Source organism: Pseudomonas sp. R28(2017), from assembly GCF_002112505.1.
GTDB lineage: Bacteria > Pseudomonadota > Gammaproteobacteria > Pseudomonadales > Pseudomonadaceae > Aquipseudomonas.
In genome coordinates this window covers 453114-509120 of sequence record NZ_NEHW01000003.1, presented here as the reverse complement: position 1 = coordinate 509120, position 56007 = coordinate 453114, and the positions used below count along the sequence as shown (strand labels likewise).

Genomic DNA, 56007 nt, shown 5'->3' with positions numbered 1-56007 from the left:
AGCTGCTTGATGAGGTTAGCCTGCTCGGCGATGGTTTCCTTGACCAGGTCGCCGATCGACAACAGGCCGAGCAGCTTGCCGTCCTCGACCACAGGAAGGTGGCGCAGATGACGGTCGGTCATCTGCTGCATGCAGTAGTCCAGGTTTTTCTTGGGCCCCACCGTGATCACCGGCGCGCTCATGATCTCGCGCACTGGCGTGGCGGCCGAGGAGCGGCCCTTGAGCACCAGCTTGCGTGCATAGTCCCGTTCACTGACGATGCCTACCACCTGGTCGTTTTCGACCACCGGCAAGGCACCGACGTTTTTCTCCGCCAGCAGTTTCAGGGCGTCGAGCACCGAGTCATCCGGGCCGATGGTGTACACGGTCTGGTGCTGGGACTTGGTCTTGAGGATTTGTTCGACGGTCTTCATACGGGCCTCTGCGGGTGAAAAAGACGAGCTCTCGGAGTAAATAAAGCATCCGGCACGCCGGCCTGCACGGCAATGCAGGAAACGGCATCGAGTCGATTGAAAAACGTCATGGGCCTTCAGCGCCTGCAACAAAAAAGGCAGCCCGCAGGCCGCCTTTGATGTTGCGTTCTCGAACCGCTTACATGCCGGCTTTCGGGTCTGGACCGAAGCGGTTATCACCTTTGGTACCTTCCTGGATCATGAAGATCAGGTTGACGATCGGTACCAATAACCACCAGCCGCTGTGGTCGCTGTCATGCAAGCGGCGCACGCCGACGGCTATGGCAGGCAGCAGCAGCACCAGGCTGTACAAGCCGCTGATGATCTGCGGCGCACCGATCAAGCCTTCGACAAAGCCGATGCAGAACGAGATCAGCGTGCTGACCAGGCAGAACAGCCAGTATTCCTTGCGGCGGGCGCGGCCATTGAACGTCGCATATTTCTTCATCACTTCGAAGAAGACGTTGCCGAAGGTGATCGGTGTGTTGTTGGCAACAGCAGTCGATGCCATGCCGGCACCGCTGGCAACCTGGGTTGCACCGCAGCCCGGACAGCTCAATGCCGACTCATGGATCTGTTTGGCGCAGCCACGGCAGAACACCATGCTCATATGTTTTCCCTCACAGTTTGATTAACTTGCAAATAGTCCGACTAAACAGATCAGCGAGACGCCAGACATGACCACGCCGGCAATGGCCAAGCCATTGCCGGGTTTCTTCTGGCTGATGCTGATGATGCCCATGACCAGGCTGATACTGGCGAATGTGCCTAGGCCGAGCACGGTATCGCGGTCCCATTCGCTGTCATCGAACAGCGAAAGGAGGCAAATGATGCCCAGTATCAGGGACGTGATCCCCAGCCATGGCGATTGGCCGCCACTGGCCTGGGTGTCGGCGGACTTTGCAAATTGCGGGGCGCCACATTGTGGACAGGTGTGTGCCGAATCGTGCAGCTGACGAGCGCAGCCGCGGCAGAAAACCATTGCCATTGCGAGTCCTTCGAGCGTTCCACGAACGCGTCCCTGATAGATGTTCGTTGCCGCTATCGAGAGCGGACGGAGCGGAGGTTAGCAAATATTTCCTTAATGGCAAAATCATGGCGCCAAGAAGTTGCAGATTAAAATCTGCCGACGCAAAAAAGGCGCCCGCAGGCGCCTTGTTTGATCGCAATAGCATCAGAGCTTGGGCATTTGCCCGATCCGCGCCACCATCTCGCTCACGATCTGCAGGTCGAGCATGAACTGTTCCACGGTCTTGAACTCGTTGTCGTTGTGCCCGGTGTACTTCACATCCGGCATGGCCAGGCCGAACTGCACGCCGTTGGGCAGGTCATGCACCGAGGTGGCGCCGGCCGAGGTGCCGAATTCGTGTTTCATGCCCAGGTTCTCGCTGGCCACATCGAGCAGGGCTTTGACCCATTCACCTTCTGGGTTGCGGAACATCGGCTCGTCGAGGCTGTAGTCGAAGGCCACCGAGGTGTGGCTCTGGCGGGTCCATTTGCCGAGCTTGTCGGCCAGCTGGTCCTTGAGCGTGGCCAGCGGCTTGCCTTTGGGGATGCGCAGGTTCACGGCCAGCTTCAGGCCCTTGTCATCCACGCCCACGAACGTCAGCGAGGTCGTCAGTGGGCCCATGAAGGTGTCTTTGAAGCCGATGCCGAGCTTGTTGCCCAGGTAGTCCAGGCCCCAGTTGTCGGCGGCGTAGCGGGCGGCATCGGTGAAGTGGTTGTGCTTGAGCGGCACCTGCTGGCCCAGGCCATTGAGGAAATCGAGCATGCGTGCCACCGGGTTGACGCCCGACTCTGGCTCTGAAGAGTGGGCAGAAACGCCAGTCACGGTGAGCAGCACGTTCTTGCCATCGGCCTTGGCATCGATGCTGAAGTCGCCGCCATTGCGCTTCACATAGTCGGCGCCGGCGTTCTTCAGGCGCTCGGCCAAGGCTTGCGGGTTTTCGCCAACCAAGGTCGCCACCGACGTGGTCGGAATCTGGTTGGTCGCCAGGCCACCGGTCAGGTTGATGATTTCCGCACCCTGGCCCGTGGCCGGGCGTTTGCTGAAACTGGCCATGACGGTGCCGTAGCCTTTTTCGGCGATCACCACCGGGTAGCCGCCATCGAGTGCCAGGTTGTAGTCGGGCGTAGGGTTGCGCTCGAAGTAGTAGGGGATGGCGTCGCCGCTGGTTTCTTCGGTGGTGTCGATCAGCAGCTTGAATTGCCGGGCCAGCGGCAGCTTCTCATCCTTGGCCACTTTCAATGCATACATCGCCACGATGATGCCGTTCTTGTCATCCTCGGTGCCGCGGCCGTACATGCGGTCGCCGACCAGGGTGACCTTGAACGGGTCGAGGCGGGTGCCGTCGGCCAGTTTCCAGTTGTCCGGGTTGACCGGCACCACGTCGGCGTGGGCGTGAATGCCGACCACTTCCTTGCCTTCGCCCAGCGAGATCTCGTAGACGCGGTTGTCGACGTTGCGGAAGGCCAGGCCAAAGCTTTCGGCCAGGGCTTTGATCTTGTCGGCGATCTTCAGGAACTCGGGGTTCTCGTGCTGGGGTACGCCATCGACGCTGAAGGTGGGGATAGCGACCAGCTCGCGCAGGTTTTCCGTGGCGGCCTTGGCGTACTTGATGCGGGTGTACAGGCCGAGCAGGCGGTTGATCTCGTTCTGCTGCTCGGCGGTGAGCGAGTTGCCGGCCAGGTAGGCATCGAGGGTAGCCGCGAGGTTGTCGGCCTTGGCCAGGTCGCTGCCTTTGAGTTTACCGAGGAATTGCTTGAAGTCGGCCGGGTTGCTGCCGTCGAAGGCTTTGACGATGGCGGCGGACTGTTGCTGGGTCAGGTTGGCCTGGGCCGGTTGGGTGAACAGGCCGATGCTGGCCAGCAGCAGGGCGGTGGAGGTGAGCTTTTTCAGGTGCATGAGCACGCATTCCTTCGCGAATCATTGTTGTGGGATACCCGTCGGGAACGGGAAGGGACCCACGCTAACACCAATGACCCATGGCACGGGAGTGCCAGAAGCGCGACATGTCGCACAAATGAAAAAGCCCCGGGAGTGATCCCAGGGCTTTCTGATATGGCGCACTCGGCGGGATTCGAACCCACGACCCCTGCCTTCGGAGGGCAGTACTCTATCCAGCTGAGCTACGAGTGCAACGCGCACGCATGATACCCATCTGATTCGGCGGCGTCCATCGCCTTGATCTATGGCTGTTTTTCCCCTGTGGTCGGTTATGGGCAAGAAAAATCCATCTATCCATATGCGATATCAGTATTTCCTTATCCGTTCTTATGCCCTCTATGATCTGGTCACAACTTGTTATAACAAGTCATCGATCAGCGAAGAGACCCATGGCCGAACTGCTCCCCCTGTCCCCGGTACCGCTCTACACCCAGCTCAAGGAATTGCTGCGCGAGCGCATCCTCGACGGTACGTACCCACCGCATAGCCGCATGCCCTCGGAAAGCGAGCTGGGCAAGGCGTTTGATGTCAGCCGTATCACCGTGCGCCAGGCGCTGGGCGATCTGCAGAAAGAAGGGCTGATTTTCAAGATCCACGGCAAAGGCACCTTCGTCGCCAAGCCCAAGGCGTTCCAGAACGTCAGCACCCTGCAGGGGCTTGGCGAGTCGATGACGCAGATGGGCTACGAGGTGATCAACCGCCTGCGCAGCTTCCGCCATGTGCCGGCCAGTGCCCTGGTGGCCGCGCGCCTGCAGGTCGAGGAGGGCAGCCTGGTCACCGAGATCCGCCGGGTGCGGCTGATCAACCGCGAGCCGGTGTCGCTGGAGCTGACCTGGCTGCCCAAGGCCGTCGGTGAAAAGCTGGAAAAGGCCGACCTGGTCACCCGCGACATCTTCCTGCTGCTGGAGAACGACTGCGGCATCGCCCTCGGGCACGCCGACCTGGCCATCGATGCGGTGCTGGCCGACAGCGACCTGACCCAGGCGCTGGAGGTGGAGGAGGGCGCGCCGATCATGCGCATCGAGCGCCTGACCCACACCGCCGACGGCACACCGCTGGACTTCGAACACCTGTATTACCGCGGCGATGCCTTCCAGTACCGCCTGCGCATCGACCGCCAGAAGGGGAGCAAGGCATGAGCATCGAGACCCAGGACTACGACATCATCGTCATCGGCGGCGGCACCGCCGGGCCGATGGCGGCGATCAAGGCCAAGGAGCACGACAAGTACCTGCGCGTGCTGCTGCTGGACAAGGCCAACGTCAAGCGCAGCGGCGCCATCAGCATGGGCATGGACGGCCTGAACAACGCCATCATCCCCGGCCATGCCACGCCCGAGCAGTACACCAAGGAAATCACCGTGGCCAACGACGGCATCGTCAACCAGGCCGCCGTGCATGCCTACGCCACCCACAGTTTCGAAACCATCGAGCAGCTCGACCGCTGGGGGGTGAAGTTCGAGAAGGACGAGACCGGCGACTACGCGGTGAAGAAGGTCCATCACATGGGCGCCTACGTGCTGCCCATGCCCGAAGGCCACGACATCAAGAAGGTGCTGTACCGCCAGCTCAAGCGCGCCCGGGTCGAGATCAGCAACCGCATGGTCTGCACCCGTGTGCTGCTCGATGCCGAGGGCGCCGCTGCCGGTGTGCTGGGCTTCGATTGCCGCACCGGCGAGTTCCGCGTGGTCCGGGCCAAGGCGGTGATCCTCGCCTGCGGCGCCGCCGGGCGCCTGGGCCTGCCGTCGTCGGGTTACCTGATGGGCACCTACGAGAACCCGACCAATGCCGGTGACGGCTATGCCATGGCCTACCATGCCGGTGCCGAGCTGGCCAACCTCGAGTGCTTCCAGATCAACCCGCTGATCAAGGACTACAACGGCCCGGCTTGTGCCTATGTCACTGGCCCGCTGGGCGGCTACACCGCCAACAGCAAGGGCGAGCGCTTCATCGAATGCGACTACTGGAGCGGGCAGATGATGTGGGAGTTCCACCAGGAGCTCGAAGGCGGCAACGGCCCGGTGTTCCTCAAACTCGACCACCTGGCCGAGGAAACCATCCAGAACATCGAAGAGATCCTGCACAGCAACGAGCGCCCCAGCCGTGGCCAGTTCCATGCCGGGCGTGGCACCGACTACCGCCAGCACATGGTCGAGATGCATATCTCCGAGATCGGCTTCTGCTCGGGGCATTCGGCCTCGGGGGTGTGGGTCAACGAGAAGGCCGAGACCAGCGTCAAAGGCCTGTATGCCGCCGGTGACATGGCGGCGGTGCCGCACAACTACATGCTCGGCGCCTTCACATACGGCTGGTTTGCCGGTGTGAACGCCGCTCAATACGTGGCCGGGCGGGAACTGGCCGAGGTCGACCACGCGCAAGTCGAGCGCGAACGCGCACGGGTATTTGCCCCACTGCACCGTGAGCATGGCCTGCCGCCGGCGCAGGTGGAATACAAGCTGCGACGCATGGTGAACGACTACCTGCAGCCGCCGAAGGTGACCAGGAAAATGGAAATCGGCCTGGCGCGCTTTGCCGAGATCGAGCGTGATCTCGAGCAGATGAAAGCCAGCAACCCGCATGAGCTGATGCGGGCCATGGAAGTCTCGGTGATCCGCGATTGTGCGGAGATGGCGGCGCGCGCCTCGTTGTTCCGCGAGGAGAGCCGCTGGGGCCTGTACCACCACCGGGTGGACTTTCCCGAACGCAACGATGCCGAGTGGTTCTGCCATTGCCACCTGAAAAAAGGTGAGAACGGTGAAATGACCAGTTTCAAGAAAGCAGTCGAGCCGTACCTGATCGCGCTGGATGCCCAGGAACAGACTGCCTATGACCGGTTGAGAGTCAAAGCCAATGCCGCCTGAGCGACACCTCCCACAGGGAAATGTGCAAGCCTCTAGATGAAAGGGTGCCCATGAAGGCCCCAAGGACCCCGTGAAATGGCCTACCAGCCCCAGGAAATCTTCTTTCGCAGCAGCGCCCCGGTGACCATCGACGAAGACAAGTGCATCGCCGAAAAAGGCTGCACCGTCTGTGTCGAGGTCTGTCCCATGGACCTGCTGGCGATCAACCCGGCCACGCAAAAGGCCTACATGGCCTTCGACGAGTGCTGGTACTGCATGCCCTGCGAGAAAGACTGCCCCACCGGCGCGGTCAAGGTCGATATCCCGTACCTGCTGCGCTGATGCAACCCCGCCATCCGGCGAACCACCGGACGCGCCTCCTGCAATGCCCCCCTCGTTTCCCACCACCCAAGCCCGGTGGCGGAGACGATTACACAACTCAAAACGATTCGAGGGGAAACACCCATGCGCCTTGTAGCAACCGTGGCCGGCCTCGCGCTGGCGCTCACCGGCCTGAACGCCAGCGCCGAAACCATCCGCATCGCCATCGGCACCCAGGACACCACCATCAACTGCGCCACTGGCGGCCTGCTGATCCGCGAGCTGGGCCTGCTCGACAAGTACCTGCCGCACGATGGCAAGTACAAGGATGCCCAGTACCAGATCGAGTGGAAGAACTTCACCAGTGGCGCGCCGCTCACCAACGAGATGGTCGCCGGCAAGCTCGACTTCGGCGCCATGGCCGATTTCCCCGGCTCGCTCAACGGCGTCGCGCACCTGGATGCCGGCAAGCGCAGCCTGTTCATCAGCGTGCTGTCGGGCAGTGTGCATGGCAGCGGCAACGGTATTGTCGTGCCGGCAGCGTCGAAGGTGCAGTCGCTGGCTGAACTGAAGGGCAAGACCATTTCCGTGCCGTTCGCCTCCACCGCCCACGGTATGCTGCTGCGCGCCGTCGCGGCCCAGGGCTGGGACCCGCAGAAGGACGTGCGAATCATCGCCCAGGCGCCGGAGATCGCCGGTTCCGCCCTGCGCAGCAACCGCATCGACGCCCACGCCGATTTCGTGCCGTTCGCCGAGCTGTTCCCCAACCGCGGTTTTGCCCGCAAGGTCTACGACGGTGCCCAGGCCAACGCGCCGACCTTCCACGGCGCGCTGGTGGACGCCGACTATGCGAAGAAATACCCGGAGGTGGTCACCGCCTACCTGCGCGCCAGCCTGGAAGCCGACCGCCTGATCGCTGCAGAACCGGAAAAATACAGCGAACTGATCGAGAAGGTCACCGGCATCGAGGCCGAGGTCAATTACCTGTTCCACGGCCCGCTCGGCCTGCAGACCCGCGACCTGACCTGGAAGCCTGAATACCGCCAGGCGGTAACCACCTCCATCGACACGCTCAAGCTGCTGAAGAAGACCGACCGCGGCCTCGACACCGACCAGTTCATCGACGACCAGTACATCCGCGCGGCCTTCAAGCAGGCCGGCCTGGATTACGACAAGGCGCTGAAGCACTACGACCCACTGCCGCTCAAGGCCAACGATGCGCTCACCGGCAAGCCGATCACCGACTTCAGCCGCCTGGCGCAGATCTGGGTACGCGGTGAAGACAAGGTACGCCACTACGCCTCGCCGGAAGCGGCCCTCGGCGCGCTGGCCCAGCTGGAACAGGAAGGCAAGGACATCCGCGCGATCTACGCCCAGGCTGCCGACAGCGGCATCAAGCTGCTCGCCAACCAGGCCTGGTTCGTGCGCAATGCCCACGGCGAGCTGGCCGCCTTCCTGCTCAAGGACCAGGCCGAACAGTACGCCAAGGCCCATGGTGGTGAAGCGCTGGACTTCGTCAGTGCCAACCAGAAGCTGGTCGCCCAGCGCTGACCGGGAGGCACCGAGATGACCCGCGACCTCAAGCGCTGGCCCGTGCGCCTGGCTTCGCTGCTGGCCTGCCTGCTGTTCTGGCAGGTGGCGGCCAGCGTCAAGCTGGACCTTGGCCTGCTGACCTTCACCTACGTCCCCACGCCGCAGGCGGTGCTGGCGGCGGCCTGGCAGTTGCTGACCTCCAGCGCGCTGCTGGCGCACCTGGGCAGCAGCCTGTCGCGGGTGTTTACCGGATATGCCGCTGCGGCGCTGCTGGGGGTGGCCCTGGGCCTGCTGATCGGCCGCTCGAAATGGGCCGAGGACACCTTGCTGCCGCCACTCGAAGTGCTGCGGCCAATACCGGCGGTGGCGTGGATCCCGCTGGCGATCCTGATGTTCCCCTCGTCGGAGCTGTCGATGGTGTTCATCACCTTCACCGGTGCGCTGTTCCCGATCCTGCTCAACACCGTGCATGGCGCGGATGCCGTCGACCCGCGCCTGGTGGCGTCGGCGCGCAGCCTCGGTGCCGGGCGTTGGGCGATCCTGCGCGAAGTGGTACTGCCCGGCGCGTTGCCGAGCATCGTCACCGGCCTTGCCATCGGCATGGGCACCTCGTGGTTCTGCCTGGTCACTGCCGAGATGATCGCCGGGCAGTTCGGCATCGGCTACTACACCTGGGAGTCCTACACCTTGCAGAACTACCCCGACATCATCGTCGGCATGCTGCTGATCGGCGTGCTGGGCATGGGCAGCAGCGCCTTGGTCAAGCGCCTCGGCGCATTCGCCACGCCTTGGTACCGCACGCGGAGGGCCAGCTGATGAACAGTTATCAACAGGTGCCCGGGCGCATCGATGGGCATGGCCTGTCGATTCGACTGGGGCAGGGCCGTGAAGCCTTCGAGGCGGTGCAGCGCCTGGACTTTGCCGTGGCGCCAGGGGAGTTCGTCTGTATCCTCGGGCCGTCCGGCTGTGGCAAGTCGACCTTGCTCGGCGCCCTGGCCGGGCACCTGGTGCCAAGCAGCGGCCAACTGAACGTGGATGGCCAGGCCATCGCCGAGCCGTCGCCGCAGCGCGGCATGGTGTTCCAGCACCACACCTTGCTGCCGTGGCGCAGCGTGCTCGACAACGTCGCCTTCGGCCTGAAGATGCAAGGCCTGGGCAAGGCCGAGCGCCGCCAGCAGGCACGCGAGATGCTGCAGCTGGTGGGGCTGGCCGACTTCGCCGAGCGCTGGCCCAGCCAGTTGTCCGGCGGTATGCAGCAGCGTGCCGAGATCGCCCGGGTGCTGATCAACCGCCCGCGCCTGCTGCTGATGGACGAGCCTTTCGGCGCCCTGGATGCGCAAACCCGCTCGCGCATGCAGGAGCTGCTGCTGGATATCTGGGCGCGCATCCGCACCACCGTGGTGTTCGTCACCCACGATATCGACGAAGCCCTGTTCCTGGCCGACCGCATTCTGGTGATGAGCCCGCGCCCCGGTCGCTTCATCGAAGACCTGCGCCTGGACTTTGCCCGCCCGCGCCGCGCCAGCCTGCTGACCAGCCCTGAATTCACCCACCTCAAACGCCATTGCCTGGCCTTGCTGCGCCATGAAGAGGGCCGCGAACTGCCGCGCCTGACGCCACTTGGCCTGCCAGCCACCGACCATCCGCCGCTCAGGATCGCGCTATGACTGTACGAAGCACCGACAACTCCGAAATTCTCGCACTGCTGCCACGCCTCGAAGCCGACGACGCCGGCGTGCGGCGCATTGCCTTGATCGAACTGGCCGACCTGGAAGACCCCGATGCCTTGCCGTGGCTGACCGATGCCCTGTTGGTCGATGGCGCTGACGACGTGCGCGCCGAGGCCGCGCGCCTGCTGGAAGCCTGGGAGGAGCCGGAAGTGGTTCAGGCTTTGTGCGCTGCGCTGGCGGATGCTGCCGAAGCCGTACGCCTGGCTGCCGCGCAGAGCCTCAGCGAGCTGAAGAGCCCGGAAGCCGGGCAGTTGATTCTGCCGTGGACGACCCACGCCGATGGCTTCGTCCGCGCCAGTGCCTTGCGCGCCCTGCGTGAGTTGCGCCTGGACGACGCTGCCGGGCCTGCGCTGCGGGCGCTGGAGGACCACGACGCGGCAGTGCGGCGAGAAGCCGTGGGTATTCTGGGGTGGCTCAAGCACGCGCCGGCGCTGCCTGCCTTGGCGAAGCTGGCCGAGCACGAGCCCGACACCGAGGTACGCCGTGCCGCGATTGGCGCCTTGGGGCTTGCGCGTGATCTTACTGTGTTGCCGGCGCTGGTTGGCGCCCTGCGCGATGCCGCCTGGCAAGTGCGCGAAGAAGCCGCGACGACGCTGGGCAAGGTGGGCCATGCTCAGGCGGGGCCGGCACTGGTGGCGGCGCTGGGCGATGGCTTCTGGCAAGTACGCCTGCGCGCTGCCCGCTCATTGGGCCGCTTGCGTCATGGCGAGGCGCTTGATGCCCTGGCCGACTTGCTCGGCCATGGCATTGCCAACCTGCGCAAGGAAGCCGCGCTGGCGCTCGGCGAACTGGGGCAAGCCCGTGCCTTGCCGGTGTTGCAGGCGGCTGAGGCGGACAGCGATCCAGAAGTGCGCAAGGCCGTGCGCATCGCCTTGGCGCAGCTGCGCGGGGCTGCGTGATGAACAGCCCGAGCGCAATACGCAACCAACGCGAGGCAGGCCAGCTGACCGTGCGCTGGCAGGATGCCGAGCAGGTCATCAGCCACGCCCGCTTGCGCGGCGCCTGCCCGTGCTCGCAATGCCGCGCCGCCCGCTTGCGAGGGGCAATCGGCGTGGTGCAGGACGGTGTACGGGTAGAGCGCATCGAGCCGCAGGGTTACGGCGTGCAACTGTTGTTCAGCGATGGGCACCAACGGGGTATCTACCCCTGGGACTACTTGCGCGGGCTAGGGGTGGCATAGCTGTACCCCATTCATTGCCTCGGGTCGGAGCAGTTTCAAGGCTTTCGAACCGAGGAACATAAGCATGAGCGACCCCTACGAGCAGAGCCTGGCGTGGCTCAAGGACGCCAAGGTGATTGTGGAAAAGGCCCGGCGATACCGCGAGGCATTTCCTGATTTGCATTCGCTGGCGCATGAGCAGGCAAGCGCGTACCTGTCGATGCAGACCGGCCTGGCACTGGACCCCGACCAGGTGTGGTGGCACCACTTCCGTACGGGGGACAACCGGCGAGCCCGCTGCTTTACCGGCTGGACCCACCACCATGCACCGGTCAGCTCGCTGACCTTTACCGAGTTGTGGATCAGGCGGCTTGATGTCGAGGTGCAGGATGAAGATGCCGATGCGATCTTCCGCTTGAATGGGTTTTACCATGCAGGCCCGGACGCGAAGGCATACGGTGCGGACAATGAAGTTAAGCTCGACCCGGTGCAGGTCAGGGGGCATTTCTGGGATCTCGACTTTGCCAGCGTGGTGCGTGAGCGCACGGATCGGTTCTGGCGCAGTGAAGGCAGGGACTTGCCGTTGCTGCTCAAGGTTCGTTTCATCGCCGCCATCGAAAGCAGCCTCGCCGATGGCCATATCACCACCGAGGATCGCCAGCGGCTATGGGTCTGGTTGGGGCTGGAGGCCGGGAAGCGTCTGAGCCTGGCCAGCTTGCAAGGCCCGGGCGGCGGCGGAACCTATTCCGTTCGGTACTACCCGATGCACGGTGGGGGGCACCTGCTGACCTTCGCTGTCCCCAATGGCCGTTTTCTTCTCTATACCCCGACGGCGGACGTGGTACTGCGGGCATTCGATGACGTAGCCGCTTTGCGCAGCTGGGTGTCCGGGCGTTTGCACGCGGAAGATGGGCAGCGCTGGTACGACGCCCTGCACCAGCCGTACGCCCAGGTTGACGAAGCCACGCGCAAGGCAGGGCTGCAGAAACTGCGTGAGCGCAGCGGCACGGGCCCGGTGCCACACTGGCCGTTTGGCTTGGGCGCCGAAGTCTCTCGGCCGCTGTTCGAGCAGATGGCTGACTGGGTCAAGGAGGACATTGAAGCCAGCCACCGTGTTCTGGTCTCCAACAGCGACCTGCGCAAGCAGCTCTGGCGCCATGAGCTGGGCATGGTGATCGCTCTACTGAGTGTGTTCACCCTGGCGTGGCAGCCCTACGGCATGGTGCTGCTCGTGCTCGGCAGCATTCGCCTGGCGCTGGATATCGATGCGTTGGTGCATGCTCCAACCAAGGCTCAACGCATCGAAGTCTTCACTTCAGCGCTGTGCGATGTGCTGGTGATAGCGTTTTCGGCGTTCTCGGTGCTGCCGAAGGGCGCTCCAGAACAGTGGGATGCTTACATGGAGGTGGATGACACCGCCAGCGACCTGGTTTCGCGTGCTGTGCGCCAGCGCCACAGGGGCTTGCTGAACCGGGCCGACCTGCCCGAGTTCGAAGGGCACATGGCGCCGATGGACGAATTCGGCACGCCGCATGTGGAGCGCCAAGGCGAGCGCTTCTACAGCTTCAGGCACGAAGGTGAAGTGCACAACAACCTGATCGAGCAATACAGTGGGCACATGGCCAAGGTCAACGATGTATTCAGCATCGGTAGGCAGCGCCTGGCTGCGATACCTGAAGACGAGCTGCGGGCCTACCTCGACAACCTGTTCGACTCGATGGAGCAACTCCCTGGCAGCGGCGCCAAGGTGCTGTGGCGCGGAGGCCGTGGCCCGCGTGTGACCATCGGGGAGCGCTGGCGGGCCGGGGCAATTCGCCAAGGCGACGTGCTGGTCAGCACCGACATCACGTCCTTTACCGAGAGCCCGTTCATCCCGCGCCGGTTCATGCTGCCCAAGGAGGCGGTCGACCTGCCGCTGGAACAGGTGGCGGGGCATTTCGACGACAACACGGTGTTGTACGAACTGCTCGCCGATGGCCAGGCCAGTGGCGTGCCGGTGGCCTCTTTGTCGTTGAACTGGCAGGAGGCGGAAGTACTGTTCACACCCGGGCGTTACTTCCAGATCGAGTCTGCTGGCGAGGTCGGCGGTGCGCATTACCGTTTCCTGCGCATCCGCTTGCGGGAAGTCGCCAAGCCTGCAGGCAAACCGGTCTACGCCATGCGCACCGGCTTGCCCTTCGACCGCCAGGCTTACCAGCAGCTGGTGCAGCATGACGCTGTGGTCGAGCGATTCTTCCCGGCTGCGCAGTGGCCCTAGAGGGCGATCAGCTCTGGCCGCAACCCTTCTACCCGGCGTGCCGGCGGCGGCAGGTAGCCGCCGTCTCCGGTAATCTGGTGCAGGACCTTTTCGCGCAGCCCATGCAACGCCACACCGGTGCGCAGGCGCGGGTGCGGCAGGTCGACGTCCACCACCGACTTGATGCGACCGGGGCGCGGCTCCAGCACCACGACCCGGTCGGCCAGGTAGGTAGCTTCTTCGGCATCGTGGGTCACCAGCAAGGTGGTGATGCCGGCGCGTTCGCGGATAGCCAGCAGTTCGTCCTGCAATTGCTGGCGGGTCAGTGCATCGAGCGCGCCGAACGGCTCGTCGAGCAGCAGGATGCGCGGGCTGGCCACCAGGCCACGGGCAATCGCCACGCGCTGGGCCATGCCGCCGGACAGCTGGTGCGGGTAGGCCGATTCGAAACCGACCAGGCCCACCAGTTGCACGAACTCGTGCACACGCCGGGCGCGCTCGCCCTGGCTGAGGTGTTCGTTGACCAGGCCCAGGCCGATGTTCTGCTCCACCGTCAGCCAGGGGAACAGGCGATGTTCCTGAAACACGATGCCACGCTCGCCGCCGATGCCGCTGACCGCCTGGCCATCGACGCGGATGCTGCCGCTGTATTCGGTGTCCAGACCGACCAGCAGGCGCAGCAAGGTCGACTTGCCGCAGCCCGAGGCGCCAACGATGGCGATGAACTCGCCTTCGTTGATGGCCAGGTTGAAGTTGCGGATGGCCTCGAAGGGCTGGCCATCGACGCTGAAGGTTTTGCCGACGCCTTCGAAGCTGACCAGCGGTGGCGTGGTGTCGGCCTGGTTGGCCGCGAGCAGGTGTGAGGCATTGAAGGCATTCATGCGGTTCTCCAGCGCGTGGCGCGCGATTCGAGGCGTTGACCGAGGGCGCCGAGCAGGGCGCCGACCAGGCCGATCAGGACCATCGCGGCCATGACCTGGTCCATGCGGAACAGTTGCTGGGCGCCGATCATCAGGCTGGCGATGCCGCCGTCCGAGGGCATGAAGTACTCGGCGCCGATGGTGCCGAGCCAGGCATAGATCAGCGACAGGCGCAGGCCGGCAAAAATGGCCGGGGCAGCACCCGGCAACACCAGCAGGCGCAGGCGTTGCCACAGGTTCAGGCGTAGCGTGCGGGCCGCCTCGCCCAGTTGTGGCGACAGGCTGGCGATACCACGTTGGGTGGCGATCAGCAGTGGAAAGAATGCAGCCAGGCCGACGAACACGTTCTTGGCCCCTTCGCCCAGGCCGAACCAGGCGGTGAGCAAGGGTACCCAGGCGAACAGTGCCACCTGGCGCAGGGCCGAAAAGCTTGGCCCGAAAAGGCGTTCTGCGTGGTGGGACAGCCCCAGCAACAGCCCGCTGAGCAAGCCGGCGCCGCCGCCCAGGAGCAGGCCGGTCAGGGTGCGCTGCAGGCTCAGCAGCATGGCCTCTGGCAGCGAACCATCGGCCAGGCCGCTGAACAGTGTGTGCAATACGTTCAGCGGGGAAGTGAGGATGTTCGGGTCGACCCAGCCGAAGCTGTTGCTGGCCTGCCACAGCGCCAGCAGTGCCGCCGGGAGCAGCAGGCTTTGCCAGCCCCGAGGAATGGGCCCGCGCTGTTGTTCGCCGGTGGCCGGTTGCGGCCAGTACAGCAGGCGCTTTTCCAGGGTCGAGAAGCCACGTTCCAGCAGCGCGCCGACCAGGCCGATCACCAGGATGCACAACAGCACCAGGTCGAGCATGAACAGCTGCCGGCCCCAGACCATCAGGTAACCGATGCCTTCGCTGGAGGCCAGCAATTCAACGGCCAGCAACGAGGTCCAGCCAGTCGCCAGGGCCAGGCGCACGCCGGTGAGGAAGGCGGGCAGGGCGGCCGGCAGCAGCAGGCGCAGGAACAACAGATGGCGTGGCAGGCGCAGGGCGGCGGCGGCTTCGCGCAGCTTGGGCTGGGCATCGCGCACGCCAACCAGGGTGTGCAAGGTGACCGGCACCACCACCGCCTTCACCAGCACCACCAGCTTGAGCAGTTCGCCGATACCGAAGAACAGCATGAACAGCGGGATCCAGGCCAGGGTGGGGATCTGCGCCAAGGCCACGAAGGTCGGCAGCACCAAGGTCTGCGCATGGCGTGAGGTGCCCAGCCAGGTGCCGAGCAGCAAGCCGCTGCTGATGCCCGCCAACAGCCCCCAGAGCAGCCGCTGCAGACTTATCCACAAGTGCCCCCAGAGCTCACCGGAGCCAAACTCCAGCGCGCTCTGCCACACCAGCGACGGTGCCGGCAGGATCTGCTCGCTCATCCAGTGCTGCCGGCTCGCCACCACCCACAGCAGCGCAATCAACGCTGGCAGCAACCAAGGTAGAGCCCGCTTCCCGGAGAGGATGCGGGCCCTGTGGGAGCGGCCTTGCGCCGCGAATGGGCCGTGCAGCGGCCCCCCCCGATTCCTGCTCAGAACTCCATTCATCGGCCATCTCTCGAAGCGTTCCAATGTTATTCACTTATGGAATTAAAAATTCACACAAGTGACTTTCAAGAGATAAGAGCATGCAAGCCATGCATGCGGAACCCCCTTGTCATTGCGTTTTGCTCATATTTTCCATGCGTTTCCCGCAAGCCCCCCCGCGCCCCGCATGGTTCCTCATTTATGTCTTTCAGTTACTAAAAAATGAAATTTTGATCTTTGTAGGTTCTAACCAGACCTGCCTAGCTTCTGGCCAAAGCGCCGGCCATCGCCGGTGGCAGCCTGCCAAGGAGCCTTGCCATGAAAACCCCACTGCGCCACCTGATCACCGCCCTCGGTCTGGCCTTCAGCCTGGGCGCCCACGCTGCCGAGCCGGCCAAGCCAGAGAGCATCCGCATCGCCGTGCCTGACCTGAGCGCTGGCAGCAAGCACAGTGCTGGCGGCGTGGTCGATGTGCTGCGTGACCAGCAACTGCTGGAAAAGGAATTCGCCAAAGACGGCATCCGTATCGACTGGCACTTCTTCAAGGGCGCAGGCCCTGTGGTCAACGAAGCCCTGGCCAACGGCCAGGCCGACTTCGCCTACCTGGGCGACCTGGCGGCGATCGTCGGCAAGGCCAATGGCCTCGATACCCGCGTGCTGTCAGCCGGCGTGCGTGGGGTGAAGAGCTACCTGGGCGTGGTACCGGGCTCCGGCATCAAGACCCTGCACGACCTCAAGGGCAAGCGTGTGGCGGTGTTCCGCGGCACCGCCAACCAGCTGTCGTTCGCCAGCGCGTTGGCCAGCCAAGGGCTGTCCGAGCGTGACCTGAAAGTGATCAACCTGGATTTCAACGCCGCCAACGCGGCGCTGGCCGCCAAACAGATCGACGCCACCTGGGGCCTGTCCAGCCTGCTGTCGCTGCGTGAGCGCGGGCTGGTCGAGTTGCCGGTCAATTCCCGCGATCTGGCAGGTGCCGGCAGCACCCAGGCGGTATTGCTCGGCACGGGCGATTTCATCCGCAAGTACCCCGATCTGGTACAGCGCCTGGTCAATGCCCAGGAGCAGGCCACCAGCTGGCTGCGCGACGAGCACAACCGCGACGCCTACGTCGACCTGGTGGCCAGCAACGCCAATTGGCCACGCAGCATCCTCAGTGATGACCTGGCCCAGGAAGACCTCGCCCATTACTTCGATCCACGGCTGGACGCCGACTTTGTCGCCCAGTTGCAGCAGGGCGTCGACCTGGCTGCCCGCGAGCGCCTGATCCGCCGCGGCTTCCAGGTTTCCGAGTGGATCGAGCCGCGCTTCCTCGATAGCGCACTGCAACACCAACAGGCCGTGCAGGCCGCCCGCTGAACCCACAACCCGACCATGACCGCAAGGACCACGACCATGAGCAATGCCGCACAGGCCTTAGCGCCACACGCCCTCGAACTCGACATCCACCCGGTTGCCGGCCGCATCGGCGCCGAAATCCGTGGGCTGAAGCTGTCCGCCGACCTGGATGCCGCCATCGTTGACGCCATCCAGGCCGCCCTGGTGAAACACAAGGTGATCTTCTTCCGTGGCCAGACCCACCTGGACGACCTGAACCAGGAAGGCTTTGCCAAGCTGCTCGGCGAACCGGTCGCCCACCCCACCGTACCGGTGGTGGATGGCACCAGCTACCTGCTGCAGCTGGACGGCGCCGAAGGCCAGCGGGCCAACTCCTGGCACACCGACGTGACCTTCGTCGATGCCTACCCCAAAGCCTCGATCCTGCGCAGCGTGGTGGCGCCGGCTTCCGGTGGCGATACCGTGTGGGCCAACACGGCGGCGGCCTACCAGGAGCTGCCCGAGCCGCTGCGCGAGCTGGCCGACAAACTGTGGGCGGTGCACAGCAATGAATACGATTATGCGAGCATCAAGCCCGATGTCGACCCGGCGAAGCTTGAGCGTTATCGCAAGGTGTTCACCTCGACCGTGTACGAAACCGAGCACCCGGTGGTGCGGGTGCACCCGATCAGTGGGGAACGGGCGTTGCAGCTGGGGCACTTCGTGAAGCGCATCAAGGGCTATTCATTGGCCGACTCGCAGCACCTGTTCGCGGTACTGCAGGGGCATGTGACGCGGCTGGAGAACACCGTGCGCTGGCGCTGGCAGGCGGGGGATGTGGCGATCTGGGATAACCGCGCCACGCAGCATTATGCGGTGGATGACTACGGTACCCAGCCGCGGGTGGTGCGCCGTGTGACCCTGGCCGGCGAGGTGCCGGTTGGTGTTGATGGGCAGTTGAGCCGGACTATCCACAAGGCATGAGCTCTGTAGGGTACTTCTGTGGGAGCGGGCTTGCCCGCGAAGCCGGCACCGCGATGGATGGCACCGGCTCTGCCGGTGTTCGCGGGCAAGCCCGCTCCCACAGGGGCCTTTTGGCCCCTCAGATCTCGGTGTCACAGGCAATCAGCTGCCTGACCAACCCCTGCGCCAGTGGCGACAAGCCATATCCCACCCGGCTCACCACCCCATAGCGGGTGTAGAACGCCTCTTCCTGCTCCGGTGCCAGGTCCACCAGTTGCAACGCCACCAGTCCCCGCTCCATCTGGTAAGGCCGCAAGTTGGCATTGCAGGCGATGCCAATGGTGTCCGAATGCATCACCACGTTCAGCAGCGCATAGCCATGCTCGCACTCCACCGTCGGCAGAAAATCCTGGCGCCCGCTGAGGTCGCTGAGGATCTTGCGGATGTTCGGCGGGCGGAAAGTGGTCGCCAGGGGGTAGTCGAACACATCCCGTGCACGTACCTCGGCCTGCTCGGTCAGCGGGTGCCCGGCCCGGCAGCAGAAGTGCCAGCGCTGCGGTGCCAGCTTGTGCACGCGGTAATCCGGGTCGGACTCGAACTGGCGGGTGTCGGCAACGAAGAACTCGATTTCCTCGGCGATCAGCTTGCGGTTCAGCGCCTGCCAGTTATCCACCTGGAAACAGGTGCGCGCCGCCGGGTACTCGGCGACGAAGCGTGCCACCGCCCGTGGCACCAGGCCGCCGGCGGGTGCCGGGCCGGAGCCGAAGCGCACCACACCTGTGGTGGCGCCGTTGAACTGATGGATCTCGTTGACCAGGTTGTGCGCGCCATGCACCAGGCGCCGCGAGTGCTCCAGCACCAGCAACCCTTGGCGGGTAGGGGAGAGTTCCTTGCTGGCGCGGTCGACCAGGCGGCAGCCGATGTTGTGCTCCAGGGTCTGGATGCTGCGGCTGAAGGCCGATTGCGACAGGTTCACCGCAGCCGCTGCGGCGACGAAGCTGCGGTGCTCGACAAGGGCGATGAAGTGGCGGAGCTGGCGGAGGTCGATATGCATTTTCTACATGAAAACTTTCGGTCGAATGCAATTGATGAAGTGGGTTACCCACCTTATAAAGGGAGTCACTTATTCCACAAAATATGAATTACAAATATTTATATCTCTTAAAAGAATATAAGCCCATCTGACCGCGATTCGGTTCCGCCAACGGAAATGCTCGCCCAGGGCCCATGCCTCAAGGAGCATCTGCATGTCCGGACTTTCCCGTTGGCCTGCGCGCGCGTCGCGTTTCACCTTGCAACCCTTGGCCGCCGGCGTGTTGCTGGCAGCATCCAACGGCAGCTTCGCCGAAGAGCCCGTCAGCGTTACCCCGGCTGTAGAGCAGGAGGCCAAGCTCGGCACGGTCACGGTCAATGCCCGCCGCCGTGAAGAAACCGCCCAGAGCGTGCCCACGCCGATCAGCGTGCTCAGCAGCGAAACCCTGGAAACCCAGCGCATCTACCGTGTGCAGGATTTGCAACAGCTGGTGCCCAGCACCAACGTCGCCTATGTGCATGCACGCCAGTCGAGCATCTCGATTCGTGGCCTGGGCAACAACCCGGCCAGCGATGGCCTGGAAGGCAGCGTCGGCATCTACCTGGACAACGTCTACCTGGGCCGCCCGGGCATGGCCGTGTTCGACCTGCTCGACGTCGAGCAGCTGGAAGTGCTGCGCGGCCCGCAGGGCACGCTGTTCGGCAAGAACACCACGGCAGGCGTGCTGAACATCACCACGCGCAAACCGACCTTCCACCCGGAGGGGAGCATCCAGCAATCGATTGGCGAGGATGGCTACCTGCAGACCCAGGGCAGCTACTCCGGGCCGATCACCGAGACGCTGGCCGGGCGCATCAGTGCCTATCACACCGAGGACGATGGCTATGTGAAGAACATCCACAACGGTGATGATCTCAACGGCGGCAAGCGCCAGGGCTTTCGTACCCAGTTGCTGTTCGAGCCGAGCGAAACCTTCAACCTGCGCTGGATCGGCGAATACAACGAGGAAGACTCCAACAACGGCATCCTCAGCCTGTACAGCACCGGGCCGACCATCAACGGCGTCAACCGCTACGAGAGCCTGGCCGCCCAGGCGGGCGCCACGCTGGTGTCGGGCAAGGACCGCAAGGTCAACTTCGATGCCGATCAACAGGTGACGGTGTTCCAGGGTGGGACCTCGGTGGAGGCCAACTGGACCCTGCCCAACGACTTCACCCTGACCTCGATCAGCGCCTATCGCTGGTGGGATTTCACCCCGCGCAACGACGACGGCCTCGATGTGCCGGTGTTCTACAGCGCGGGGGTGTCGGTACGCGACAAGCAATACTCCCAGGAAATCCGCCTGGCTTCGCCTACCGGTGGCTTGTTCGACTATGTGCTCGGCGCGTACTACTTCAAGCAGGACCTAGACAACAAGTCCTTCACGTATTACGGCCCCCAGGCCGACATCTGGAACATCACCCCGGCGGGCGCCCTGGCCAACGTCAATACCATCGGCAACGGCCATATCGATACCGACAGCTACGCGCTGTTCGCCCAAGGTACCTGGCACCTTACCGACCGCCTGGACTTCACCGCCGGTATCCGCGGCACCTACGAGGAAAAGAGCGCCTGGGTGACCCGCGATGCGCCAACCGGCGGAGCCGCCGTGACCGGGGCCGCCGCCGCTGCGCGCCAGGGCAGGGTAGGGGCGTACGACTCGGGTGACCTCAACCAGTACAGCTTCAGCCCCTCCGGCCTGCTGGGCCTGAGCTACCGCTTCAACGAGCAACTGCTCGGTTATGCCACCCTCACCCACGGTGAGAAGTCCGGCGGTATCAACCTCACGGTCGGTGCCGCGCCACGCTTGGGTACCGACTCGCTGCTGGTCGGTACCGAGCGGGTCAACAACGCCGAACTGGGCCTGAAAAGCTCGCTGTTCGACGACCGCCTGCAGCTCAATACCAACCTGTTCTGGGCCGAGGTGCACGGTTATCAGGCCAACGTCTACGACCAGATCAACCGCGTGCAGTACCTGGCCAACGCCGGCAGCGTGCGCTCGCGCGGGCTGGAATTCGAAGCCACGGCGCTGCCGATCCGCGGCCTGACGGTCAACTTCAATGGTTCGTGGAATGACGTGCGCTACACCGACTACAAGGATGCTCCATGCCCGCCTGAGGTGAGCCTGGCCAATGCCACCGCCACCTGCGACCTGTCCGGCCACCAGGTGGTCGGCGCCTCCAAGTACATCGCCAACCTCAACGGCGAATACAAGTGGCAGGCCAGCCAGCACGTCGAGCCCTATGTCACGGCCAGCTACGCGTTCCGTTCAAAAGCCGTGGGCACCATCGACGATTCCGACTTCGGCCAGATCCCCAGCTACGCGCTGGTCAACCTCTCAGCCGGTGTGCGCCTGGACCAGGGCGACGGCGTGGTCGACCTGTCGCTGTGGGTGAAGAACGCCGGCGACAAGACCTATTTCACCAGCCTGTGGAACTCCGCCAACGGTGGTTATGCCGGCGTGCTCGGTACCCCGCGCACCTTCGGCGCCACCGCCCGTTACGACTTCTGAGCACAAGGAGCTTTGCCATGAATGCCAAGACCGAAACCCCCGCGCTGCCTGAAGGCGCCTGCCTCACTGCCAAAGTCCCCGAGCGCGGCGAGGCGCTGCTCGGCGATGTGGTGGTCAACCCCTACCGCCTGGCACCGCTGACCGCGATCATCCGCGACGGTGGTCGCAGCCTGAGCGCCGCCCATGTGCGGGTGCGCGGCAAGGGCGAGCGCGGTGTGGACATCACCTACGAGGTGTCCGAACGCTCGCTGTGGACCTATGGCGGCATCCCGGTATTCGGCCTGTACCCGGATCACGTCAACCAGGTGGAAGTGACCTACAAGCTCGACGGCGAGCGCATCCGCGAGCAGTACCAGATCTACGCCCCGGCCGTGCGCCTGCCGGTGGTGGCGAAACAGACGGCCGCACTGCCGCAGGTGGAACCGGTCAAGGTGGCGCCAGGCTTCGAGCAGCGCCTGTACCTGTTCAACCACCTGCAAGGTGACATCCCCGGCGGCCGCGCCTTCAAGTGGAACGGCCTGGGCGGCGCTGCCGAGTGGGACCAGGTCGGCAACAACTGGATCGCCGACAGCAACGGTGATGTGCGCTGGTACCTGGATATCGAGCAGATCCACGATTCCAACCGTCGCGACGGCCTGGGCGGGACCATGGGCTTCCAGCAGACCCGCGACGGCAAGCTGATCTGGGGCCAGGGCCAGACCTACTCCAAGTACGACCTGCTCGGCCGGCGCATCTGGCAGCGCACCCTGCCGGACAAGTTTGCCGACTTCTCCCACGAGATCCGCGAAACCAGCAACGGCACCTACCTGCTGCGAGTCGGCACCAGCGACTACCGTCGCCCGGATGGCAAGCGGGTACGCTCGATCCGCGACCACATCATCGAGGTCAGCGAAGCAGGCGACGTACTGGACTTCTGGGACCTGAACCAGATCCTCGATCCCTATCGCGGCGACCTGCTGGAAACCCTGGGCAAGGCGGCCATCCAGCTGCCCGAAGGCGTGCAGAAACAGGATGACCGGCTGGCCAACGAACTGGCCGAAGGCAACTTGCCGTTCGGCGATACCCCGGGGGTAGGCACCGGGCGTAACTGGGCACACGTCAATGCCATTGACTACGACGCCGATGACGACAGCATTATCGTTTCAGCGCGGCATCAGGGCGTGGTGAAGATCGGGCGAGACAAGCAGGTGAAGTGGATTCTCGCTTCGCCACAAGGCTGGCCGCAGCATCTGCGCGAGAAGGTGCTGACCCCGGTCGAGAGCGAAGGCTTCGACTGGTCCTGGACCCAGCACACCGCCTGGCTTACCGGCAAAGGTACACTGACCGTGTTCGACAACGGCTGGGGGCGCGACTTTGCGCCGACCAAGCTGAGCGGAAACTACAGCCGGGCGGTCGAGTACAAGATCGATGAAGCCAAGGGCAGGGTGGAGCAGGTGTGGGAGTACGGCAAGGAACGCGGCGACGAGTGGTACAGCCCGGTGACCTCGGTGGTGGCCTACCGGCCGGAGACCGACACACAGTTCATCTATTCGGCATCGGTGAATTTCCTCACGCCCGAGAAACTGACCACCACGGTGCTCAATGAAGTGCGTCGTGGCACCCAGGAGGTATTGGTGGAACTCAAGGTCCACAGCCGCCAGCCTGGCTCGGTTGGCTACCGGGCGCTGGTGATCGACCTGGCCAAGGCATTCTGATCGATTCCTGCCGGGAGGGCCGTCGGTCCTCCCATCACATTTCCTTCAGCTGCATCGTCTAACCTGTACCGACCTCTTCTCGGGCAAGTCGGGGCGCCGAACCGCCGCTCCCACAGGATCTCCACAGTTTTCAGTGCCTGTGCAGTACCTGTGGGAGCGGCGGTTCGGCGCCCCGACTTGCCCGCGAAGCGGCCGGTTGCCACTGTGCAGAATCATGAATTTTTACCCAGTCTGTTCGACCATTCGTTCTTTTTTTCGAACAGCCTATTGTCCAACACCCCAGCAGCCGCTTAGCATTCGTTTGAGATTTCAAACGCTCGATGCCCTGCCTTGGGCGCTTTTCAAACAATCAACAATTCGGGAAGCCGACATGCAGCTCAAAGACGCTCAGTTGTTCCGCCAGCAAGCCTTCATCAACGGTGAGTGGCTGGATGCGGACAGCGGCCAGACCATCAATGTGACCAACCCGGCCACTGGTGAAGTCATCGGTACCGTGCCGAAGATGGGCACCGCGGAAACCCGCCGCGCCATCGAAGCTGCCGACAAGGCCCTGCCGGCCTGGCGCGCACTGACCGCCAAGGAGCGTTCGAACAAGCTGCGTCGCTGGTTCGAACTGATGATCGAGAACCAGGACGACCTGGCTCGCCTGATGACCACCGAACAAGGCAAGCCGCTGGCCGAAGCCAAGGGCGAAATCGCCTACGCCGCCTCGTTCATCGAGTGGTTCGCCGAAGAAGCCAAGCGCGTCTACGGTGACACCATCCCAGGCCACCAGCCAGACAAGCGCCTGATCGTCATCAAGCAGCCGATCGGCGTTACCGCGGCCATCACCCCGTGGAACTTCCCGGCCGCGATGATCACCCGTAAAGCCGGCCCGGCCCTGGCCGCTGGCTGCACCATGGTGCTCAAGCCTGCTTCGCAGACCCCGTACTCCGCCCTGGCCCTGGTCGAGCTGGCCACCCGCGCCGGCATCCCGGCGGGTGTGCTGAGCGTGGTTACCGGCAGCGCTGGCGAAGTCGGCGGCGAGCTGACCGGCAACTCCCTGGTACGCAAGCTGTCCTTCACCGGCTCGACCGAAATCGGCCGCCAGCTGATGGAAGAATGCGCCAAGGACATCAAGAAGGTTTCCCTGGAGCTGGGTGGCAACGCCCCGTTCATCGTGTTCGACGACGCCGACCTGGACAAGGCGGTCGAGGGCGCGATCATCTCCAAGTACCGCAACAACGGCCAGACCTGCGTCTGCGCCAACCGTATCTACGTGCAGGACGGCGTCTACGACGCGTTCGCCCAGAAGCTGGCCGCTGCAGTCGCCAAGCTGAAGATCGGTAACGGCCTGGAAGAAGGCACCACCACTGGCCCGCTGATCGACGGCAAGGCTGTCGCCAAGGTCCAGGAACACATCGAAGACGCCGTTGGCAAAGGCGCCAAGGTGCTGTCCGGTGGCAAGCTGATCGAAGGCAACTTCTTCGAACCGACCATTCTGGTCGACGTGCCGAAAACCGCTGCAGTCGCCAAGGAAGAGACCTTCGGCCCACTGGCGCCGCTGTTCCGCTTCAAAGACGAAGCCGAAGTCATCGCCATGTCCAACGACACCGAATTCGGCCTGGCCTCGTACTTCTACGCCCGTGACATGAGCCGTGTGTTCCGTGTTGCCGAGGCCCTGGAATACGGCATGGTGGGTATCAACACCGGCCTGATCTCCAACGAAGTCGCGCCATTCGGCGGCATCAAGGCTTCGGGCCTGGGCCGCGAAGGCTCCAAGTACGGTATCGAGGACTACCTCGAAATCAAATACCTGTGCATCAGCGTCTGATCGCCGGGTAAACGGTTTTACCTCTGCCAGCGGGGCGCGAGAGCGACGTCTCGCTGGCCTTTTTGACATCGCAGTACCTGGTGGCCAGGGCGTTCACGGCAGTCGATCAACGAATACTGTTCGCGAGCACACCCAGCCACCCCCGAATAAAAGCGCCGCTGATCGGCGCAAATGAGGGCACCATGAGCAAGACCAACGAATCCTTGATGCAACGTCGTGTAGCCGCCGTCCCACGTGGCGTTGGCCAAATTCACCCGATCTTCGTCGAATCGGCGAAGAACTCGACAGTGATCGACGTTGAAGGCCGCGAACTGATCGACTTCGCCGGCGGCATCGCAGTACTGAACACCGGCCACCTGCACCCGAAAGTGGTTGCAGCTGTGCAAGAGCAGCTGACCAAGGTCAGCCACACCTGCTTCCAGGTGCTGGCCTACGAGCCTTACGTCGAGCTGTGCGAGAAGATCAACAAGCTGGTCCCAGGTGACTTCGACAAGAAGACCCTGCTGGTTTCCACCGGCTCCGAAGCCGTCGAGAACGCCGTCAAGATCGCCCGTGCCGCCACTGGCCGCGCTGGCGTGATCGCCTTCACCGGCGGTTACCACGGCCGTACCATGATGACCCTGGGCCTGACCGGCAAGGTCGTGCCGTACTCCGCTGGCATGGGCCTGATGCCAGGCGGCATCTTCCGCGCCCTGTTCCCGAGCGAACTGCACGGTGTGAGCGTTGACGACGCCATCGCTTCGGTCGAGCGCATCTTCAAGAACGACGCCGAGCCGCGCGACATCGCCGCGATCATCCTCGAGCCCGTACAAGGCGAAGGCGGCTTCCTGCCAGCGCCGAAAGAGCTGATGAAGCGCCTGCGCGAGCTGTGCGACAAGCACGGCATCCTGCTGATCGCCGACGAAGTGCAGACCGGCGCTGGCCGTACCGGCACCTTCTTCGCCATGGAACAGATGGGCGTCGCGCCTGACCTGACCACCTTCGCCAAATCCATCGCTGGCGGCTTCCCGCTGGCCGGTGTGTGCGGCAAGGCCGAGATCATGGACGCCATCGCTCCGGGCGGCCTGGGCGGCACCTACGCCGGCTCGCCGATCGCCTGCGCCGCGGCCCTGGCCGTTATCCAGGTGTTCGAGGAAGAAAAACTGCTGGACCGCAGCAAGGCTGTCGGTGAGCGCCTGACCACTGGCCTGCGCGAAATCCAGAAGAAGCACCCGATCATCGGCGACGTCCGCGGTCTGGGCTCGATGATCGCTGTGGAAGTCTTCGAAAAAGGCACCCACACCCCGAACGCTGCTGCCGTTGCCCAGGTTGTGGCCAAGGCACGCGACAAGGGTCTGATCCTGCTGTCCTGCGGTACTTACGGCAACGTCCTGCGTATCCTGGTTCCGCTGACCGCCGAAGACGCGCTGCTGGACAAAGGCCTGGCCATCATCGAAGAGTGCTTCGCTGAACTCGCCTGATGTGATGCGCTTCTAAAAAAAACCCGCTTCGGCGGGTTTTTTTTGTGCCCAGAAAAGCCGTGTGACGCTATGGTTGTGGGAGGATTTGCCTTGGAAGCTGCGAAGGACTGTGTGTCAGGGATATTCAGGAGTTGGCCATGAGTGCTGCAGACCCCACGCCGCCGTGCGTATTGATTGCCGAAGGCGACCCTTGGGTACGCGAAATGCTGAGCGAAATGTTGCTCAGTGTGCGTTGTGATGCGCGCTTGCAGGTCTGCGCCGACGGCTCTGAAGCGCTTACGGCGCTGGCCAGCAAACCCGACCTGATCATCGCTGCGCGCGAACTGTCGGGCTTCGATGGCCTTGACCTGCTGCGCAAGGTGCGCGCCAAGGGCCCGGGGCTGCCGTTCATTCTCATGAGCAACCGCAGCGACAGCGCCAGCGTGCGCGAAGCGTTGCCGCTGCACCCCACGGCCTACCTGAGCAAGCCGCTGAACCTGGACAAGCTGCGCAAGAGCCTGGAAGAGCTGCTGCTGGCCGTGGGCGAGCAGATCGCCTGCCCGGTGCCGCCGTTGCAGCCTGGCGCCAACCTGCCGGCCTACCTCGAACAGCGCCGCGCCACCGCCGATGGCGGGCCGCTGTTCGCTGACGTGCAGGTGGCGATCAAGCGCGCACTCAACCCGCAGGGCCTGAACCTCAAGGTGCTCGAAGAGGAAGTGCGCGACGACCCGCAGATCACGGCGGTGCTCATCGCCGCTGCCAACAGTGCCAGCCTGCACCGTGACGCACCGGTGCAGACGCTGATGCAGGCGCTGAACAAGCTCGGCAGCACCCAGAGCATGAACCTGATTCTCGGGCTCACCCTCAAGCGCAGCGCACGCCTGAGTGACCCGCTGCTGACGCAACATGCCACGCATTACTGGAACCTGTCGCTGCACACGGCCGAATACGCCCGTACGCTGGCGCGCATGCTCGAGCTGGATCAGGAGCGCTGCTATTGTGCCGGCCTGCTGCATTGCCTGGGCGACCTGGCGGTGTTGCGCTGCCTGCAGGAGTGGCGCCTGGCCGGTGGTGAGCTGGACGAGGACCGGGTGCAGCAGTCGCTCAACGAGTTTGGCGCAGCATTCGGCTCGGCGTTGCGTACCCGCTGGCGCCTGCCGCTGAGCCTGCGCGAGCTGATCGCGGCGATCTACCAGCTGGGTGGCGGGGTGTATTCGCGGGAGATCCTGGCCTTGAACCTGGCCGGGCAACTGGCGCGGCTGCCGGCGGATCAGGGGCTGGAGAAGATCGCCAGCAACAAGACGGCACGCTTGCTGAAGGTTGGGCTGCCTGAGCTCAACCGGTTGCGCAAGGTGGAGAATCCTGAGGTGAAACCGCAGGGTGAGGAACCGCCTGCTCCTGAAGCGCCAGCTTCGACTTGAGATATTGGGGCCGCTTCGCAGCCCTTCGCGGGCGAGCCCGCTCCCACAGGAATGGTAGAGCTCTAGAGGGCGGCGCCGTACTTTGTGGGAGCGGGCTTGCCCGCGAAGGGCTGCGCAGCAGCCCCAGTCAGCCTCGGACTATCTGGTTCTTGCCTTGCCGCTTGGCCCGGTACATCGCCGCATCGGCACGGGCGAACAAGCTGTCCAGCGACTCGTCTTCGTCCGTCAGCCCGGTCAGCCCCTGGCTCACCGTGACGCAGTACGTTTCATCACCATGGCTGAAGCCCTGCCGCTGAATCTCCCGTTGCAGGCGCTCGGCAATCTGCTCGGCCACCTGTGCATTGCAGCCCGGGAACACCGCCGCGAACTCCTCGCCACCGATACGCCCGAACAGGTCGCCACGGCGTAGCACGGCCTTGCCGCTGTCGGCGATACGCTGCAATACCTGGTCGCCTTCCTGGTGCCCGTAGCTGTCGTTGATGCGCTTGAAGTCGTCGATGTCCAGCAGCAGGAAGGCCAGTGGCGTGCCGTCTTCACGGGCACTGTCGAAGGCTTGCTGGGCGCATTCGAAGAAGTGCCGGCGGTTGCTGCTCTGGGTCAGCACGTCGGTGGTGGCCAGGCGCTGCAGTTCGCCTTCGAGCTGCTTCTTTTCGGTGATGTCTTCGGCGATGCCGACGATGATCACCCGCTCGCCGTCGCTCTGCTGGTTGATGTAGCACTTGTCGCTGAGCCAGCGCACCTGGCCGCTGGCGTTGAGGATGCGGTATTCGCGGTCTTCCACTGCGCCCTTGAGCAGCACCTGCGCCAAGCTGCGTTCGGCGAATTCCAGGTCGTCGGGGTAGATGCTGTCGCGCCATTCGTTGTAGTCGGCCAGCACCAGGCTGGCCGGGCGACCGAAGATGCGTTCGTAGGCGGGGCTGACGTAGAGCACCTGGCGGGTCTCCCAGTCGAAGGCCCAGAGCACGGCGTTGACGCTGTCGAGCAGCGAGCTGTAGAGCTGTTCGCGTTCACTCAGGCGGGCGACCTCGCCCTGGGCGTGGAGCAGGGCCAGCAAGGTTTGTGCGGCTTCGGGAGGCGGGGTACCTGACAACGACGGAGGAAGGTTCTTGGCCATGAGCACGGAGCAGTTCTCATTGATAAGGCGCGCGGCCACGGACCGGCCCGCCACGCGGGCGATATGCCGGGTTTGAGTGGATTTTCAGGGGGGAAGTTCCAGCAGGCACGCCCCGTTGCAGGGCGTGCCGATCAGCGGCTATCAGGCGCCAGTGGGGCGCAGGGAATAGGTTTTCAGCTGTGCTGCGAAGTCGCGCAGGGCATGGATGCCACTGGCCTCGGCCTCGTGCACCCAGTCCTTCATGGCCGCCAGCATGTCGTGGCCGTTGGCGCTGGTACGGGCCCAGATCTGTTGCAGGGCCAGGCGCTTCTCGTAGATGGTCTTCAGTGCCTGGCTGTGGGCAAGCATACGCTCGATGCGCACGTGGTGGCGGTCTTCCAACAGGCTGGTTTCCCGCGACAGCAGGCGTTTGGCACGGCGGAAACGGTGGCGTACCGAAGCATCGACCTTGGCCAGTTCCTGCTTGACCAGCGGGCCGATCACCAGCTTGCGGTACTGGGCCATGATCTGGAAGCGGTTGTTGAGGATGGCCATGGCTGTGTCCATGTCCAGGCTGGCTTTGCCTTCGACGCGGTGGGCGATGGGCGCCACACGCTGCACCTTGGCCAGGCGCAGCAGGCAGAACAGGCGGATCCACGCCCAGCCCATGTCGAACTCCCAACGCTTGACCGAGAGCTTGGCCGAGTTGGGGTAGGTGTGGTGGTTGTTGTGCAGTTCTTCGCCACCGATGACGATACCCCACGGCACCAGGTTGGTGGCGGCGTCGCGGCATTCGAAATTGCGGTAGCCGACCGCGTGGCCCAGGCCATTCACCACCCCGGCGGCCCAGAACGGAATCCACATCATCTGCACCGCCCAGATGGTGATGCCGATGGTGCCGAACAGCAGCAGGTCGATGACCGCCATCAGCACGATGCCGCCGAGCTTGTAGCGTGAGTAGAGGTTGCGCTCGATCCAGTCTTCCGGGCAGTTCTTGCCGTAGATGCGCAGGGTCTCGGGGTTGCGCGCCTCTTCGCGGTAGAGTTCGGCGCCTTTGCGCAACACCGTGCCAAGGCCCTTGTACACCGGGCTGTGTGGGTCGTCCGGGGTTTCGCACTTGGCGTGGTGCTTGCGGTGCACGGCCGTCCATTCGCGGGTGTTCTGCGCCGTGGTCAGCCACAGCCAGAAACGGAAGAAGTGCTTGAGCGCGCCATTGAGTTCCAGGGCGCGGTGGGCGGAGTAGCGATGCAGGTAGATCGTGACGCTGACGATGGTCACGTGGGTCATCAGCAGGGTGACGCCCACCAGTTGCCAGGCCGACAAGTCGAGCAGACCGTTGTACCACATAGGTGTAGAAGCCCTCGGGAATGCAGGGAGAAGGGTGTGATTATCCCTTGGCGGGGAAATAAAACCAGTCACCCTTTCAGATAGGAAGTCACGGCATGTTTCAGCCTTTATAATGCCCCATCCTTTTTCATGGGCTTTCCCCCCCGACATGTCTGTTTCCGTTCGCGACGCCTTGCGCATGGCCGCGCTGTATGTGGTGCTCTCGTTCCTCTGGCTGGTGCTGGCCGAGGTGGTCCTGCACAGTATGTCTGACGACCCCCTGGCGTTGACCGTGGGCCGGCAGATCAACGTGGTGGTGTGGGTGCTGGTCAGTGCCTTGCTGATCTTCGTATCACGAGCGCGCCTGCTCAACTTCATCGGTATCGGCGCGCGCCTGCGCAGCGAGGACCGCGAGCGCCTGCGCATGGCCGCGGCGGTGTTCGACAGCACCCTGGAAGGCGTGTTGGTGACTGACCGCCAAGGCCTGATCGTGCACGTCAACCGTGCCTTCATGCGCATCACCGGCTACCAGCAGGAAGAAGTGCTGGGCCATCGCCCCAGCAAGTTCAAGTCGGGCCGCCACGGCGTGCCGTTCTACCAGCAGATCTACGCTGCCCTGGCCGAGAAGGGTGAATGGAGCGGCGAGATCTGGAACCGCCGCAAAAGCGGTGAAATCTACCCACAGTGGCAGACGATCTGCGCCATCCGCGATGACAGCGGCGAATTGACCCATTACGTGGCGGTGTTCAGCGATATCAGTGCGATCAGGCACACCGAGCAGGAACTGGCGTACCTGGCCCACCATGACCCGCTCACTGGCCTGCCCAACCGCCTGCTGTTCAACGACCGCGCCGCACAGGCGCTGGCCGCAGCGCAGGCCAACAAGCGCGGCTGCGCCTTGCTGTTGCTCGACCTCGACCACTTTCAGAGCATCAACGACGGCCTGGGCCATACCATCGGCGACCAGTTGCTCAAGCTGGTCGGCGAACGCCTGCGCGACACCGTGGGCAACAACGTGACCCTGGCACGCCTGGGCGGTGACGAGTTCGGCGTGCTGGCCGAGAACTGCCAGCAGGTGGGCCAGGCCGGCAAGCTGGCGCAGGGCATCATCGAGCGCATGCGTGAGCCCTTCGAGTTCGATGGTCACCGGCTGTTCATCAGTGCCAGCGTGGGTATCAGCCTGTTCCCCAATGACGCGCTGAGCGCCGAGCAGCTGTTGCGCAATGCCGACTCGGCGCTGTTCAAGGCCAAGGGCAATGGCCGTGCCTGCTATGCGCTGTACACCGAGGAACTGACTGCCCACGCCCAGCACCGGGTGGAGACCGCCAGCGAGCTGCGCCGGGCACTGGCCAAGGATGAACTGCGGGTGTTCTACCAGCCCGTGCATGACCTGTTCACGGCGCAGATGGTCGGCGTCGAGGCGCTGGTCCGTTGGCAACACCCGGAGCGCGGGCTGGTGCCACCGGGCGAGTTCATCCCGATCGCCGAGCGCACCGGGCTGATCGCCGAGATCGATGCCTGGGTGTTGCGAGAGGCCTGCCGGCAGATGGTTCAGTGGCAGGAACAAGGACGTACGCTGGCGTTCGTTGCCGTCAATATCTCCAGCCGCTTGTTCGGCCAGCGCGAGCTGTACCGACAGGTGGCGGATGTGTTGCACGAGACGGGCCTGGACCCTGCACTGCTGGAGCTGGAAGTGACCGAGAGTGCGGTCATGGAAGACCCGGAGGTGGCGCTGGAGCAACTGCATCGCTTGCGTGAGCTGGGCCTGAACCTGGCCATCGATGATTTCGGCACGGGGTACTCGTCGCTGCTGCGGCTCAAGCGCTTGCCGGTGCAGAAGCTGAAGATCGACCAGGGCTTCGTGGCCGGCTTGCCGCTGGACGATGATGACATCGCCATTGTGCGGGTGATCATTGCCCTGGCCCGGAGCATGGGCATGCAGGTGCATGCCGAGGGCATCGAACAGGCGGAGCAGGCGCGGTTCCTGCTGGAGCAACAGTGCCAGATGGGGCAGGGGTACTGGTTCGGGCGGCCGGTGCCGGCTGCGGATCTGCACTGGGGCTGAGACAGCCGGGGCCGCTTTGCGGCCCCAGGGCTAACGCTTGTTCAAGCCTTTCGCCAACCGGTCCCCACCCAGCTGGATCAGTGCCACCAAGGCCACCAGCATGGCAATCACGGTTAACATGATCTGGCTGTCGAAGCGCTGGTACCCATACCGATAGGCAATATCCCCCAGCCCTCCCGCGCCAATCGCCCCGGCCATGGCTGACGAGTTGATCAGTGTCACCAAGGTAATGGTGAACCCACCGACGATCCCCGGCAGCGCCTCGGGCAGCAGGACATGCCAGACGATGTGCCAACGCCGGCAGCCCATGGCTTGCGCCGCCTCGACCAGGCCGTGGTCGACCTCGCGCAGGCTGACTTCGGCAATCCGCGCGAAGAACGGCGTGGCCGCGATGGTCAGCGGCACCACGGCGGCCCACACGCCGTAGGTGGTACCCACCACCAGCCGGGTGAAGGGGATCAGCGCGACCATCAGGATCAGGAACGGGATCGAGCGGAACAGGTTGACGAAGGCGCCCAGCACCCGGTTCAGCAACGGGGCCTCGAAGATGCCGCCTTTGTCACTGGTGACCAGCAGCACCGCCATCGGCACACCCACCAGCAACGCGATCAAAGAAGACACGCCCACCATCAGCAGGGTGTCGAGCAGGCCTTCGAGCAAGCGATCAAACCACATGGCCCAGTACCTCCACGTCTTCGGCCCAGCGGCGGGCGCGTTCGAGCAATTGATGCGTGTCGTGCGGCGAACCCTGGATCGACAGGATCAGCTGCCCCAGGGCCTGCTCGCCGATGGTTTCCACGCCACCCTGGAGCAGGCGCACGCGCCCGCCCAACTCAGTGAACAGGTCGGACAGCGCGGGCTCGCCGAGCAGGGTCAATTTGAGCACCACTGCGCTGTCACGGCCTGCCGGGCTGGCCCGCAGGCTTGCCTGCAAAGCCGCGGGCAGCTTGGTCTGCAACGGCGCGAGCAGGGTGCGGGTGACCTCATGGCGTGGGCTGCCGAACACGCGCCAGACCTCGCCCTGTTCGACCACCGCGCCACGCTCCAGCACCACCACGCGCTGGCAGATGTCGCGGATCACGGCCATTTCGTGGGTGATCAGCACCACGGTCAGGCCCAGGCGCTGGTTGATGTCGCGCAGCAGTTCGAGGATCGACGCCGTGGTCTCGGGGTCCAGGGCCGAGGTGGCTTCGTCGCACAGCAGAATTTCCGGGTCATGCACCAGCGCCCGGGCGATGCCGACCCGCTGCTTCTGGCCGCCGGACAGCTGCGCCGGGTAGAGCTGATGCTTTTCCTGCAGGCCGACCAGCTCCAGCAGCTCGCGCACCTTGCGCTGGCGCTCGGCCTTGGCCACGCCCGCCACCTTCAGCGGCAGCTCGACGTTCTGCCACACGGTCTTGGCCGACATCAGGTTGAAGTGCTGGAAGATCATGCCGATGCGCCGGCGCAGCGCCACCAGGCGGTCCTCGTCGAACGGTGCGATGTCCACCTGGTCGATCAGCACGCGGCCCTGGCTCGGCTGCTCGAGGCGGTTGATGGTGCGCAGCAGCGACGACTTGCCCGCGCCGCTGCGGCCGATGATGCCGAAGATTTCGCCACGGCGGATGTTCAGGTCGATGCCGTGCAGCGCCGGTTGCTGCTGGCCTGGGTAGGTCTTGCCCAGCCCGATGAAACGGACATGGGCTTGGTTGACCTCCGGGCGCAGGGCCTGCTCCCTGGCCGTTGGCGGCGATGGTTGTGCGGTGGGCGCCCTGAGCGCGTTGGCCTGGCTCATGTCAGCCCTCCCAACCGGCCTGGTACAGGTTGCCATGGGCCTTGTTCAGCGCCGCGCGCACGGCCGGCGAGTGTTGGTAGATATCGACGAACTTGGCCAGGCGCGGGTCGTCCTTGCTTTGCGGGCGGATGACGAACTGGATCACGTATTCCTTGTTTTCCAGGCCATCGAACAGCAGCGCCGACGTGGCATCGAAGCTGTTGGCCAGGCGGATATAGGCCGGGTAGCCCTGGACCAGGTCGGCGTCGTCATAGGCGCGCACCAGTTGTACCGCTTCGACCTGCAGGATCTTCAGCTTTTTCGGGTTGGCGACGATGTCGTCCTCGGTGGCCTTGTAGCCGACACCCGGCTTGAGCGTGATCAAGCCGGCCTTGGCCAGCAGCTGCAGGCCCCGGCCGCTGTTGATCGGGTCGTTGGCGATGGCCACGCTGGCGCCCTCGGGCAGCTCGGCGAAGCTTTTGTACTTTTTCGAGTACAGGCCGACGTTGTTGATGATGCCCGGGGCATAGGGCACCAGGTTGAAACCGGCCGCAGCTTTGGCGTTCTCCAGGAAGGGGATGTGCTGGAAGTAGTTAACGTCGATGTCGCCGCTGTTGAGGCTGACATTCGGCGCGATCCAGTCGCTGAACTCGATCAGCTTCACCTCCAGGCCTTGCTTGTGGGCTTCTTCCACTGCCGCCTCCAAGGGGATGGCGAAGGCGGCCGTGGTACCGATCTTCAGTGGTTCGGCAGCGAATGCACTGGTGGACAGGCCGAGGGTGATGGCGATGGCCGCGACGGGCCGGAACAGTTTCTCAAGCATGGTGCAGGGCTCCAGTCGGGGCAGGGGTAGAGGTGTTGCGGTAGGTGGAACCTGGGTGGTCGGCGGGCAGGTGCGGGTGATCGCTGGCGAACAGCTTCTGGCGCAGGGTGCCGTCGGCGTAGGCGGTCTTGTAGCGGCCACGCTGCTGCAGTTGCGGGACCACCAGTTCGATGAAGTCTTCGTAGCTTTCCGGGGTGACGGTGCGGGTCAGGTTGAAACCGTCCAGGCCGGTTTCGTCGACCCAGGCGATCAGCTGCTCGGCAACCTGATCCGGCGCGCCGACCAAGGTCACATAGCGCCCGCCCAGGGCGTGCTGCTCCAGCAGGCGGCGGCGGGTCCAGGCGTTATCCTGCAATTGGCGAGTGGCCGACTGGATGGCGTTGCCCTTGCTGGCGCCGATCGGGTCGTCCAGCCCGTAGGCGGCGAAATCGATGCCGGTAGAGGCGGCGAAGTGCGCCACGCCGGCCTCCGCACTGGCATGCTGCAGGTACTCGGCGTACTTGGCCTGGGCCTGCTGCTCGGTGGGCGCGACGATCACCGTGATGCCCATGAACACCTTCACCGCCTGCGGATCGCGGCCGGCGGCCTGGGCGGCGGCGCGGACCTTGTCGACCTGGGCGCGGGTGGCGGCCTTGTCCTGGCCGCTGATGAACACGCATTCGGCATGGTTGCCGGCGAACGCCAGGCCGCGCGGCGAGCTGCCCGCCTGGAACAGCACGGGTGTGCGTTGTGGCGAGGGTTCGCAGAGGTGGTAGCCCTCGACCTTGTAGAACTCGCCCTGGTGGCGGACCTTGCGCACCTTGCCTGGCTCGGCGTACACCCGGCGTGTGCGGTCGTTGACCACGGCATCATCGGCCCAGCTGCCCTCCAGCAGCTTGTACAGCACCTGCAGGTATTCGTCGGCCTGGTCGTAGCGGCGGTCGTGCTCGGGCTGCTGTTCCAGGCCCATGGCGCGGGCGGCACTGTCGAGGTAACCGGTGACGATGTTCCAGCCGACCCGGCCGTTGCTCAGGTGGTCGAGGGTGGAAAGGCGCCGGGCGAACAGGTATGGCGCCTCGTAGGTGAGGTTGGCGGTGAGGCCGAAGCCCAGGTTGCGGGTCACGGCGGCCATCGCCGAGACCAGCAGCAGCGGGTCGTTGACCGGCAGCTGGATCGACTCCTTGAGGGTCACGTCGACGGAATTGCCGTAGATGTCATAGGTGCCGACGATGTCGGCGATGAACAGGCCGTCGAACAGCCCGCGCTCCAGCAGGCGCGCCAGGTCGGTCCAGTATTCCAGGGTCTTGTACTGGGTCGAGGTGTCCCGTGGGTGGGTCCACAGGCCATGGTTGATGTGCCCGATGCAGTTCATGTTGAAGGCATTGAGCAGGATCTGCTTGGCCATCAGATGGTCCCCCGGCGTGGTGGGTTTTCGTTGTTCAGGTAGTAGTTGCCGATGGCGTGGTACTTCCAGCGCACCGGGTCGTGCAGGGTGTGCACGCGGGCGTTGCGCCAGTGGCGGTCGAGGTTGTGCTCGGCCAGGGTGGCCTGGCTGCCGGCCAGCTCGAACAGGGTGGTGCCGGCGGCGAGCGATACCTCCGTGCTGATCGCCCGTGCTTCGGCAACGGCGATGGAGGCGGCCGCCACGCTGTCGGCCTGGCTGTCGGCCTGGGCTCGGTCAAGGAACTCGCCGGCGCGTTCGAGCAACGCTTCGGCGGCATGCAGGCGGATCACCAGCTGGCCGAAGCTCTTCAGGGTCAGCGGGTCGTCGCTGGCTTTGTCCAGGCCGGAGTCGACCCATGGCCGGCTGCGTGTGCGCACGAAGTGCAGGGCATCCTCCAGGGCGGCGCGGGCGATGCCGGTGTCGATGGCCGCATGAAGAATCTGCGCCAGCGGGCCGACCGGGGTCGGGCGCTCGAAGGCGCTCTGGAACGGCACCACGTCGTCTGCATCGACCCAGACGTTGTCGAACGTCACCGATCCGCTGCCGGTGGTGCGCTGGCCGAAGCCGCTCCAGTCGTCGATCACCTGCAGGCCCTGGCTGTCGGCGGGGACGAAGGCCAGTTGCTGGCGGCCTTGGTCGTCGATCACCGAGGTCGGGATACGCTGCGCATAGAGCGCGCCGGTGGCGTAGAACTTGCGGCCGTTGATGCGGTAACCGGTGCCGTCGCGGGTCAGGCGGGTGGTGCGGTCGTGGGCGGTTTTCGTGCCCAGTTCGGCCAAGGCGTTACCGAAGCGGCGGCCTGCCAGCACTTCGGCATACAGGCGCCGCTGCTGCTCGGGGCTGCCGTTTATCCGTAGCACTTCCAGGGCGTAGAAGTGGTTCTGCGGGATCTGCCCGAGCGAAGCATCGGCCTGGGCGATACGGGCGATGACCTGGGCCAGGGTGACGTTGGACACGCCAGCGCCACCGAAGGCCTTCGGTACGCTGATGGCCCACAGCCCGGAGCGGGTAAACAGCTCCAGTTCGGCGTGGGGCAGGCGGCGTTCGCGGTCGCGCAGGGCGCTGTCGCGTTTGAGTTGCTGGGCGACGTGTTCCGCGACAGCCAGGGCTTGACTGTCGCTGGTGATAACGGATGTTGTCATGGTGGCCTCGAATCAGATCCATGAATGCCGGGCGGGCAGGGTGCCGTTGAGGTGGTAGGCGCCAACCGCGTGGTACTTCCAGCGCACCGGGTCGTGCAGGGTGTGCACCCGGGCATTGCGCCAGTGGCGGTCGAGGTTGAACTCGGCCAGGCTCGCGCGGCTGCCCGCCAGCTCGAACAGCTTCTCGCTGGCCTGCAGCGAGATCTCGGTGGTCAGCACCTTGGCCTCGGCCACGGCAATCGACGCCCGCGCGGCGCCAGCAGCATCGACCGGCCCGGCGTTGACCTCGTCGAGCACGCGCGCGGCCTTGCGCAGCAGCGCCTCGGCGGCATGCAGCTCAAGCTTCAGGCGGCCGATGTCGGCAATCACGTAAGGGTCATCGCTGGCGCGCTCGACCTTGGCTTCGATCCAGGGCCGGGACTTATCGCGGACGAATGCGATGGCGTCGTCGATGGCGGCCTCGGCGATGCCGGCATCGATGGCCGCCTGGATCAGCTGCGAGGCCGCACCCTGGATATTGGGGATGTCGCGCTGGCGCCAGTTGTCGATGACCAGTTCGGCGTCCACCGGTACCTGGTCGAGCAGCACGGTACCGCTGGCGGTGGTGCGCTGGCCGAAGCCGGACCAGTCGTCGACGATGCGCAGCCCCGGGCTGCCACGGCGGACAAAGGCCAGGCGCTGGCGGCCTTCGTCGTCCAGTGCCTTGACCGCCACCCAGTGGGCGAACAGTGCGCCGGTGGAGTAGAACTTCTCACCGCTGATGCGATAGCCGTCACCCCTGCGGGTGATCCTGGCCTTGAGCGTCAGGGTGTCCTTGGTGCCGCGCTCGGGGCCGGCGTTGCCGATGCGCCAGCCGTCCAGCACGCTGCGGAAGATCAGCGCCTGTTGGGCCTCGGTGGCGGTCAGGCGCAGCAGTTGCAGCATGCCGAACTGGTTCTGCGGGATCTGCCCCAGGGCCGGGTCGGCGGCGCTGATCAGGCGGAATACCTCGGCGACAGTGGCGAACGAGACGTCCGGGCCGCCGTAGGCCTTGGGCACGCTGATGCTGCCCAGGCCGCTGCGGGTGAACTGTTCGATTTCTGCCCAGGGCAGTTTGCGCTGCTGGTCGCGGCGGGCGGCCTGCTCGCGGGCGCTGGCGGCCAGTTCACGGGCGGCTTGCAGGGCTTCGGCGTCGTTGCGCAGTACCTTGGCCGGCAGTAGCAGGGGCGAGCTGTCGAGGTCGCTGTGGTATGGGGTATTTGGCTGGGTGGTCATCAGAACCGAACCTCACAAAGTGGATGCGTCGCTTCAGCTGATGGCGACAAACGTTTGCTGGTCCGGTGGTCCGGTTCATATACCCTAATGGCTTATCAAAACTTTATGAACTAACTCTTTGGAATATGTTTAGAAGAGGGATTTCTTCGCGGGCACGCCCGCTCCCACAGCGTGCTGCGTACACCGATCAATGTGGGAGCGGGCGTGCCCGCGAAGAATCCAGCCGAGACTTTCAGTCTTGCGCAGCAGTGGTTCCGAGGAACTTGCGCAGGAACTGCCGGGTACGTTCTTCCTTCGGGTTGGCAAACAGCGCCTTGGCCTCGCCCTGTTCCACGATCACGCCCTTGTCGAAGAAGATCACCCGGTTCGCCACATCCCGGGCAAAGCTCATCTCGTGGGTGACGATGATCATGGTGCGCTTCTCCTCTGCCAGGCCGCGGATGGTCGCCAGCACCTCGCCGACCAGCTCCGGGTCGAGGGCCGAGGTGGGTTCGTCGAACAGGATCACTTCAGGTTCCATGGCCAGCGCGCGGGCGATGGCCACGCGCTGCTGCTGGCCGCCGGACAGGCGCCGTGGATAGGCGTCTTCCTTGCCCGCCAGGCCGACCTTGGCCAGCAGCCGCCGGCCGAGGTCGATGGCTTGTTCGCGGGGTGTCTTCTTGACGATCACCGGCCCTTCGATGACGTTTTCCAGAGCCGTGCGGTGCGGGAACAGGTTGAAGTTCTGGAACACGAAGCCCGCCTGCTGGCGCAGGCGGCGAATCGCACTTTGCTGACTGCCGAGGGGGCGGTTGGCATCGATGCTGATGTCGCCGATCTGGATCTGCCCGGCATCCGGGGTTTCCAGCAGGTTGAGGCAACGCAGGAAGGTGGTCTTGCCCGAGCCACTGGGGCCGATGATGGCCACCACTTCGCCGGGTTGCACGGTCAGGTCGATACCGTTGAGCACGGTCTGGCCCTTGAACTGCTTGGTCAGGCCTTTGGCGACGATCATCTCATTGCTCCTGGTCGTGCTGGTTGACCCGCGCTTCCATGCGGTTCTGGAAGTGCGCGAGGATGCTGCAGAGGACCCAGTAGATCACTGCAACGGCCAGGTACATGGTGAATACTTCAAAGGTGCGCGCGGTGATCAGCTGCGCCTGGCGGAACAGCTCTGGCACCTGGATGGTCGCGGCCAGCGCGGTGTCCTTGACCAGCGAGATGAAGCTGTTGCCCAGGGGCGGCAGTGCGGTGCGCAGCGCCTGGGGCAGGATCGCCCGGCGCATGGCCTGGGTGCGGGTCATGCCGATGCTGGCGGCGGCTTCCCACTGGCCACGGTCGATCGAGGAGATCGCCGCCCGCAGGATCTCGCAGATGTAGGCCGCCATGTTCAGTGACAGGCCGATCAGCGAGGCCGGGATCGGGTCGAGCTCGATGCCGATCTGCGGCATGCCGAAGTAGATCACGAACAGCTGCACCAGCAGCGGCGTGCCACGGAAGAACGACACATAGACCCGGGCCAGCCAGTTCAGCGGCAGGATCTTCGACAACCGCATCAGCGCCAGGGCAAAGCCCAGCACCAGGCCGAAGAACATGCCGCCAACGCTGAGCAGCACCGTATAACCCGCGCCCTTCAGCAGGAAGGGCGTGGAGTCGGCAACGAGTTGCAGGCTTTCAGCGATCATTGGGTGACATCGGCACCGAAGTATTTCTCGGACAGCTTGGCCAGCGTGCCGTCGGCCTTGAGCTTGTCGATGGCCTTGTTGATCGCTGCCAGCAGTTCAGGCTCGCCCTTGCGCAGGGCCACGCCGCTTTCCAGGCGCGAGAACGCATCGCCGGCCAGTTCGGTGTCCTTGGCCTTCTGGGCGTATTCCAGTGCGGCCAGGCGGTCGATCAGGATGGCGTCGATGCGGCCGTTGCGCAGGTCGGCGAACTTGCTCGGGTCGTCTTCATAGGTGCGCACATCCGCCTTCGGCACGTCCTGCTTCACCCATTGCTCGTAGTTGGTGCCCAGGCCCACGCCGACCTTCTTGCCGGCCAGGTCCTGCGCGCCCTTGATATTCAGCTGCTCGGCCTTCTTCTTCAGGATCAGCGCCTGGATGCCGGAGATGGTGTAAGGCTCGGAGAAGTCGTACTTCTTCTTGCGCTCCTCGGAGATGGTCACCTGGTTGACCACCACGTCCAGGCGCTTGGACTCCAGCGCGGCGAGGATGCCGTCCCATTTGGTCGGCTGGATCTTGGCCTTGACCCCCAGCTCCTTGGCCAGCAACTCGGACAGCTCGACCTCGAAGCCGGTCAGCTTGCCGTTTTCATCCTGGAAGCTGAACGGCGGGTAGGTGCCCTCCAGGCCGACGTTGATCACGCCTTTTTCCTGGATGGTCTTCAGTTGCTCGCCGGCGAAGGCCTGGCCGAACAGGCCGGCACCTAGCAGGATGGCCAGGCTGGCGTTGAGAAGCGGTTTGGCAAATTTCGACATGTCAGGCCCCGCGCTTGTTGTGGAAGTAGTGGGTGGCGACTATAGAGTTGGCTGCATAGGCCAGGAAATAATAAAAACTTATTTTCTTATTTCCGTTTTGATCTGTGCTAGGTTTTGGCTGCTTTGAGGGTAGGCCAGGATACTGCCGCCGTCATCGCGGCTTATGCCCGACTTAGCGCAGGATGGAATAAAGCGTTGTTTTTTCCAAGGGGCGGATTTGCCGTAGAGTGGATCGCATAACGACAGATTGGCCACCTTCGGCAGGAGAACACCGTGAGCGAACAACCTTCATCTGGGCACTGGCAACTGCATAACATCGTCAGTGGCCTGCGCGGAGCCCGCGAGCAATGGCGCAGCCGCAATGGCCGCAGCAGCGGCGAGCAGGGCGGGCGCGAGCTGCCTTCGCGCGAGGCCATGCGGCAGATTCTCGAGCAGCTGTGCGGTGCGTTGTTCCCGATGCGCCTGGGCCCGGTCGACCTGCGTGAAGAGAGCGAGGACTTCTACGTCGGCCATACCCTCGATGCGGCGCTGACCGCATTGCTGGCACAGGCGCGGCTGGAACTGCGTTATGCCGCGCGCCAGAGCAAGGCGGAACTGGAGGGCATCGACGCCCAGGCTCTGCGTTTGATCCAGGGCTTTGCGGCGGCCCTGCCGGGCCTGCGTGTGCTGCTCGATACCGACGTGCTGGCGGCCTATCACGGCGACCCGGCGGCGCGCAGCGTAGACGAGGTGTTGCTGTGCTATCCGGGCATCCTGGCGATCATCCACCACCGCCTGGCTCACCATCTTTACCAGGCGGGGTTGCCGCTGCTGGCGCGGATCAGCTCGGAACTGGCGCATTCGGCCACCGGTATCGACATTCACCCCGGTGCGCAGATCGGCCAGAGCTTCTTCATCGACCACGGTACCGGTGTGGTGATTGGCGAGACCGCGATCATCGGTGAGCGGGTGCGCATCTACCAGGCGGTTACCTTGGGCGCCAAGCGCTTCCCCAGCGACGAGTCGGGCACGCTGCACAAGGGGCTGGCGCGCCACCCGATCGTCGAGGACGACGTGGTGATCTATGCCGGGGCGACGATCCTGGGGCGGATTACCATTGGCAAAGGCTCGACCATTGGCGGCAATGTCTGGCTGACCCGCAGCGTGCCGGCAGAAAGCAACATCACCCAGGCCAACCTGCAGCTGGACTGCCAGGACAAGAACTGACCTTTACCTGTTCCGGCTCTTTCGCGGGCACGCCCGCTCCCACAGGGGCGTCACAAATCCTGAAATCTGTGAATCACCTGTGGGAGCAGGCTTGCCCGCGAAAGGGCCGGAACAGGAGGGCGCCAATCGGCGCCCCGGTTCGCTTTGAAAGCCGATCCATGTTTAACTTGAACGCTTGTTCAATGAAAAACGCTGGTCCGCTGCCGGTGTTCAACAGGAGGATTCCTTTGCTGAACCCGTTCATTCCGAACCTCACGTCGATCGACGAGGTGCCTGTTTCATGAGTGCACCGTCCCCATCCCTTGCCAATGGCAAGATCCGCATGAACCCGCCGGTGTTCTACTTCGCGGCAAGTTTCATTCTTCTTTTCGGCCTGGTGGTCATCCTCTTCCCGCAGGCATCCGGCGAGTGGCTGCTGGCTGCGCAGAACTGGGCGGCCAACACGGTCGGCTGGTACTACATGCTGGCCATGAGCTTGTACCTGGTGTTCGTCGTGGTCACGGCATTGTCTGGCTACGGCAAGATCAAGCTGGGTGCCGACCACGACGAGCCCGAGTTCAGTTACCTGTCATGGGCCGGCATGCTGTTCGCCGCCGGCATCAGCATCACGCTGTTCTTCTTCTGCGTGTCCGAACCGCTGACCCACATGCTCACCCCGCCTCAGGGCGAAGGGGGCACGGCCGAGGCCGGGCGCCAGGCGATGCAGATCCTGTTTCTGCACTGGGGCCTGCATGGCTGGGGCGTGTTCGCCTTCGTCGGCATGGCGCTGGCCTACTTCGCCTACCGGCATAACCTGCCGCTGGCCTTGCGTTCGGCGCTGTATCCGCTGATCGGCAAACGCATCAACGGCCCGATCGGCTATGCCGTGGACGGTTTCGGCATCATCGCCACGGTGTTCGGCCTGGGCGCCGACATGGGCTTTGGCGTACTGCACCTGAACGCCGGCCTCGACTACCTGTTCGGCATCAGCCACAGCCAGTGGGTGCAGGTGGTCCTCATCGCGCTGATGATGGGCGCCGCGGTGGCGGTTGCCGTGGCGGGGGTGGAAAAGGGCGTGCGGGTGATGAGCGACATCAACCTGTTCCTGGCCTGCGCGCTGCTGCTGTTCGTGCTGTTCGCCGGGCCCACCCAGCACCTGTTCAATACCCTGATCCAGAACCTCGGCGATTACCTCGGCGCCTTGCCGCGCAAGAGCTTCGACGTTTACGCCTACGGCGAGCAACGTGACTGGCTGGGTGGCTGGACGGTGTTCTACTGGGCCTGGTGGATTGCCTGGGCACCGTTCGTGGGCCTGTTCATTGCGCGTATCTCGCGGGGCCGCACCATCCGTGAGTTCGTTTTCGGCGTGCTGCTGATCCCGCTGGGCTTCACCTTGGCGTGGATGTCGATTTTCGGCAACAGCGCGCTGGACCAGGTCATCAACCACGGCATGACCGCGCTCGGCCAGTCGGCGTTGGACAACCCGTCGATGAGCCTGTACCTGCTGCTGGAAACCTACCCGTGGAGCAAGACGGTGATCGCCGTGACGGTGTTCATCAGTTTCGTGTTCTTCGTCACCTCGGCCGACTCCGGCACGGTGGTGCTCTCGACCCTGTCTGCCAAGGGCGGCGGTGCCGACGAGGACGGGCCGAACTGGTTGCGCATCTTCTGGGGCGCGATGACCGCGCTGATCACCAGCGGCCTGCTGTTCGCCGGCAGCATCGACTCGCTGAAGTCGGCGGTGGTGCTGACCTCGCTGCCGTTCTCGCTGATTCTGCTGTGCATGATGTGGGGGCTGCACAAGGCCTTCTACCTGGAGAGCCAGCGGCAGATTGCGCAGATGCACTCGCTGGCGCCGTTCGCCCAGTCACGCCGCGGCCGTGGCGGCTGGCGTCAACGCTTGAGCCAGGCCGTGCACTTCCCGTCGCGCGATGAGGTGTACCGCTTCATGGATGACGTGGTGCGCCCGGCGATTGCCGAAGTGCGCGAGGTGTTCGAGCAGAAGGGGCTGGTGCTGGTGACCCAGGACGACCCGAGCCATGACAACGTCAGCCTGAAGGTGGGCCATGGCGAGGAGCAGCCGTTCATCTACCAGGTGCAGATGCGCGGCTACTTCACGCCGTCGTTCGCGCTGGGTGGTTTGGGTACGCAGGAGTTGAAGAACCGCCGTTACTACCGGGCCGAGGTGCACCTGAGCGAAGGCAGCCAGAACTATGACCTGGTGGGCTACAGCAAGGAGCAGATCATCAACGACATCCTCGACCAGTACGAACGGCACATGCAGTTCCTGCATCTGGTCCGCTAATACCTGTACCGGCCTCTTCGCGGGCTTGCCCGCTCCCACAGGTCCTGCACAGCTTTCAGAAACTGTGATGAGCCTGTGGGAGCGGGCAAGCCCGCGAAGAGGCCGGAGCAGGAAATCTCAGAAAGGTGCATCCCCAAGGATGGTCGCCCGGTGCATCACCCGCCGGTTCGGCCGGTAGTCATCCACTGCAAAGTGCTGGGTCACGCGGTTGTCCCAGAACGCCACGTCATTCTCCTGCCAACGCCAGCGAATGCTGAACTCCGGCCGCGTCGCATGGGCGAACAGCAGCTTCAGCAGCGCCTCGCTTTCCAGCTCGCTCAATTCGTTGATGCGCGTGGTGAACCCTTCATTGACGAACAACGCCTTGCGCCCGCTTACCGGATGGGTGCGCACCACCGGGTGCGACAATGGCGGGTTGTTGCGTCGGGTCGCTTCCCAGCGGGCCAGGTCTTCGGCCGTGGTGCCAAAGCGCTCCAGCGGGAACGACTTGGTGAAGTCATGGGTGGCGGTCAGGCCATCGAGCATCTCGCGCAGCGGCGCCGACAGGGCCTCGAACGCTGCGATACCACTGGCCCACAGGGTGTCGCCGCCATAGGCGGGCAACTGCTTGGCGCTGAGCACCGCACCCAGCGCCGGGGTCGGCAGGAAGGTCACGTCGGTGTGCCACACGGCGTTGTCGCGCACGTCGGTCACCGCTGTGTCGAGGATCAGCACTTGCGGCGTTTCTGGCACGTTGGGGTAGATCGGGTGGATGTGCAGGTCGCCGAAACGGGCGGCGAAACGTGCCTGTTGCTGCGGGTTGATCGGCTGGTCGCGGAAGAACAGCACCTGGTGCTGCAGCAGCGCCTGTTCGATGGCATCGCGCTGTTCGGCGGTGATGTCGCGGCTGATGTCCACGCCGCTGATCTGCGCGCCGAGCGCCGGGCTGAGGGGAGTGATGGTCAGGCTCATGTCGGTCTCTTCAATCAGGCGCCAGGCTGCTGGCGTGGTCAACAGGGGTTCAGTGGCTCTGCCCGTGCCAGGGCACCAGCTTGCGTTGCAGGGCGCGCAGGCCCATCTCCAGGGCGAAGGCGATCAGGGCGATCAGCAGGATGCCCAGCACCACCACGTCGGTGACCAGGAACTGCGCCGCCGACTGCACCATGAAGCCCAGGCCGCTGGTGGCAGCGATCAGTTCGGCGGCGACCAGGGTCGACCAGCCAACCCCGAGGCCGATGCGCACGCCCGTCAGGATGTCGGGCAGGGCACTGGGCAGGATCACATGGCGGATCAGCTGTGCCCGGGTCGCGCCCAGCGATTGCGCCGCACGCAGCTTGGCCGGGTCGACGGTGCGTACCCCGGTGGCCGTGGCGATGGCGATCGGGGCGAAGATCGCCAGGTAGATCAGCAGCACCTTGGACAGCTCGCCGATGCCGCACCAGATGACGATCAGTGGCAGGTAGGCCAGCGGCGGGATCGGCCGGTAGAACTCGATCAGCGGGTCGAGGATGCCGCGGGCCACGCGGTTGTAGCCGATGGCGATGCCGACCGGGATGGCGGTCAGGGTCGCGGCGGCCAGGGCCAGGCCGATGCGCCCCAGGCTGGCGCCCAGGTGCTGCCACAGGCTGGCGTCCATGTAGCCCTGGGTGAGCAGGGCCCAGCCTTTGGCCAGGATGTCGCCGGGCGAGGGCAGGAACAGCGGCTCGATCCAGCCGGCGGCCGTCACCAACCACCAGGCGAGCAGCAGGCTGGCCAGGGTGAGGGTGCTGATCCAGCGGGTAGGCAATGGGCGGCGCGCCTGAGGGGCGGGCTGCGTGTGGTTGTCGCGTTTGCCGGCGACCGGCAGATCCAGGCTGCTCATGCGCGCTCCTGCAGGTTTTGGCGTTGGGAGAACACGCGGGCCAGGACATGCTCGCGGGTTTCGATGAAGCGTGGGTCGGACTTGATCGCCCGGGCCGACTCGCCAGCGGCGTAGCGCTGGCCGAAGTCCAGCTGCAGGCGCTCGACCACGCGGCCGGGGTTGGGCGCCAGCAGCACCAGCTCGCTGGCGAGGAACACGGCTTCTTCGATGTCGTGGGTAATCAGGAACACCGGTTTGCTGGTGCGCTGCCAGACCTGCAGCAGCAGCTCCTGCATCTGTTCACGGGTGAAGGCGTCGAGGGCGCCGAACGGTTCGTCCATCAACAGCACCCGCGGGTCGGCAGCCAGTGCCCGGGCCAGGCCCACGCGCTGCTTCTGGCCGCCGGACAGTTGCCAGATGCGCCGCTCGCCGAAACCATCGAGGTCGACCAGGGCCAGCATCTCGCGGGCTTTGGCCTCACGCTGGGCGCGGGGCACGCCGGCCAGTTCCAGGCCGAAGGCCACGTTGCCCAGCACGTTCTGCCACGGCAGCAGGGCGTCATCCTGGAACACCACGCCACGCTCGGCACCCGGGCCCTGCACCGGCACACCGTCGAGGGTGATGCGCCCGGCACTGGGGGCGACGAAGCCGGCGATCAGGTTCAGCAGCGAGGTCTTGCCACTGCCCGATGGCCCCAGGGCCACCAGCAACTGGCTTGGCCCCAGGCTCAGGTTGATGTCGGCCAGCACCGGGGCGGTGGCGCCGGGGTACTGTGCGCTGATGCGCTCCAGTTCGAGCAAGGCCATGGCAGGCTCCGTGCGATTGCAGTCTTAGTTGGGGATGTATTGGGCGCTGACGTACGGCGAGTAGTCCGGCAGCACCGCGTCGACCTTGCCCTGCTGCTTGAGGAAGGTGGCCGTGTCGGTCAGCGCCTGGGTGGTTGGCGCGCCCAGCTCCTTGGCCTGGTCGGCGGCCAGCGGGTACACGTTGCCCTGCAGCAGCACCGGGATATCAGCTGGTTTGGCGCCGGACAGCTTGGCCAGCTTGGCCACGTTGTCCTGATTGGCCAGCCAGGCTTTCGGGTCCTTGCGGTAGTCGGCGTAGGCGTCGAGGGTGACCTTGGCGAAGGCCTTGACCACATCCGGGTGCTTGGCGGCGAAGTCCTTGCGCACAATCCAGGCATCGAAGGTCGGTGCGCCTTTTTCGGCCAGCTCACCCGAGGTGATCAGCACCTTGCCGTTTTCCTTGGCCACGCCCAGGGCCGGGTCCCAGACGTAGGTGGCATCGATGTCGCCGCGCTTCCAGGCTGCGATGATGGCCGGTGGCGCGAGGTTGAGGATCTGCACCTTGGACGGGTCGATGTTCCAGCTCTTCAGTGCGGCCAGCAGGCTGTAGTGGCCGGTGGAAACGAACGGTACGGCGACTTTCTTGCCGACCAGGTCTTGCGGGGTCTTGATGCTGTCACGGGCGACCAGGGCTTCGCCGGCACCGATCTGGGTGGCGATGAGGAAGGTTTCGACCGGGAGTTTGCGGGTGGCGGCGGCAGCCAGCGGGCTGGAACCGAGGTAGCCGATCTGCACGTCGCCGCTGGCCACCGCGGTGATCACGTCGGCGCCGTTATCGAATTTGCGCCAGTCGATGCTGGCCTTGCTGGCCTTTTCGTAGTTGCCATCGACCTGGGCCACCTTGGCCGGGTCGACGGTGGTCTGGTAGGCAACGGTCAGGTCTGCAGCCTGGGCCAACCAGCTGGCGCTGGCGAGGGTCAGGGCGGCGAACAGGCGCAGCGGAGCATGCGGGATCATGGTGAACCTCTCGTCAGGCAACGGATGTGTTGGATGGCGAGAAGACTAGATGATCTAAGAAATCGAAAATAAATAACTTTTTAGAATTAGCTTAGGAGCCAAACGCTTTAACGCTGGCCATCGCCGTCAAGGCGGCTGGCGTAACAGCGATCCGCTGCTAGTCTTTCTTCCCTTCGCATGGGGGACTGAGCGGTTGCTGGTCGGCAAACGTTTGCAAATAACCTAAAGGTATGATTGACGGCGCCGATACAACTTTTGGCAGTAAAGGTTCCTACGATATTCCTTAAAAATCTTACGAATTCATAAAACGGTCATTTTGGATTTATAGGATTGTCATTATCCTGTAGCGCAGGGGGCGTCTTAGACCAAAGTCGAGAAACGTTTAGAAACGATTGACTAAATGGTCACGCTTTGGGGCTAATCGCCCATCCACGGTTGAGCGGGGCAACAGACCTTGCCGCCAGAGATACACAAGAATTAGAACGTAGAGGAGCAAAACATGTACAAGTCCAGCCTGGCTCTGGCCGTGGCAGTGGGGGTTTTCGCCCAAGCAGCAGGTGCCGCAGGTTTCGTTGAAGACAGCAAGCTCGCGCTGAGCTCGCGCACCATGTATTTCAACAACGATACCCGTGAGGGTGGCGTGAACGACAACCGTGAGTCGGGTCAGGGCTTCAAGCTCGACTACATCTCTGGTTTCACTCAGGGTACTGTTGGCTTTGGTGTTGACGCCCAGGCGCTGTGGGGTATCCACCTCGATGGTGGTAAAGGCAAGCACCCTGATAACAGCAGCTTCTTCCCTAGCGCTCATGATAAGTCGGCAGAGAGCCAATGGGCTCGCCTCGGTGCTAACGCGAAAGCGCGCTTCTCGAAGACTGAAGTTCATTACGGTAGCGCCCTGGCGCCAAACCTGCCGATTCTGGTCTCCAACGATGGCCGTCTGCTGCCGCAGACCTTCGAAGGTGGCACCATCCAGTCGAAGGAAATCGACAACCTGACCGTCAACGCCGGTCAATTGACCCACGCCATGGGTCGTGCTTCGAGCAACCGCACCGGTCTGTCGGTTGCTGGCGCTACTGCAGAAAGCAACAAGTTCCGCTACGGTGGCCTTGACTACAAGCTGACTCCAGACCTCACCCTGCAGTACTACTACTCGAATCTGGAAGACTTCTACAAGCAGCACTTCCTGGGTGCTACTCACGTCTTCAAAATCTCGGACAACCAGTCGTTCAAGACTGACCTGCGCTATTTTGACAGCAGCAGTGACGGCAAGAATGGCAACGACAGCACCTACAACTTCAACAACAACGGCGGCTACGCTAAGAACACTGGCGAAATCGACAACAAAACCTGGTCGGCAATGTTCACCTACACCTTGGGTGGCCACTCCTTCCTGGTTGGTCGCCAGCAGGTAGGTGATGACGGCGGCTTCGTATGGCTGAACCAAGGTAGCTTGGTTAATGACAACGGCAGCTCCGAAGGTGCTGGTGGTTCGAGCTTCTACCTCTTCACTGATAGCATGATCAATCAGTTCGCTCGTGCTGGTGAGAACACCAACTTCGGCCAGTACTCCTATGACTTCGCCGGTCTGGGTGTTCCGGGTTTGAAGGCCTCTGTTTCCTACCTGCGCGGTGACGACATTCGCTACCGTTCTGGCCACGGCACCTACAATGAGTGGGAGCGTGACGCCCGTATCGATTACACCATCCAGGAAGGCACGCTCAAAGGCCTAGGCTTCAGCCTGCGTCAAGGTGTCTACCGTGGTAGCGGTGGCTCGACCAGCGAGTTCACCAAAGACCAGGATCAGGCTCGCTTCATCGTGAACTACACTTACAGCTTCCTGTAAGCCGTAGCCACACAGAAAGCCTCGCCTAGTGCGAGGCTTTTTTGTGGTCGCGATTTCGTATGCGTAAAAGTTATAAATAAATCGTTATTTATTCTTTTTGTTTCTCATCGAATGCAGGCACATTGAACCCATCAGCCAGAACACAGCACAGGAGCCGCACCCCATGAGCCTCAAACTCGGCGACATCGCCCCGGACTTCGAGCAGGAATCCAGTGAAGGCAAGATCCGCTTCCACGAATGGCTGGGCAGCAGCTGGGGTGTGCTGTTCTCCCACCCGGCGGACTTCACCCCGGTGTGCACCACCGAACTGGGCCTGACCGCCAAGCTCAAGGAAGACTTCGCCAAGCGCGGCGTGAAGGCCATCGCCCTGTCGGTCGACCCGGTCGACTCGCACCATAAGTGGATCGAGGATATCAACGAGACCCAGAACACCGTGGTCAACTTCCCGATCATCGCCGACGCCGACCGCAAGGTGTCCGACCTGTACGACCTGATTCACCCCAATGCCAGCGACACCCTCACCGTGCGCTCGCTGTTCGTCATCGACCCGAACAAGAAGGTGCGCCTGACCATCACCTATCCGGCCAGTACCGGGCGCAACTTCAACGAGATCCTGCGGGTGATCGACTCGCTGCAGCTCACCGACAACCACAAGGTCGCCACGCCAGGTAACTGGCAGGACGGCGACGAGGTGGTGATCGTGCCTTCGCTGAAGGACGAAGACGAGATCAAGCAGCGCTTCCCGAAAGGGTACCGGGCAGTGAAACCCTATCTGCGGCTGACCCCGCAACCTAACCGTTGATGAATTCCTCGTTGCATTGCTCTTAGCCATAGCAGGGATTTTCGGGCCGTTTCGACGGCCCTTTTTTATGCCTGCGGGAACAGTGGTGGCTTCTTCGCGGGCAAGCCCGCTCCCACAGGTGCTGTGGCAGGTGCCCTCAGGTCTGACTAATAAAATGGAATAAACAAATGAAAAAATATGATTTCTAGATATATGTACAGCCTGTTAATGTCACTCCAACAGAACACAAGGCAACGCCGAAACCACTGACCGGCCGAGTCATCGCTCCACCACCTTACTCGCCCGCCAACGAGGCAAGCAGGTGCAACCCGAACCCCAATCGCACAGGAGAGCGCCATGCGCACAGTCTTCTTGCGTCGTGGTCTGGTCGCCCTGTTTGCGGCGGCTTTGTCCTTCGGCGCCATCACCCAAGCCCAGGCCGAGAGCCTGCGTATCGGCTACCAGAAATACGGCACCCTGGTGCTGCTCAAGGCCAAGGGCACGCTGGAGAAGCGCCTGGCCGAGCAGGGCGTGCAAGTGCAATGGACCGAGTTTCCCGGCGGCCCGCAACTGCTCGAAGGGCTGAACGTCGGCTCGATTGACTTCGGCGTCACCGGCGAAACGCCGCCTGTGTTCGCCCAGGCTGCGGGTGCCGACCTGCTCTACGTGGCCTACGAGCCACCGGCGCCGCACAGCGAAGCGATCCTGGTGCCGAAAGGCTCGCCGATCCAGTCGGTGAAAGAACTCAAAGGCAAGAAAGTCGCCCTCAACAAAGGCTCCAACGTTCACTACCTGCTGGTCCGCGCCCTGCAAGATGCCGGCCTCAAATACAGCGACATCCAGCCCGTCTACCTGCCACCTGCCGATGCCCGCGCCGCCTTCGAGCGTGGCAGCGTCGATGCCTGGGTGATCTGGGACCCGTACCAGGCCGCCGCCGAGCAACAGCTGCAGGCCCGTACCCTGCGTGATGGCAAGGATCTGGTCGACAACCACCAGTTCTACCTGGCGACCCGCAACTATGCCACCCAGCACCCGGCGGTGATCAGCACCCTGATCGACGAAGTGCGTGCCGTGGGCCAGTGGTCCCAGGCCAACCCGCAGGAAGTCACCAACCAGGTCGCGCCACTGCTCGGCCTGCCGGCCGACATCACCCTGACCTCGGTCAAACGCCAAGGCTACGGTGCCCAGCCGCTCACCCCGCAAGTGGTGGCCGCTCAACAGAAGATTGCCGACACCTTCCAGGCGCTCAAGCTGATTCCCAAGCCGCTGAGCATCAAGGACGTGATCTGGACACCCCCGGCCAAGGTCGCCACTGCGCCTTGATTGATTCGCCTGCGCCGGGGCGCCGCCCCGGCATGAGCCACCCTTGAGGAGACAACTCCAATGAGCCTTAACATTTTCTGGTTCCTCCCTACCCACGGTGACGGCAAGTACCTGGGCACATCCGACGGCGCCCGTGCGGTCGATCACGGTTACCTGCAGCAGATCGCCCAGGCCGCCGACCGCCTTGGTTTCGGCGGCGTGCTGATCCCCACCGGGCGTTCCTGCGAGGATTCCTGGCTGGTGGCCGCGTCGCTGATCCCGGTGACCCAGCGCCTGAAGTTCCTGGTGGCCCTGCGCCCAGGCATCATTTCGCCGACCGTGGCCGCACGCCAGGCCGCTACCCTCGACCGGCTGTCCAACGGCCGTGCGCTGTTCAACCTGGTGACCGGGGGCGACCCGGATGAACTGGCCGGCGACGGCCTGCACCTGAACCACCAGGAGCGCTACGAAGCCTCGGTCGAGTTCACCCGCATCTGGCGCAAGGTGCTGGAAGGCGAAACTGTCGACTACGACGGCAAGCACATCCAGGTGAAGGGCGCCAAGCTGCTCTACCCACCGATCCAGCAACCGCGCCCGCCGCTGTACTTCGGTGGCTCGTCGGACGCGGCCCAGGACCTCGCCGCCGAGCAGGTCGAGCTGTACCTGACCTGGGGCGAGCCACCAAGTGCCGTTGCCGAGAAAATCGCCCAGGTGCGTGAGAAAGCCGCCGCCCAGGGGCGCGAAGTGCGCTTCGGCATCCGCCTGCACGTGATCGTGCGGGAAACCAACGAAGAAGCCTGGGTTGCCGCCGACAAGCTGATCTCGCACCTGGACGACGACACCATCGCCCGCGCCCAGGCTTCCCTGGCGCGTTTCGACTCGGTCGGCCAGCAGCGCATGGCCGCCCTGCACAAGGGCAACCGCGACAACCTGGAAGTCAGCCCCAACCTCTGGGCCGGTGTCGGCCTGGTGCGCGGCGGTGCCGGCACTGCGCTGGTCGGCGATGGCCCGACCGTGGCGGCGCGGGTCAAGGAATACGCCGCGCTGGGTATCGATACCTTCATCTTCTCTGGTTATCCACACCTGGAAGAGTCGTATCGGGTTGCCGAGCTGCTGTTCCCGCACCTCGATGTGCAGCGGCCGGAGCAAGCCAAGGCGGGCGGCTACGTGAGCCCGTTCGGCGAGATGGTCGCCAACGACATCCTGCCCAAGTCCGTCGCGCAGAGCTGAGGGCCGGGTCATGAGTCGTGCAACCTCCACCACACTGAGCCAGCGCCTGGCGCCCTGGGCATTGCCAGTGCTGCTGCTGGCGGCCTGGCAGTTGGCGGTCAGCGCCGGCTGGCTGTCGACCCGCATCCTGCCTGCGCCGAGCGCGGTGGTCAGCGCTGGCGTCGAGCTGGTGCGCAGCGGTGAAATCTGGAGCCACCTGGCCATCAGTGGCTGGCGGGCCGGGCTGGGCTTCGTGATCGGCGGCAGTATCGGCCTGGTGCTGGGCTTCATCACCGGCCTGTCGAACTGGGGCGAACGCCTGCTCGACAGCTCGGTGCAGATGATCCGCAACGTGCCGCACCTGGCGCTGATCCCGCTGGTGATCCTGTGGTTCGGTATCGACGAGTCGGCGAAGATCTTCCTGGTCGCGCTGGGCACGCTGTTCCCGATCTACCTGAACACCTACCACGGCATCCGCAATGTCGACCCGGCACTGGTGGAGATGGCCCGCAGCTATGGCCTGTCCGGTTTCGGCCTGTTCCGCCAGGTGATCCTGCCCGGTGCGCTGCCATCGATCCTGGTCGGCGTGCGCTTTGCCCTGGGCTTCATGTGGCTGACCCTGATCGTCGCCGAGACCATTTCGGCCAACGCCGGCATCGGCTACCTGGCCATGAACGCCCGCGAGTTCCTGCAGACCGACGTGGTGGTACTGGCCATCGTCCTGTACGCCGTGCTTGGCAAGCTTGCCGACCTCGCCGCCCGCGGCCTGGAACGAGTGTGGCTGCGCTGGCACCCGGCCTATCAAGTGGCCAAGAAGGAGGGCGCATGACTGTGCTCAAGGAACAGCCGCCACGCCTGCTGCGTGGCATCCCGCTGGCCGCCAACGGCCTGCGCAAGGCCTTTGGTCAGCGGGAAGTATTGAAAGGTATCGACCTGCATATCCCGGCCGGCCAGTTCGTTGCCATCGTCGGTCGCAGTGGGTGCGGCAAGAGCACCTTGCTGCGCCTGCTGGCCGGTCTCGACCAGCCGACCGCCGGCCAGTTGCTGGCCGGTGCCGCGCCGCTGAGCGAGGCCCGCGAGGAAACGCGGCTGATGTTCCAGGAGGCGCGCCTGCTGCCCTGGAAGAAGGTGATCGACAACGTTGGCCTGGGGCTCAGTGGTGACTGGCGCCAGCGGGCACTGGATGCGCTGGAGGCGGTCGGCCTGGCTGACCGTGCCAATGAATGGCCAGCAGCGTTGTCCGGTGGCCAGAAGCAGCGCGTGGCCTTGGCCCGCGCCCTGATCCATCAACCGCGCCTGCTGCTGCTGGACGAGCCGTTGGGTGCGCTGGATGCGCTGACCCGCATCGAGATGCAGCAACTGATCGAACGCCTGTGGCGCCAGCACGGCTTTACCGTGCTGCTGGTGACCCACGACGTCAACGAGGCGGTGGCCGTCGCTGATCGGGTGATCCTGATCGAAGACGGCGAAGTCGGCCTGGACCTCACCGTAGACCTGGCAAGGCCAAGGGCGCGTGGTTCGCACCGCCTGGCCGCGCTGGAAAGCGAAGTGCTCAACCGTGTTCTGTCGGCCCCGGGCACTGCGCCCGAGCCGGACCCTGTAGCCCCTTTGCCCACGCAGCTGCGTTGGGCGCACTGAACCCTAGTAGCCAAAGAGAAGGAATCAAGCCATGACCATCAAAGCCATCAACGTCCGCAACCAGTTCAAAGGCACCGTGAAAGAAATCCTCGAAGGGCCGGTACTGTCGGAAATCGACGTGCAGACTGCTTCGGGCATCGTCACTTCGGTGATCACCACCCGCTCCGTGAAAGAGCTGGAACTGCAGGTGGGCAGCGAAGTGATTGCCTTCGTGAAGTCGACTGAAGTGTCCATCGCCAAGCTGTGATGCGGGTATCAGGGGCTGCTTTGCAGCCTTTCGCGGGCAAGCCCGCTCCCACAGGTACTGCGCAGTAATCAGATCTTGCGCGGACCCCTGTGGGAGCGGGCTTGCCCGCGAAGGGCCGCAGCGCGGCCCCATTCTTTCAGCGGGTACGTTTGGCCAGAAACGGCGGAAGATAAAGCCCCAGATACGCCTCGAACACCCGCTTGCCTTCCTCGGACATGCGCGGGGTGATTGCCTCATGCAACTGCACCGACCGCGCATACACCCGGTCGCTCAGCTCCATGGCCAAAGCGAACACATCCACATCGGCCGGCATCACCGGCAGGTGAAAATGCTGGTCGAACAGTTTGTACATCAGGTCGCCCAGTTCCATGTCGTGCTGCCGGTCGGCCTGCACCACTTCACTGAGCCCATGCTGGGCCAGAATCAATTGCCGCGCTGCCGCATCCTCGTTGTAGATGTCGAGCATGCGCTGCTCGATCAGCCGCGACAGCTCGTGCCAGGTGGCGAACGCGCGACTGTCGATCGGCGCGCTCAAGGCCTCGCGAAAAGCCCGGTGCACGTCAGCCGTCAGCGCCTCCAGCAAGGCTGGCACGCTGGCGAAGAAGTGATACACCGACGACGGCGGGATCTGCGCCC

At 64.1% G+C, this 56007-nt stretch carries 48 protein-coding genes, 1 tRNA gene and 1 pseudogene (2 of these 50 running past the window's edge); 26 read left to right on the top strand and 24 right to left on the bottom strand.

The window, feature by feature from the left end; genetic code table 11:
- From CAF78_RS07785 to CAF78_RS07765, 5 genes are all read right to left on the bottom strand, one after another.
- Positions 1 to 413, bottom strand: the 5' portion of a protein-coding gene (locus tag CAF78_RS07785; protein ID WP_085678506.1) for a CBS domain-containing protein. It extends 25 nt beyond the left edge of the window; only the first 413 of its 438 coding nucleotides appear in the window; it begins with the start codon at positions 411 to 413; its stop codon lies beyond the left edge, outside the window.
- A 178-nt stretch (positions 414 to 591) separates the two neighbouring features.
- Complete coding sequence (locus CAF78_RS07780) at positions 592 to 1062, bottom strand: DUF805 domain-containing protein (protein WP_143515026.1); 471 nt, start codon at positions 1060 to 1062, stop codon at positions 592 to 594.
- A 21-nt stretch (positions 1063 to 1083) separates the two neighbouring features.
- A complete protein-coding gene (locus CAF78_RS07775) occupies positions 1084 to 1440 on the bottom strand; it encodes a DUF4190 domain-containing protein (RefSeq protein WP_085678510.1) in 357 nt (118 codons plus the stop codon).
- 186 nt (positions 1441 to 1626) lie between these two features.
- Positions 1627 to 3357 (bottom strand): dipeptidase, encoded by a 1731-nt coding sequence (locus tag CAF78_RS07770; RefSeq protein WP_085678513.1) that lies wholly within the window; start codon positions 3355 to 3357, stop codon positions 1627 to 1629.
- Between the two features lie 157 nt (positions 3358 to 3514).
- Positions 3515 to 3591 (bottom strand) — tRNA-Arg (locus CAF78_RS07765).
- 197 nt (positions 3592 to 3788) lie between these two features.
- Here CAF78_RS07765 and CAF78_RS07760 point away from each other — a divergent pair.
- The 9 genes from CAF78_RS07760 (at position 3789) to CAF78_RS07720 (ending at position 13238) form a co-directional block, all read left to right on the top strand.
- Positions 3789 to 4538, top strand: coding sequence for a GntR family transcriptional regulator (locus CAF78_RS07760; RefSeq protein WP_085678516.1), 750 nt, complete (start codon positions 3789 to 3791; stop codon positions 4536 to 4538).
- Entirely contained in the window at positions 4535 to 6259 is a 1725-nt protein-coding gene (locus CAF78_RS07755) for a fumarate reductase/succinate dehydrogenase flavoprotein subunit (protein WP_085678519.1), read from the top strand. The genes CAF78_RS07760 and CAF78_RS07755 overlap by 4 nt, the downstream gene beginning before the upstream one ends.
- Before the next feature lie 75 nt (positions 6260 to 6334).
- On the top strand, positions 6335 to 6580 hold the full coding sequence (locus tag CAF78_RS07750; RefSeq protein ID WP_008096634.1) for a ferredoxin family protein: 246 nt from the start codon (positions 6335 to 6337) through the stop codon (positions 6578 to 6580).
- Between the two features lie 123 nt (positions 6581 to 6703).
- Entirely contained in the window at positions 6704 to 8110 is a 1407-nt protein-coding gene (locus CAF78_RS07745) for an ABC transporter substrate-binding protein (protein WP_085678522.1), read from the top strand.
- A 15-nt stretch (positions 8111 to 8125) separates the two neighbouring features.
- Complete coding sequence (locus CAF78_RS07740) at positions 8126 to 8908, top strand: ABC transporter permease (protein WP_085678525.1); 783 nt, start codon at positions 8126 to 8128, stop codon at positions 8906 to 8908.
- Entirely contained in the window at positions 8908 to 9759 is an 852-nt protein-coding gene (locus CAF78_RS07735; RefSeq protein WP_085678529.1) for an ABC transporter ATP-binding protein, read from the top strand. The genes CAF78_RS07740 and CAF78_RS07735 overlap by 1 nt, the downstream gene beginning before the upstream one ends.
- Positions 9756 to 10721 (top strand): HEAT repeat domain-containing protein, encoded by a 966-nt coding sequence (locus CAF78_RS07730; RefSeq protein WP_085678532.1) that lies wholly within the window; start codon positions 9756 to 9758, stop codon positions 10719 to 10721. The genes CAF78_RS07735 and CAF78_RS07730 overlap by 4 nt, the downstream gene beginning before the upstream one ends.
- A complete protein-coding gene (locus CAF78_RS07725; RefSeq protein WP_085678534.1) occupies positions 10721 to 11002 on the top strand; it encodes a gamma-butyrobetaine hydroxylase-like domain-containing protein in 282 nt (93 codons plus the stop codon). The genes CAF78_RS07730 and CAF78_RS07725 overlap by 1 nt, the downstream gene beginning before the upstream one ends.
- Before the next feature lie 64 nt (positions 11003 to 11066).
- On the top strand, positions 11067 to 13238 hold the full coding sequence (locus tag CAF78_RS07720; RefSeq protein ID WP_085678537.1) for a dermonecrotic toxin domain-containing protein: 2172 nt from the start codon (positions 11067 to 11069) through the stop codon (positions 13236 to 13238).
- Here the strand turns inward: CAF78_RS07720 and CAF78_RS07715 are convergent.
- Positions 13235 to 14098, bottom strand: coding sequence for an ABC transporter ATP-binding protein (locus CAF78_RS07715; RefSeq protein WP_085678540.1), 864 nt, complete (start codon positions 14096 to 14098; stop codon positions 13235 to 13237). The genes CAF78_RS07720 and CAF78_RS07715 overlap by 4 nt on opposite strands.
- Positions 14095 to 15699, bottom strand: a complete 1605-nt coding sequence (locus CAF78_RS07710; RefSeq protein WP_177408506.1) for an ABC transporter permease — start codon at positions 15697 to 15699, stop codon at positions 14095 to 14097. The genes CAF78_RS07715 and CAF78_RS07710 overlap by 4 nt, the downstream gene beginning before the upstream one ends.
- Positions 15700 to 15996: 297 nt before the next feature.
- Here CAF78_RS07710 and CAF78_RS07705 point away from each other — a divergent pair, with 297 nt between their 5' ends.
- Positions 15997 to 17034 (top strand): ABC transporter substrate-binding protein, encoded by a 1038-nt coding sequence (locus CAF78_RS07705; protein WP_085678543.1) that lies wholly within the window; start codon positions 15997 to 15999, stop codon positions 17032 to 17034.
- Positions 17035 to 17070: 36 nt separating this feature from the next.
- Complete coding sequence (locus CAF78_RS07700; RefSeq protein WP_085678546.1) at positions 17071 to 17976, top strand: TauD/TfdA family dioxygenase; 906 nt, start codon at positions 17071 to 17073, stop codon at positions 17974 to 17976.
- Between the two features lie 118 nt (positions 17977 to 18094).
- Here CAF78_RS07700 and CAF78_RS07695 read toward each other — a convergent pair whose 3' ends face one another.
- Positions 18095 to 19009 carry a LysR family transcriptional regulator gene (locus CAF78_RS07695; RefSeq protein WP_085678549.1) on the bottom strand — a complete coding sequence of 305 codons (915 nt, stop codon included), beginning with the start codon at positions 19007 to 19009 and terminating at the stop codon, positions 18095 to 18097.
- A 193-nt stretch (positions 19010 to 19202) separates the two neighbouring features.
- Here CAF78_RS07695 and CAF78_RS07690 point away from each other — a divergent pair, with 193 nt between their 5' ends.
- The 5 genes from CAF78_RS07690 (at position 19203) to CAF78_RS07670 (ending at position 27906) form a co-directional block, all read left to right on the top strand.
- The gene (locus CAF78_RS07690) at positions 19203 to 21539 is read left to right on the top strand and encodes a TonB-dependent receptor (RefSeq protein WP_085678552.1); all 2337 of its coding nucleotides are present in this window, start codon (positions 19203 to 19205) and stop codon (positions 21537 to 21539) included.
- Positions 21540 to 21556: 17 nt separating this feature from the next.
- Positions 21557 to 23233, top strand: coding sequence for an aryl-sulfate sulfotransferase (locus CAF78_RS07685; protein ID WP_085678554.1), 1677 nt, complete (start codon positions 21557 to 21559; stop codon positions 23231 to 23233).
- Positions 23234 to 23603: 370 nt separating this feature from the next.
- Positions 23604 to 25046 (top strand): NADP-dependent succinate-semialdehyde dehydrogenase, encoded by a 1443-nt coding sequence (gene gabD, locus CAF78_RS07680; protein ID WP_027917646.1) that lies wholly within the window; start codon positions 23604 to 23606, stop codon positions 25044 to 25046.
- Between the two features lie 182 nt (positions 25047 to 25228).
- Complete coding sequence (gene gabT, locus CAF78_RS07675) at positions 25229 to 26506, top strand: 4-aminobutyrate--2-oxoglutarate transaminase (RefSeq protein WP_085678557.1); 1278 nt, start codon at positions 25229 to 25231, stop codon at positions 26504 to 26506.
- A 137-nt stretch (positions 26507 to 26643) separates the two neighbouring features.
- Positions 26644 to 27906 (top strand): response regulator, encoded by a 1263-nt coding sequence (locus CAF78_RS07670; RefSeq protein ID WP_085678560.1) that lies wholly within the window; start codon positions 26644 to 26646, stop codon positions 27904 to 27906.
- Positions 27907 to 28033: 127 nt separating this feature from the next.
- Here CAF78_RS07670 and CAF78_RS07665 read toward each other — a convergent pair whose 3' ends face one another.
- The gene (locus CAF78_RS07665; protein WP_085678576.1) at positions 28034 to 29020 is read right to left on the bottom strand and encodes a sensor domain-containing diguanylate cyclase; all 987 of its coding nucleotides are present in this window, start codon (positions 29018 to 29020) and stop codon (positions 28034 to 28036) included.
- 141 nt (positions 29021 to 29161) lie between these two features.
- Positions 29162 to 30346 carry a delta-9 fatty acid desaturase DesA gene (gene desA, locus CAF78_RS07660; RefSeq protein WP_085678579.1) on the bottom strand — a complete coding sequence of 395 codons (1185 nt, stop codon included), beginning with the start codon at positions 30344 to 30346 and terminating at the stop codon, positions 29162 to 29164.
- Between the two features lie 148 nt (positions 30347 to 30494).
- Between desA and dibA the strand changes: the two genes are divergently transcribed.
- Positions 30495 to 32390: a phosphodiesterase DibA gene (gene dibA / locus CAF78_RS07655; protein WP_085678582.1), complete on the top strand. Its 1896-nt coding sequence runs from the start codon at positions 30495 to 30497 to the stop codon at positions 32388 to 32390.
- A gap of 30 nt (positions 32391 to 32420) precedes the next feature.
- Here the strand turns inward: dibA and CAF78_RS07650 are convergent, their stop codons facing one another.
- The 9 genes from CAF78_RS07650 to tcyJ all read right to left on the bottom strand — a co-directional run bounded on the left by CAF78_RS07650 (position 32421) and on the right by tcyJ (position 41240).
- Complete coding sequence (locus tag CAF78_RS07650; protein WP_008096606.1) at positions 32421 to 33065, bottom strand: methionine ABC transporter permease; 645 nt, start codon at positions 33063 to 33065, stop codon at positions 32421 to 32423.
- A complete protein-coding gene (locus tag CAF78_RS07645; RefSeq protein WP_085678585.1) occupies positions 33055 to 34164 on the bottom strand; it encodes a methionine ABC transporter ATP-binding protein in 1110 nt (369 codons plus the stop codon). Before CAF78_RS07645 ends, CAF78_RS07650 begins: the two co-directional genes overlap by 11 nt.
- Position 34165: 1 nt before the next feature.
- Entirely contained in the window at positions 34166 to 34966 is an 801-nt protein-coding gene (locus CAF78_RS07640; RefSeq protein ID WP_085678588.1) for a MetQ/NlpA family ABC transporter substrate-binding protein, read from the bottom strand.
- Entirely contained in the window at positions 34959 to 36350 is a 1392-nt protein-coding gene (locus CAF78_RS07635) for an LLM class flavin-dependent oxidoreductase (RefSeq protein ID WP_085678591.1), read from the bottom strand. Before CAF78_RS07635 ends, CAF78_RS07640 begins: the two co-directional genes overlap by 8 nt.
- Positions 36350 to 37531, bottom strand: coding sequence for an SfnB family sulfur acquisition oxidoreductase (locus tag CAF78_RS07630; protein WP_085678594.1), 1182 nt, complete (start codon positions 37529 to 37531; stop codon positions 36350 to 36352). Before CAF78_RS07630 ends, CAF78_RS07635 begins: the two co-directional genes overlap by 1 nt.
- A 12-nt stretch (positions 37532 to 37543) precedes the next feature.
- Positions 37544 to 38785, bottom strand: a complete 1242-nt coding sequence (locus tag CAF78_RS07625; protein WP_085678597.1) for an SfnB family sulfur acquisition oxidoreductase — start codon at positions 38783 to 38785, stop codon at positions 37544 to 37546.
- Between the two features lie 232 nt (positions 38786 to 39017).
- The gene (tcyN, locus tag CAF78_RS07620; RefSeq protein ID WP_085678600.1) at positions 39018 to 39779 is read right to left on the bottom strand and encodes an L-cystine ABC transporter ATP-binding protein TcyN; all 762 of its coding nucleotides are present in this window, start codon (positions 39777 to 39779) and stop codon (positions 39018 to 39020) included.
- 1 nt (position 39780) lies between these two features.
- Positions 39781 to 40449, bottom strand: a complete 669-nt coding sequence (gene tcyL, locus CAF78_RS07615) for a cystine ABC transporter permease (RefSeq protein ID WP_085678603.1) — start codon at positions 40447 to 40449, stop codon at positions 39781 to 39783.
- The gene (gene tcyJ / locus CAF78_RS07610) at positions 40446 to 41240 is read right to left on the bottom strand and encodes a cystine ABC transporter substrate-binding protein (RefSeq protein ID WP_085678606.1); all 795 of its coding nucleotides are present in this window, start codon (positions 41238 to 41240) and stop codon (positions 40446 to 40448) included. The genes tcyL and tcyJ overlap by 4 nt, the downstream gene beginning before the upstream one ends.
- 273 nt (positions 41241 to 41513) lie before the next feature.
- Between tcyJ and epsC the strand changes: the two genes are divergently transcribed.
- Together epsC and betT are read left to right on the top strand one after the other, a co-directional pair.
- Entirely contained in the window at positions 41514 to 42446 is a 933-nt protein-coding gene (gene epsC, locus CAF78_RS07605) for a serine O-acetyltransferase EpsC (protein ID WP_085678609.1), read from the top strand.
- A gap of 322 nt (positions 42447 to 42768) precedes the next feature.
- On the top strand, positions 42769 to 44730 hold the full coding sequence (betT, locus tag CAF78_RS07600) for a choline transporter BetT (RefSeq protein WP_177408510.1): 1962 nt from the start codon (positions 42769 to 42771) through the stop codon (positions 44728 to 44730).
- A 117-nt stretch (positions 44731 to 44847) separates the two neighbouring features.
- On the opposite strand, the gene tauD is transcribed toward betT, so the two are convergent.
- Genes tauD through tauA form a run of 4 tightly spaced genes read right to left on the bottom strand, consistent with a single transcriptional unit; the run spans position 44848 to position 48351 of the window.
- Positions 44848 to 45681: a taurine dioxygenase gene (gene tauD / locus CAF78_RS07590; protein WP_085678699.1), complete on the bottom strand. Its 834-nt coding sequence runs from the start codon at positions 45679 to 45681 to the stop codon at positions 44848 to 44850.
- 49 nt (positions 45682 to 45730) lie between these two features.
- Positions 45731 to 46570 (bottom strand): taurine ABC transporter permease TauC, encoded by an 840-nt coding sequence (gene tauC, locus CAF78_RS07585; RefSeq protein ID WP_085678615.1) that lies wholly within the window; start codon positions 46568 to 46570, stop codon positions 45731 to 45733.
- A complete protein-coding gene (gene tauB, locus CAF78_RS07580; protein WP_085678618.1) occupies positions 46567 to 47355 on the bottom strand; it encodes a taurine ABC transporter ATP-binding subunit in 789 nt (262 codons plus the stop codon). Before tauB ends, tauC begins: the two co-directional genes overlap by 4 nt.
- 24 nt (positions 47356 to 47379) lie before the next feature.
- Positions 47380 to 48351, bottom strand: coding sequence for a taurine ABC transporter substrate-binding protein (tauA, locus tag CAF78_RS07575; protein WP_085678622.1), 972 nt, complete (start codon positions 48349 to 48351; stop codon positions 47380 to 47382).
- 499 nt (positions 48352 to 48850) lie between these two features.
- Between tauA and CAF78_RS07570 the strand changes: the two genes are divergently transcribed.
- From CAF78_RS07570 to CAF78_RS07540, 7 genes and pseudogenes are all read left to right on the top strand, one after another.
- Entirely contained in the window at positions 48851 to 50194 is a 1344-nt protein-coding gene (locus tag CAF78_RS07570) for an OprD family outer membrane porin (protein WP_027917625.1), read from the top strand.
- A gap of 163 nt (positions 50195 to 50357) precedes the next feature.
- A complete protein-coding gene (locus CAF78_RS07565; protein ID WP_027917624.1) occupies positions 50358 to 50996 on the top strand; it encodes a peroxiredoxin in 639 nt (212 codons plus the stop codon).
- 336 nt (positions 50997 to 51332) lie between these two features.
- A complete protein-coding gene (locus tag CAF78_RS07560) occupies positions 51333 to 52298 on the top strand; it encodes a sulfonate ABC transporter substrate-binding protein (RefSeq protein WP_085678625.1) in 966 nt (321 codons plus the stop codon).
- A 60-nt stretch (positions 52299 to 52358) separates the two neighbouring features.
- The gene (gene ssuD / locus CAF78_RS07555; RefSeq protein ID WP_085678628.1) at positions 52359 to 53507 is read left to right on the top strand and encodes an FMNH2-dependent alkanesulfonate monooxygenase; all 1149 of its coding nucleotides are present in this window, start codon (positions 52359 to 52361) and stop codon (positions 53505 to 53507) included.
- A gap of 10 nt (positions 53508 to 53517) precedes the next feature.
- Entirely contained in the window at positions 53518 to 54315 is a 798-nt protein-coding gene (gene ssuC / locus CAF78_RS07550) for an aliphatic sulfonate ABC transporter permease SsuC (RefSeq protein WP_085678631.1), read from the top strand.
- Positions 54287 to 55124: pseudogene (gene ssuB / locus CAF78_RS07545) on the top strand (aliphatic sulfonates ABC transporter ATP-binding protein). The gene ssuC and the pseudogene ssuB overlap by 29 nt, the downstream one beginning before the upstream one ends.
- A gap of 31 nt (positions 55125 to 55155) precedes the next feature.
- Positions 55156 to 55371 (top strand): molybdopterin-binding protein, encoded by a 216-nt coding sequence (locus tag CAF78_RS07540; RefSeq protein ID WP_008095172.1) that lies wholly within the window; start codon positions 55156 to 55158, stop codon positions 55369 to 55371.
- 136 nt (positions 55372 to 55507) lie between these two features.
- Here the strand turns inward: CAF78_RS07540 and CAF78_RS07535 are convergent, their stop codons facing one another.
- Positions 55508 to 56007, bottom strand: partial view of a TetR/AcrR family transcriptional regulator gene (locus CAF78_RS07535; RefSeq protein ID WP_085678637.1) — the 3' portion only. The gene runs 133 nt beyond the window's last position; the window shows 500 of its 633 coding nt (coding positions 134-633); its start codon lies beyond the right edge, outside the window; its stop codon occupies positions 55508 to 55510.

Excerpts from the sequence above, each read along its gene's own strand:
- CAF78_RS07780 (WP_143515026.1), bottom strand. The coding sequence starts at position 1,062 with ATGAGCATGGTGTTCTGCCGTGGCTGCGCCAAACAGATCCATGAGTCG.
- CAF78_RS07775 (WP_085678510.1), bottom strand. The coding sequence starts at position 1,440 with ATGGCAATGGTTTTCTGCCGCGGCTGCGCTCGTCAGCTGCACGATTCG.
- CAF78_RS07770 (WP_085678513.1), bottom strand. The coding sequence starts at position 3,357 with ATGCACCTGAAAAAGCTCACCTCCACCGCCCTGCTGCTGGCCAGCATC.
- CAF78_RS07760 (WP_085678516.1), top strand. The coding sequence starts at position 3,789 with ATGGCCGAACTGCTCCCCCTGTCCCCGGTACCGCTCTACACCCAGCTC.
- CAF78_RS07755 (WP_085678519.1), top strand. The coding sequence starts at position 4,535 with ATGAGCATCGAGACCCAGGACTACGACATCATCGTCATCGGCGGCGGC.
- CAF78_RS07750 (WP_008096634.1), top strand. The coding sequence starts at position 6,335 with ATGGCCTACCAGCCCCAGGAAATCTTCTTTCGCAGCAGCGCCCCGGTG.
- CAF78_RS07745 (WP_085678522.1), top strand. The coding sequence starts at position 6,704 with ATGCGCCTTGTAGCAACCGTGGCCGGCCTCGCGCTGGCGCTCACCGGC.
- CAF78_RS07740 (WP_085678525.1), top strand. The coding sequence starts at position 8,126 with ATGACCCGCGACCTCAAGCGCTGGCCCGTGCGCCTGGCTTCGCTGCTG.
- CAF78_RS07735 (WP_085678529.1), top strand. The coding sequence starts at position 8,908 with ATGAACAGTTATCAACAGGTGCCCGGGCGCATCGATGGGCATGGCCTG.
- CAF78_RS07730 (WP_085678532.1), top strand. The coding sequence starts at position 9,756 with ATGACTGTACGAAGCACCGACAACTCCGAAATTCTCGCACTGCTGCCA.
- CAF78_RS07725 (WP_085678534.1), top strand. The coding sequence starts at position 10,721 with ATGAACAGCCCGAGCGCAATACGCAACCAACGCGAGGCAGGCCAGCTG.
- CAF78_RS07720 (WP_085678537.1), top strand. The coding sequence starts at position 11,067 with ATGAGCGACCCCTACGAGCAGAGCCTGGCGTGGCTCAAGGACGCCAAG.
- CAF78_RS07715 (WP_085678540.1), bottom strand. The coding sequence starts at position 14,098 with ATGAATGCCTTCAATGCCTCACACCTGCTCGCGGCCAACCAGGCCGAC.
- CAF78_RS07710 (WP_177408506.1), bottom strand. The coding sequence starts at position 15,699 with ATGAATGGAGTTCTGAGCAGGAATCGGGGGGGGCCGCTGCACGGCCCA.
- CAF78_RS07705 (WP_085678543.1), top strand. The coding sequence starts at position 15,997 with ATGAAAACCCCACTGCGCCACCTGATCACCGCCCTCGGTCTGGCCTTC.
- CAF78_RS07700 (WP_085678546.1), top strand. The coding sequence starts at position 17,071 with ATGAGCAATGCCGCACAGGCCTTAGCGCCACACGCCCTCGAACTCGAC.
- CAF78_RS07695 (WP_085678549.1), bottom strand. The coding sequence starts at position 19,009 with ATGCATATCGACCTCCGCCAGCTCCGCCACTTCATCGCCCTTGTCGAG.
- CAF78_RS07690 (WP_085678552.1), top strand. The coding sequence starts at position 19,203 with ATGTCCGGACTTTCCCGTTGGCCTGCGCGCGCGTCGCGTTTCACCTTG.
- CAF78_RS07685 (WP_085678554.1), top strand. The coding sequence starts at position 21,557 with ATGAATGCCAAGACCGAAACCCCCGCGCTGCCTGAAGGCGCCTGCCTC.
- gabD (WP_027917646.1), top strand. The coding sequence starts at position 23,604 with ATGCAGCTCAAAGACGCTCAGTTGTTCCGCCAGCAAGCCTTCATCAAC.
- gabT (WP_085678557.1), top strand. The coding sequence starts at position 25,229 with ATGAGCAAGACCAACGAATCCTTGATGCAACGTCGTGTAGCCGCCGTC.
- CAF78_RS07670 (WP_085678560.1), top strand. The coding sequence starts at position 26,644 with ATGAGTGCTGCAGACCCCACGCCGCCGTGCGTATTGATTGCCGAAGGC.
- CAF78_RS07665 (WP_085678576.1), bottom strand. The coding sequence starts at position 29,020 with ATGGCCAAGAACCTTCCTCCGTCGTTGTCAGGTACCCCGCCTCCCGAA.
- desA (WP_085678579.1), bottom strand. The coding sequence starts at position 30,346 with ATGTGGTACAACGGTCTGCTCGACTTGTCGGCCTGGCAACTGGTGGGC.
- dibA (WP_085678582.1), top strand. The coding sequence starts at position 30,495 with ATGTCTGTTTCCGTTCGCGACGCCTTGCGCATGGCCGCGCTGTATGTG.
- CAF78_RS07650 (WP_008096606.1), bottom strand. The coding sequence starts at position 33,065 with ATGTGGTTTGATCGCTTGCTCGAAGGCCTGCTCGACACCCTGCTGATG.
- CAF78_RS07645 (WP_085678585.1), bottom strand. The coding sequence starts at position 34,164 with ATGAGCCAGGCCAACGCGCTCAGGGCGCCCACCGCACAACCATCGCCG.
- CAF78_RS07640 (WP_085678588.1), bottom strand. The coding sequence starts at position 34,966 with ATGCTTGAGAAACTGTTCCGGCCCGTCGCGGCCATCGCCATCACCCTC.
- CAF78_RS07635 (WP_085678591.1), bottom strand. The coding sequence starts at position 36,350 with ATGGCCAAGCAGATCCTGCTCAATGCCTTCAACATGAACTGCATCGGG.
- CAF78_RS07630 (WP_085678594.1), bottom strand. The coding sequence starts at position 37,531 with ATGACAACATCCGTTATCACCAGCGACAGTCAAGCCCTGGCTGTCGCG.
- CAF78_RS07625 (WP_085678597.1), bottom strand. The coding sequence starts at position 38,785 with ATGACCACCCAGCCAAATACCCCATACCACAGCGACCTCGACAGCTCG.
- tcyN (WP_085678600.1), bottom strand. The coding sequence starts at position 39,779 with ATGATCGTCGCCAAAGGCCTGACCAAGCAGTTCAAGGGCCAGACCGTG.
- tcyL (WP_085678603.1), bottom strand. The coding sequence starts at position 40,449 with ATGATCGCTGAAAGCCTGCAACTCGTTGCCGACTCCACGCCCTTCCTG.
- tcyJ (WP_085678606.1), bottom strand. The coding sequence starts at position 41,240 with ATGTCGAAATTTGCCAAACCGCTTCTCAACGCCAGCCTGGCCATCCTG.
- betT (WP_177408510.1), top strand. The coding sequence starts at position 42,769 with ATGAACCCGCCGGTGTTCTACTTCGCGGCAAGTTTCATTCTTCTTTTC.
- tauD (WP_085678699.1), bottom strand. The coding sequence starts at position 45,681 with ATGAGCCTGACCATCACTCCCCTCAGCCCGGCGCTCGGCGCGCAGATC.
- tauC (WP_085678615.1), bottom strand. The coding sequence starts at position 46,570 with ATGAGCAGCCTGGATCTGCCGGTCGCCGGCAAACGCGACAACCACACG.
- tauB (WP_085678618.1), bottom strand. The coding sequence starts at position 47,355 with ATGGCCTTGCTCGAACTGGAGCGCATCAGCGCACAGTACCCCGGCGCC.
- tauA (WP_085678622.1), bottom strand. The coding sequence starts at position 48,351 with ATGATCCCGCATGCTCCGCTGCGCCTGTTCGCCGCCCTGACCCTCGCC.
- CAF78_RS07570 (WP_027917625.1), top strand. The coding sequence starts at position 48,851 with ATGTACAAGTCCAGCCTGGCTCTGGCCGTGGCAGTGGGGGTTTTCGCC.
- CAF78_RS07565 (WP_027917624.1), top strand. The coding sequence starts at position 50,358 with ATGAGCCTCAAACTCGGCGACATCGCCCCGGACTTCGAGCAGGAATCC.
- CAF78_RS07560 (WP_085678625.1), top strand. The coding sequence starts at position 51,333 with ATGCGCACAGTCTTCTTGCGTCGTGGTCTGGTCGCCCTGTTTGCGGCG.
- ssuD (WP_085678628.1), top strand. The coding sequence starts at position 52,359 with ATGAGCCTTAACATTTTCTGGTTCCTCCCTACCCACGGTGACGGCAAG.
- ssuC (WP_085678631.1), top strand. The coding sequence starts at position 53,518 with ATGAGTCGTGCAACCTCCACCACACTGAGCCAGCGCCTGGCGCCCTGG.
- CAF78_RS07540 (WP_008095172.1), top strand. The coding sequence starts at position 55,156 with ATGACCATCAAAGCCATCAACGTCCGCAACCAGTTCAAAGGCACCGTG.